Source organism: Moorena bouillonii PNG (assembly GCF_001942495.1).
Taxonomy (GTDB): domain Bacteria; phylum Cyanobacteriota; class Cyanobacteriia; order Cyanobacteriales; family Coleofasciculaceae; genus Moorena; species Moorena bouillonii.
Map to the genome: position 1 here is coordinate 3,474,597 of NZ_MKZS01000001.1, position 41,108 is coordinate 3,515,704.

Below are 41,108 nucleotides of genomic sequence, written 5' to 3' on the forward strand. Positions count from 1 at the left end.
AGTAGGGAATCGGGAATCGGGAATCGGGAATCGGGAATCGGGAATCGGGAATCGGGAATCGGGAATCGGGAATCGGGAATCGGGAATCGGGAATCGGGAATCGGGAATCGGGAAGAAGTTTTAATGGTTTAATATTTTAAATTTAAGGTTTAATGTTGAGCTACGATTTCTAGCAATTATCTTTACCATGAGGGACAAATGGATCCCCCTAAATCCCCCTTAAAAAGGGGGACTTTGAGGTTTATAATTTTACCTTATACATGCAATAAAAGCTATATAGTATTTCTAAATAGATCATGAAGCCCAATCCTTATTGATCATAACATCAAAAACTGCTCGTATTGATTTCCTACTATTCCCTCTTCCCTATTCCCAGATCCGCTGCTCCCTGCTCCCTGCTCCCTATTCCCAATGAAATTGATCATAACATCAAAAACTCCTCGTATTGATTTCCTACTGTTCCCAGATCCGCTGTTCCCAGATCCGCTGTTCCCTGCTCCCGACTCCCCACTCCCGATTCCCGATTCCCGACTTCCCAATGTTATCATTCTGAAATTTTCAGTTCATCAATATTCCAGAATGCGCCTCCTAGAGCGGAATATTCAATTCCTTCTATGGAGTTACGAACTGCGGTCATGGAGAGAGGATTAATCAGATAAATATAAGGCAAGTTTTCTAAATTAATCCGTTGGGCTTCTTGATAAATCTTTTTGCGATTGTTTTCATCTAATTCTTGAGCGCCTTGGATATAAAGGTCACTTATTTTTTGCTCCCAATCGGCTATTTTACGACCTTGAATGGGGGATTGACCAGGGAAGGGTTTTTGATTAAAGCTGTGCAAGCCCCCATCCACAGACCAGATATTAGAACTATTATTGGGTTCAAAGCCACCGCCACTAAAACCAAGGAGATGGCATTCCCAATCTAAACTATTGCCGAGTTTGTCTACCAGGGTATTGAAGGCAATGGGAGTAAAATCGACTTGAATGCCAATTTTACTGAGGTCTTGCTTAATCTGTGCTCCCATGGCTTCTCGCAGCTTATTCCCAGCATTAGTCATTAAGGTGAAACGGACTCGATTACCTTGGCTATCGAGCAGTTCCCCTTCGTCATTGTAGTTAAAGCCCGCTGTTAACAGTAATTTCTTGGCTTTTTCGGGATTATAGTCATACACGGGTAACCCCTCTTCTGGTGACAGATAATAGGGGCTTTGCACGGGTATATTAGAATATTGCGGCGCACCTAACCCCCGATACAAATTATTCAGCATGGTTTGCCGGTCTATGCCATAGGCAACGGCTTGTCTAAATTCGAGAGTATTAAACCAACGGGACTTAATCGGATCTACTAAAGGCTGTCCATCCCGGCTACCGGTGTTGAGATTGAAGGAGATAAAACTGGAACTGAGGGTAGGACCACCGATGTGGATGGTAAAGTTACCCTTTTTTTCCTCTTGCTTGAGCAGGGAATAGTATTCAGGGGATACACCCAGAGAATCTAATCCGCCCGAACGAAACTGAATGAAGGATGAATCCGTTGATTCTACAATTTCCCAGATCGCCCGCTCAATATAAGGTTTCTGGTTTCCCTGTTCATCCTTTTTCCAGTAGTAGGGATTACGGTCGTAAACCACCCGCTGACTGGTGCGGTAGAGTTTAAGTTTGTAAGGACCGTTGACAATAATATCATCTGGATCCGTATCTACCCCCCACATGGTCAAAAACATTGGATTCCCTTCTGAATCTTTGGTTTTCACGGATTCTTTGAGCACATGAGCGGGTAAGACCGGTAAGCCAGTATTGCGGAGAAAGGGCGCAAAGGGTTCAGGGACAGCAAATTCCACCCGACGCTGGTCTATCTTTTTGACCGTTGGTAAGGCTCGACTCTTGCCAACCCGGAGGATATCTCTTGAATCAGTGGGAATTTCTGGGTTGAGGTAGATGTCATTGTAGGTAAAGACGACATCATCAGTGGTTAAAGGCTCACCATCTGACCACTTTAGCCCCTCCCTCAAGGTAAATAGGATTTTAAGTTTATCGTCGGAAATCTGCCAGGATTCCGCTAAACCCGGGATTATTTCCCCGGTAATGCCATCAGTGTCTACTAAACCCTGAAAGGTAAGACCAAAAATATTGGTAGCACTTTGGTTGAGGGCATAGTTAAAGGTATTTATGTCACTGAGAATACTCTGGACTATTTGGGGAACATCAGCTGCCTTGGTTTGAAATTGGCTGATGCTACAGCCAGGCAGTGCGATCGCAAAACTCACAGCCAGGAAAATTCCTAGAAAACGATACCAGAGAACTACAAGAGAATTACCAGAGATCATATAAGAAAGGAAACAGGGAACAGGGAGTAGGGAATAGGGAGTAGGGAATCGGGAATCGGGAATCGGGAATCGGGAACTACTACAATCAACTCTGTACTAGCATACCAAGCCGCGTAGGGTGCGTTAGGGGCGGGCTTGCCCTGAGGTTCCACCTCGTAACCAATGTTGGAATAGTCCGCCCCGTAACGCACCAGCCAAGGGCAAGCACTCATGTTCCACCTCTTCGGGCCTAGTGCGATCGCTTTTTGCTGAGATCTGGCACCAGTACAAAAAAACTTAATATCGGAATCAATAACAATCAATTTAAGTTCTTAAAGAATCAAATTTTATTACTGTTCCCTGTTCCCTATTCCCTGTTCCCTACCTCACGAGGCTCAGAGGCTCGTTCACGAGGCCCAGAGGCTCGTTCACGAGGCCCAGAGGCTCGTTCACGAGGTTCAGAGGCTCGTTCACGAGGTTCAGAGGCTCGTTCACGAGGTTCAGAGGCTCACCGTTAAGGTTCTGAGGCTCACCGTTGAGGTTCTGAGGCTCACCGTTGAGGTTCAGAGGCTCACCGTTGATATCCAAAGACTCACCGTTGATATCCAAAGACTCACCGTTGATATCCAGAGACTCACCGTTGATATCCAGAGACTCACCGTTGAGGTTCAGAGGTTCGTTCACGAAATTCCTAGGGTTATACCCAGTCTGACAGAAAAGAGATATAGTTAATTGTTCTGAGGTCAGTTTTGTCGGAATTTGTTAATTTCGGACTTGGGCAGCAATATTGCTGGTTTATTGATACTGTTTTATTAAGCACAGCGTGCATAATTAATCACCTACTATAATTTTATGTAACCCTTGCAATCAAACTAATTTTAGGTGTTAAAAATGTATAATTAATTGTGTGTAATTGCTGATTTTTAACAAAGCTTAAAGCAACATGGAACTGTTGAGCGATCTGAGGTTGAGAAATATTGCCTTGAGCACAATCAATAATTTTTTGTCTAGGATCAAATTATAAGGCTTTCATAGTTCTTTAGTAGAATTCCCAGAGGGTTCTAATTGTAGCTTGCTAGCTTGGGAAACGCTATATGGGAAGCATAACTATCATGGAAAATCCTTTTGTCTATGGTCAGCCAGTTTCCCCAGAGCGTTTTGTGGGACGACGATCAGAAATTCTGGCTGCCTTTGATCAAATCTATAACCGCAGTAACTTAGCCCTTTGGGGGGGGCCAGCCATGGGCAAGACCTCTTTCCTGGAATTCCTGGCTTCCCCCCAAGTTTGGCAACACTATGGACAAGACCCATCCCAGGCTGTGATCGTGCTCCTGAGTTGCGAGAGTATTCAACCTTTTACAGCTTCTGGGTTTTGGCAAGAAGTGTTTAATCTGCTCCAAGAGGAATTAGACGGTGAGCCAGACCTCCAGGAACAGATCCAGAGATTGCTGAATCAGGGCAAAGCAACCACTAGGGGCATGCGCCAAGTATTGCGGAAGCTTGGACAAAGCCACAAATTATTAGTGTTGCTAGTAGATGACTATGATTGCGCACTGCGGGAAAACCAGAACTATACTCATGCTGACATGGAAACCTTTGTCATGGAGTGTCGCAGTCTTGCCTATCACTCTCGGGAGAGGAAATATCTATCCATGATTGTAGCCTCACTCCGCCCTCTCAATGAACTTGGTCCTGTTCTCAATCCCAATAGTTCTCCCTGGTACAACCATTATCTGTTCCAATCCCTCAAGCCATTCACTGAAACTGACATTGATCAATTAATGGTAATGGCTGGTATCCCAATCACCCCAGAATTACGGGATTTGACCCGAGAGATTGCTGGTGGACATCCGGCTCTACTCCAGGTTGCTGGTTATTTGCTTTATCGAGAGCTAAAAACTAGCAAAGCTCCTGATGCCCAAGCCTTTGTTCAGGACTTTGAAGGTACTACCCGACCAATTTTTGAAACGATTTGGAAACGGTGCAGCGAGGTTGAGCAAGCCCTATTGATTTTGATGGCATTGTTCAAGTTAGACGGTCGTCTCCATCATAACAAGCACTTTGACTTGAAGGGCATTGAGGTAATCTTTAGCCAAAACCAGCGAGAATTAATTAACCTCGCCGAACAAGGGGTAATTACTAACCAAAACACACTAGGAGTGATGATCAGCCATCAAGACTTATTATTTAGCTCATCCATTATGGAGCGGTGGTTGATTCAGGAAATTTTGCAGACTCATAATCCGTTAATAAAAGATAGGCAAAAAGTCTTTCTCAATCTGCTCAGCCATACTCAAGCTCAGAAAGTGATCGAGGCGATTAAGTGGCTATGGCACCATCAAGAGAAAGTCAAGACTGCTCTGGCATGGGTGAGTAAAGTATTAGCTGCATTGTCCTGACTTGAAAGGGCAGCAAACCTTGAGTGGTTTAGATAAGAGTTAAAGGAATCATGAATAGCCTACGAATGCTTAAGAATTACCCTAATCCTCCTAATCCTTATATTATCGGGAGTATAATTGATTACCCAGAGAATTTTTTTGGACGGGAGAGTCTGTTTCGGTTTATCGAAGACAACCTGACTCACAGGAAAAAGGTGATCTTACTCCATGGTCAACGAAGGATTGGCAAGTCATCGGTCTTGGAACAAATTCCCAACAAAGTTGCTAACGATCAGTTTGTTTTTGTTAACTTCGATTTGCACAGCTACATTAACAAACCCTTGAGTCGTCTTCTCCATGACTTGGCTCAAGACATTAGTGACCAGTTGGTTGATGACTTTGATCTAGCTCCCGATTATCTTACTCCCCCCTCAGAACAAGAGTTAGTAACTGATCAAGCTATCTTCTCTAATCAATTTTTGCCTAAGGTTTATCGGGAATTAAACGATAAAAACCTAGTATTATTACTGGATGAATTTGATGTTTTAACTAACCACAATATCCCGTCAGCAGAGCCGAATTTTTTTCCCTATTTAGCTGACCTGATTAAACAGCACAAGCAATTATTTGTAATTGCGGTAGTGGGACGGAATCTGGATGATCTGCCCACTCTACTCAAGGTGTTTGGGAGTTCACCTTACCAGCAAATTGGTTTTCTGAGTGAGATCAGTACTAAACGACTAATTACTAAACCAGCTGAAGGTGTACTGATCTATGAATCCCAAGCCATCAAAGCCATTTACCACCTATCAGCAGGGCATCCCTATTTTACCCAAGTCCTATGCTTTACTCTGTTCTCGAAGGCTAGGGAGAACCAAAACTTTAGGATTTCTGGCCTAGATGTGGAGCTTATAGTCAACCAGGCAATTGAGAGGGCTCAAGGGGGGTTGGCATGGTTGTGGGATGGCTTACCGATCCCAGAGCAAGTGGTATTTTCAGCGGTGGCCGAGGCTCAACAAAGAGCTATCTCCCAACACCAGCCGGTGCCAGAACACCCATTATCTTTCCTAAAGCGCTATGGTGTAATCCAGACTAAGTCCCTGTATCACGCAGCCAAACGACTTCAAGGCTACGGTTTCGTCGATGACACAGAATGTAGACTAAAGGTGCCATTAGTCCGCCGCTGGTTGGTTCAGAATCACCCACTACGGCAAGAGATACTAGCACTGGAGAAACTAGACCAAGACCAAACTGATCCGATCTATCAACGAGCCACTGCACTGTATCAACAGGGGGAAATTCATAAAGCACTAGTGCTCTATGACGAGGTGTTACAACTTAATCCCAATCATTTCAGCGCTCTGTTGATTCTAGCTCAGGGGTATCTCCAGGTTAACAATTTCAGGAAAGCCATAGAACTCTATAGAAGAGTCTATCCAGTTAAGCCAGTACAAAGCAAAGAAGGATTGTTTCGATCGCTACTAAATTATGGAGATCAGTTGATTGAGCAAGAAGCGCTCACAAAAGCCCAGACGTGTTTTCATAAAATGTTGGACATTGACCCTGACGATCAATTAGCACAGCAGAGACTAGACCAGATTGAAGCTCTTAGTAATCCACCTATCACTCCAGTTGATAATAATCCAAATCCTCCTAGGTTAGGCATTGGCAAACTAGCAGCAGCTCTAGCCATAATTACTCTAGTTGGTGTGGGGTTTTATAAGGTATCAACTCCCTGTGCAACTGGTGCCCAGAAAGTCTTCGGGATTAGATGTATCGCTACTCCTATTAGTCGGGGTGAGCACAGCTTATTTCCTAGAATTGACAACAAGGAAACAATTGACCTTGCTACTCAAGCATTCCGAAACGCAAACTATGCCGAAGCGGCTCAGAGTTTTTACCAAGCTTGGCAGAATAATCGCAATGATCCAGAATTGCTGATTTACTACAACAATGCCCGAGCCCGTCAACAAGGGTTTGATCCATTCACTATCGCTGTGGTAGTGCCCATCGACCAGTCCAAAGATAGGTCAAAAGAAATATTGCGGGGGGTAGCCCAGGCTCAACATCAGTTCAATAATTCAGGGGGATTAAATGGTCGATTCCTGGAAATTGCGATCGCAAACGATGGCAATGATCCAGTCAAAGCTAAAAAAATAGCTCAGGCTTTGGTTAAGGACAACTCTATCCTGGGGGTAATTGGAGATAACTCTAGTAATGCCACTAAAGCTGCACTCCCTATATATGACAAAGCTGGTTTAGCGATGATTTCCCCCACCAGCACCAGTACTGATTTAACCAGTCTTGATATCAAGAACAACGTGTTCTTTAGGACAGTTCCTTCTAATCGAGAACTTGCAAAAAAACTGGCTGACTATGTCAAAATTCAAGCTGGCTTAGACAAGGTGGTAATTTTCTATGATGCTGACAGTGTCTATAGTCAAGATCTCAAAGAAAAGTTTCAAACACAGTTTGAACAACTAGGGGGTAAGGTGGTTCGGGAGATTAAATTAAACAATCCCGACCTGAATATAACTGAAGAACTCACAAGGAGTCTCTCTCAAGATCAAGTCAAGGCCGCGATGTTATTCCCGAAGGTGGAATCGGTTAATACAGCTATTAATATTGCTAGAGTCAACGCTAACCTAGATCAGCCAGGGCTGAGGCTGTTCGGTGCTTCTACTTTATATGAAAATAAAACCTTGACACAGGGTAGGGAAGGAGTTGAAGGGTTGACTATAATAGTGCCCTGGTTTAGGGAAGCACTAGATGCCCAAGGCTTTTCTAAAGCAGCTAAGGAACTATGGCGAGGCGATGTTAGCTGGGTTACTGCCACTAGCTTCGATGCTACTCAAGCCTTTATTCAGGCTTTTTTCCAGGACGCCAACCGAGAGATAGTTCTAAACAGACTCCGCAATATTAATCTTGTAGGGAGTGATACTTCCGGGTTACCTTTGCAGTTTACTAGCCAAGGGGAGCGTGAGAGTGAACCTGTCCTGGTGGAAGTGGTTGACAATGAATTGAAATTCATTGCAGAGCAATACGAAGAGGGGGATTAAAAAGTTCCCCTGATCATCAAGCTTGAGTGCATACAACCTAAGTCTCCTTGACCAAGACTGACTAACAATACTGACTAAAATATTATAGGTATACTCTGGGGAATAAATCTAAACATACCAACCATCATCCTAGGGAGTTACCTATCAAAAAAAGTTATACAAAACCTCAAAGATTTGGTAGTACCAATTATTTATTAATTAATAATAACCTCACTACTAGTATATCTCTGCTCTATCGGAGATGAAAAAAAATGAATTCAAAACTTCATAGGAATCCCTATATTATAGGTCGTCCAATTGATGACAATGACCAGGATTTATTTTGCGGAAGGCGAAACTTATTTCAGTTTATTAACCATAACCTCAGGAATCAAACCAAGGTGATGATAGTGTACGGTCAACGGCGGATTGGTAAGTCTTCCCTACTTCGTCATATTCCGACATCGGTAGACTTAGACAACTTTGCCTTTGTGCCTTTTGACCTCGAATCCCACAGTCACAAACCTCTTGGTGAGGTCTTGGAGGAGCTGGCCACAGAAATCCTTGATAGCTTGGAACTAGACTCTCCTGAAATACCCTGGCCTGACAGTACTGCCCTAGACACCAACCCCTCCCTCTTTTCTAACCAGTTTTTACCCCAAATCTATCAAAGCTTGGGTAACCAAAACCTAGCGTTATTGGTGGATGAATTCGAAACCTTCAATAGCCAAAGTAATAGGCCACATAATAACCAAGATAATAACCAAGATAATAACCAAGATAATCAGCTAATATCCCAGCATTTATTTCCTTATTTAAAATCTTTAGTTGCTCGACAGGATAATCTATACCTGATTCTCTGTGTCGCACAGGAATCCAAAGATTTACCCGATTTACTCCGAATATTCAAGGATGCGCCAAGCCAAGAAATTGGCTTACTTGATCAAGAAAGTACCCAGGAGCTGATTACTAAACAAGCCACAGGACTAATTACCTACGAAACTGCTGCTATCCAAGCTATTTACAATTTATCAGCCGGGCATCCTTATTTTACCCAAGTCCTATGCTTTGCTATTTTTAGTAGAGCTAGGGAGCTAGAACAGTGGCACATCACGGCAGAAGATGTGGACAAGAGTGTAGACCAAGCCCTAGAAAATGCTAGTGCTGGATTAGCATGGATTAGAGCCGGATTATCTATTCCAGAACGAGTAGTATTTTCCGCCTTTGCCGAGGGGGATAATACTGTTAAAAATAGTTCAGACCGGCGATTAAATCTGCTCGAAAACTACGGCGTTATTTCAACAACCTCCTTAAGAACAGCACCAGACAAACTAGCGGAACGAGGTTTCTTAGATAAACCTAAATATAAAGTAACCATTGAATTTATCCGGCGCTGGTTGATTAAACGTTACCCACTCCAGCCAGAAATCCTAGCACTAGAAAAACTAGGGCAAAATCAAACTAATCCCATCTATAAACAAGCCACTGCCCAGGATAAACAGGGGGAAATTACCAAAGCCCTAGGGCTATATGAACAGGTTTTGGAACTAAACCCTAATCATTTTAGTGCTGTCTTTGCCCTAGCTGAAGGATATCTAGAGTTGGGAGAGTTTGAGAAAGCAGTTACCTATTACGAAAGATCCTATAAGGTTGACCAAATCCGTAACAAAGATGGGTTGGTGCGATCCCTACTAAATTATGGCAATCAGTTAATCGAGCAACAAGCCTTTACAACAGCAAGAGAGCAGTTCACCCAAGTATTGAAAATTGCTCCAGAAAATCTATCCGCACAAGAAAAACTACGGGAAATTGAAAATTATTTAGGTAAATATAATCGATTACCTAACAATACTGACCCTAATCAAGGGAATTGGTTAAGTAAACTAGCATTAGGAGTAACAATCATTTCCTTGGTTGGTGTGGGATTTTATAAGGTATCAACGCCCTGTCCAACCGGTTTCCAGAAAGTCTTCGGGATGAGATGCGTCGTTACTATTAGTCGGAGTATTAGTCGGGGTGACCACAGCTTATTTCCTAGAATTGACAACATCGAAAAAATTGACCCTGGTACTAAAGCATTCCGAAACGCAAACTATGGCGCAGCGGCTAACTGGTTTAAGCAAGCTTGGCAGGCTAATCGAAATGATCCAGAATTGCTAATTTACTACAACAATGCCCGCGCTCGTCAACAGGTGTTGGAACCATTTACTATTGCTGTGGTAGTGCCCATCGACCAGTCAGAATCCACGGCAAAAGAAATATTGCGGGGAGTAGCCCAGGCTCAAGATCAGTTTAATAATTTAAAGGGATTAAATGGTCGATTCCTCGAAATTGTGATCGCTAATGATGGCAACGATCCAGCCCAAGCCAAAACCATAGCTCAGGCTTTGGTTTTGGACAACTCTATCCTGGGGGTAATTGGACATAACTCTAGTGATGCCACTAACGCCGCACTCCCTGTATATGACCAAGCTGGCTTACCAATGATTTCCTCCACCAGTGCCAGTAGTGATTTAACCAGTCTTGATGTCAAGAACAACGTGTTCTTTAGGACAGTTGCTTCTAATCAAGCACTTGCAAAAAAACTAGCTCAACATGTCAAATCTCAAGCTGGCTTAGACAAGGTCGTAATTTTCTATGATGCTTACAGTATCTATAGCAAGAGTTTAAAAGAAGAGTTTCAAATACACTTTAAACAACTAGGGGGTGAAGTGGTTCGGACTATTGAATTAAACAATCCTAACCTGAATATAAATAAGGAAGTCAACAACAGTCTTTCTCACGATCAAGTCAAGGCCGCTATGTTATTGCCGAGGGTCGAATCGATTAATACAGCTATCGATATTGCTAAAGCCAACGCTCACCTAAACCCTAACCCTAACAACCGAGATCAGCAAGGGCTTAGGTTGTTCGGTGCGTCTACTTTATATGAAGATAAAACCTTGAAACAGCCTAAGCAAGCGCTTGAAGGGTTGACTATAGTAGTTCCCTGGTTTAGGGAATCACCACAGGCAATAAACTTTTCTACAGCAGCTAGCCAACTATGGCGAGGGGATATTACCTGGCAAATTGCCACTAGCTTTGATGCTACTCAAGCCTTTATTCAGGCTTTGTTCCAGGACGCCGACCGAAAGCTAGTTCTCAACAGACTTCGCAATATTAAGCTTTTAGCTAATGATACCTCTGGGTTACCTTTGCACTTTACTGACCAAGGGGAGTGTCAGAGTGAACCTGTCCTGGTAAAAATGGTTGACGGTAAGTTTAAATTATTGAAATAAGTTAATCGGGTAATAATAGCACTACCCATTAAGGTGTTTGACATTGATACGTAAGTATATGCGCTACGCGAACAGCTATCAGCGTGTTGCGTATCAACTTATGGGCTACGCCCAAGCAACTTGAGTAACTATTGGCCAACGGCTGACGGCTGACGGCTGACTTCTGACTTCTGACTTCTGACGCTAAGCGTAGCGCTCATCCATTGCCTACCAAGGGCGAAATATGTCAAAATATTAAGCGTGTGGATTACATCATCTCTAACTACCGCGTTAACACCAACCGCTGTTGCCCTCGGAAACTTTGACGGCGTCCATTTGGGGCATCAGCAAGTTATTGCTCCCATTTTACCGAAGCCAGTTACCGCTCAAGCTCAAGCTCTGGCATCATCCAATCTTGAGCAATTTAGTAACCCGGACACCAGTAGCCCAAATCTAGACCCAAATCTAGAACTAATCTATCCCACAGTAGCCACCTTCAATCCCCACCCCCGAGAATTCTTTTCCGGTCAAGCCTGGAAGCTGCTGACACCACCAACGGAAAAAGCCCAACAGTTAAGTGCGTTGGGTGTGCAACAGTTAGCTCTATTACCCTTCAACCGGGAGCTAGCTTCCCTGAGTCCCCAGGAATTCGTGGAAAAGATTTTAGTCAAGCAACTCCGGGCAAAGCAAGTCAGTGTGGGAGAGGATTTTTGCTTTGGCCATAAGCGAGCTGGCACCGCAACGGATTTGGATGCGATCGCTTCCGCCTACGGTATTACCGTCCACATCGTATCCCTGTACAAACGTCAAGAGCAACGGATCAGTAGTTCCATCATTCGCCAATCCTTAGCCCAAGGGGATATCGACCAAGCCAACCGATTCCTAGGACGCCCATACACCCTAATCGGAATAGTAGAGAAAGGTCAACAACTCGGTAGAACCATAGGATTTCCCACCGCTAACCTCCACTTACCCCCAGACAAATTTTTACCGAAGCTAGGGGTTTACTGCGTCGAAGTCTCCCATACCCCTGAATCCTCTAACCTAGACACCAACTTATCCTCCCATCCTGGTGTCATGAATATTGGTATGCGCCCCACGGTCAAGGGCACCAGTTTAACCGTCGAAGTTCATCTATTCGATTGGTCCGGAGACTTATATGGCCAAACCCTAACCGTAAGCCTCCAGAAATTTATCCGCCCCGAACAAAAATTTTCCTCCCTAGACCAGCTCAAAGCCCAAATTCAGAGAGACTGTGAAGCAGCTAGGGATTTTTTTGGTTAAGGGAATCGGGAATCGGGAATCGGGAATCGGGAATCGGGAATCGGGAGTCGGGAGTCGGGAAAAAATGCTCTGTACCTGATTAGGCTAGAAACCCCTGTTGACGATTACCCATCACCTATTAGCATAACCGAAAAATCCAGGCACTATTTGGCAAGTGATTAACCAGAGCGGTCAGCGGTCAGTGGTCAGTGATCAGCCGTCAGCCGTCAGCCGTCAGCTTTTAGCTCACGCTACTTGAGGTGCCGTCAGCTTAATTTTATTCAAAAGCTGTTGGGTGTAGCTTGGCCACAGGCCTTTGGCTAATTGCTGATTGCTGATTGCTGATTGCTGATTGCTGATTGCTGATTGCTGATTTCTGATTGCTGATTGCTGATTGCTGATTGCTGATTGCTGATTGCTGATTGCTGATTGCTGATTGCTGATTGCTGATTGCTGATTGCTGATTGCTGATTGCTGATTGCTGATTGCTGATTGCTGATTGCTGATTGCTGATTGCTGATTGCTGATTGCTGATTGCTGATTGCTGATTGCTGATTGCTGATTGCTGATTGCTGATTGCTGATTGCTGATTGCTGATTGCTGATTGCTGATTGCTGATTGCTGATTGCTGATTGCNTTTCGTTTATGGGATCGCGTTTTCGTTTATGGGATCGCGTTTTCGTTTATGGGATCGCGTTTTCGTTTATGGGATCGCGTTTTCGTTTATGGGATCGCGTTTTCGTTTATGGGATCGCGTTTTCGTTTATGGGATCGCGTTTTCGTTTATGGGATCGCGTTTTCGTTTATGGGATCGCGCTTTAGTTTATGCGATCGCGTTTTCGTTTATGGGATCGGGTTTTCGTTTATGCGATCGCGCTTTCGTTTATGCGATCGCTTCTGTATTAGTGATGCGATCGCGCTTTTGTTTATGCGATCGCGCTTTTGTTTATGCGATCGCTTCTTTCGTGGTGATGCGATCGCTTCTTTCGTGCTGATGCGATCGCTTCTTTCGTGGTGATGCGATCGCTTCTTTCGTGGTGATGCGATCGCTTCTGTATTAGTGATGCGATCGCTTCTGTATTAGTGATGGGATCGCTTCTTTCGTGGTGATGGGATCGCTTCTTTCGTGGTGATGGGATCGCTTCTGTATTAGTGATGGGATCGCTTCTGTATTAGTGATGGGATCGCTTCTGTATTAGTTATGCGATCGCTAATCCCGCAGCAAAACCCCAAGACCAAATCAGTTTGACTGGTGGTGCGTTACGGTGCGGACTATCCCAACACTGGTTACGAGGTTGAACATGCTGGCAAGCCCGCCCCTAACGCACCCTACTCGACTCGACTCCCGATTCGGGGTAAGAAACTTGCATCAACCTCATAAGTATGATAAACCCCATCTCCCCATCTCCCCATCTCCCCATCTCCCTATCTCCCCATCTCCCCATCTCCCCACACTCTTGTGAATTCCCATTTTCCCAAAAGCCTTGCTAGCTTATAGGAGATAGGGCATGTTCTAAAACTGATAGCGGTTTTCATATTAATGAAGTACACAAACCGATGTTTGCCCTGCTCCCTGCTCCCTGCTCCCTGTTCCCAGATCCGCTGTTCCCAGATCCGCTGTTCTCGACAACTGCCGCGAAGTCTATTAAATTGTGTTTCAACTCCTTTACGTACTGATCTATGCCCTCCAGCCTTATCTAGACCTGATTTGCTTTTGTTTGGCTTGGGGGCTAATGATGATTCTAGCTTGGACCGTTTTGTCAGCAGTCCGAGAAAGTTTTGCTGTTGCCAAACGACTGCATCAAATTCCCTGTTCTAACTGTCAGTTTTTTACTGGTGATTATCGTCTTAAATGTACCGTGCATCCCTCTGTTGCTAATTCTGAGGCAGCAATTAATTGTATGGACTTTTGTGAAAAAAATAATTACATGACAAGAGTTTAAAAGACTCGACGGTAATGCCATGGGCTTCATCCTTGCTAGTGGGGAGGGAGCCTATATAGCAATCCTAAATTATTTGTAAAATCACTGGAATTGTTAAAAACTGGTGCTTTCTCCCTTCCCTTCTGCCATATGCCGTTTGCTTCCTGCCTTAAAGCAGACCATTTCTTTCGCAAATCAGATAGGATTGCTATATATAGCAATCCTAATGAAAGCATGCGTGATGGATAAGACAATTACTTACCTCACAACTGCTGACCTTGATTCCACTAGGGCGATCGTTTTAGCGCAAGCAAGCGGTCTAACTTATGATGCTTTTGATAAGCAAAACCCTGCTGAGTGTCTTGAGGTGTCTCCACCGGATGGTTATGATTTTGTAGACTACTGGACTGGTGTTGATGCGATTTTTAATAAATACAAAACTGTTGAGTGTTATGGTCTAGTGTTTCGATCTCAGCAGTCTCCTTACACTTATATATTTGCTTTTAGAGGTACTTCTTCGACAGAGGATATAATAGATAATTTTGGTGTTAATCATACAAAATTTTTACCTTATCAGGAAGATGTTGTAGTGCCATCTGACCTTAGGGTTGAATCAGGTTTCTACCATATCTATTCCAATAGTGATGGGAACACACCCTCGATGCAGAATCAAGTGTTTGCCCTAGTTGATAAATATCAAGCATCTGAAAAACCGATCGATACTCTGTATATTACTGGCCATAGTTTAGGCTCTACACTGAGCACTTTCTTCACACTTGATATGGCGTTGTCTAGACCAGATATCAAGTCTGCAAGCTACAACTATGCTTCCCCTCGTGTAGGCAACCAAGCATTTGTAGAATTTTATCAACAACAGGCACCGCAACAAAATCCGGAGACACGAACTATTCGTATCCAAAATGTTTATGATAAAGTTCCTTGTGTCCCATTTAAACGTGAAGGATACCAGCATTTGCCCTATGCCTATCTAGTTTCATTTTATCGAGACAACTTAATGGGTAAATTTGATGTTATAGACAATCATCATCGCAAAAATTATAAAACTGTTTTTAATTGTGCGTTGGAAAGTGAAAGTGGCTTTTGTGAGAGAACCTTTGACTACGATCAGGGCAAAACGATGAAGTCGGTGAAACCAGATCCTAGTACAGTCTGTACATATTGGTAGCTTTTGGTCTGGCGTTATATCCTTACCTCACTTTACTATCTCCTTGGCATCAACTTGGCGATCATAGTCTTCCATGTCTCCATCAATTTCATCACGATAGGCTGCTATATCTGCTAGCACCTCATCAAACAGAGGATTATTTGCATACATACCAGCAAATTCCATCCAAGGATGTTGATTATTGGCAGATTCAACTTCCAAAGAAATGATATCTGCTTGAGCTAAACGCTCAGTCAAAAGTTGGCGAATATTAGCGTTAGCTTCTTTTTTTTTCTCAATCCTGCCCATAGCGCATAAGCTGATAGCTGATAGCTGATAGCTGATAGTTTACGTTATTATAGCAAATCAATAATTTATATTTTATCGTTACAATCTCCGCGCTTATTAAACCTTATCTATTTTAGGAGCTACTGCTCCCAGCGCTATCGTTAAAATTACTAGTTATAGCTATTCTCTCTGCCATGAGGTAAAAAATGATCCCCCTAAATCCCCCTTAAAAAGGGGGACTTTGAGGTTGATAAGCGTACCTCATAAATGCAATAAACGCTATCACAAAATACTAGTAAAAAAAAGCAATTTTCTGAAAGAGACGCTACGCGAGTCACGTAAACCTTCTGCGCTTATGCGATTGACCTGCATGTCACCCTACGCGAGTCACGCGAACCTTCCGCGCTTATGCGATCGCTAATTTTTTAAAAGCGATTATCTGAAAGATACGCTACGCGATGAAGCAAAGCTTCCGCGCTTATGCGAACGCTTATTTTTTATTAATCCTAAAACTCCCAAAAAAAACTTTTCAAAACCCTTGACAATTAAAATCATAATCATTAAAAGAATCAATATAAACCGAAATTAAATTTTTTATGATGTCACAACAATTCAGCCAAAACTTCAAGAAACAACCTGCTCAACACACTCTGAAAGGTTCTCGTCAATCAGTACTTTATAGTATGCAAATGCTTTACGCCCTAGGCTATGCAGAGATTGCGGAATGGACCCCTCTGGAACCGACTGATGTTCCAGGAGAAGTTATCACTACAATAACCAAGTATTGGTTGTTGCCATAACACCTTAATTTTCTGGGGGGGTTTCCCCCCTGGCCAGGGTAATCGCATCTTAGTAGAGTTCTAAAAGTACAGTAACCTGACCTAAAATTTGACTGTAGAATTGCTGATTATACCCTCAGAAAAGTTAATGGTACTCGTTTGTGTGTACCAGTCCTGTTAGTCAACACTCCTGGAGCCTAACCGGCTTCGGTTAATAGATTCAGTCCATCACCTCCAATGATTGCTCCTCAACAATCTTGCATCACCCTCAAAAAATGCCTCACTTCGCCGCACTGGCGGCCAGGATTTTGATGATAGAGTCATTATCCATCCCCGCCCTATAACGCTTCATCTTGAGACTCTGGCGGGAGGGTTCGCGATCCACGCAGGTTAACACTCAGGCGGCGCAACAGCCCTAGATTTTCGCTTCTCATAGCCCTGGCGAACCCGACTGGCATCTTCATTAAAAGTGACATCCAGGACACTTTGTAGACCATTTTCAACACCCCAATGGGAGCGAATTACCTGGTTGTGTTGCTGGCCATCGGGTTCGAGGGCACTGAGGTAAAACTGAGTTTGTGTCGTGGTTTTGTTCCATAACTGCCGCCTTCGCTTCACCATCACCACGCTGGTTAAACCTTGCCATTGTGTTTGCCGATGCAACGGGGGTAGTTGACTCACAGGCACCGCCCACACCTGACGGGTTTCTAAGCGGTGATGCCCGGCCTCCACCGTTTGGTGGTAACTCAATTCAATCCCTTGCCAGTTCTGGTCTTCGGCCATAGCAAACCACTGTTCCACCTGCTGACTAAGCTTGCCCTGGTTGCCCTTGAGCGCCAGGACATAGTCCCCACCAGCTTCCTTAATTTGTCGGGCAATGTTGGTTTGGGTGCCCATGGCATCGAGAGTCACCACCGCTCCTTTGAGGTTCAGCAACTTGAGCAGCAGTGGCACTGCTGTGATTTCATTTGATTTACTCTCGACTTTTTGTTGGGCCAACACCAGTCCATATTCGCTGCTCCAGGCACTGACGCTGTGAAGCGCTTTGAGGTCGTTGTTACGGTCATAGGAGCCTTTGGCCGTCTTACCATCAATATGAATCAGTTCAATATTCAAGCTCTCGGTGATGCTGCCCACCCAACTCAGGAAGCTGGCTTCGAGTTGCTGGGGATCGAGAAGGCCAAACACCCGACCAAATGTATCGTGAGATGGTATTCCATGAGGTAAGTCTAAAAATGTTTCCAGCCACTGTAGCTTGGCTTTACCGTAGGTTTCGATGGCCACAAACCCATCGGCACCCGCAATCACAGCCAAAATGGCTATGGTAACAATCCCGACAAGATTATGGTCGATTCTGCTACCCACACGGGGATCCTCGAGATGCTCAAAATGATTGAGTACACTCTTTTTCAGGATCTGAGCCTCATGCTCATTGTGAGTGTTAAGAACGGGTCTGCCAAAACCTTTTGCCATGATGAGTGACGAGAAAATACAACCCTTTACACATCCTAGGTTACCCTTGATGAGAGATGAAGGACTTGTTCATGCAACCGTTTTTTTTGTCAAGTACAATTTATCCCAAATTAGATGCGATTACCCTGTATATCTGCCCGTTCTACACTATCAGGTATTACTAAACTTAAGTTATTAGCTGTATTAGCTGCAAAATTGAGTCCAACGTTTCCTGGTGCTGCTAAAGAAGCTAACTCAACGTTCCCATTATAAGCCCTTAGTCCACCACCATCGATGTTGATATTTCCACCTACAAGCAGTAGGGTACGACCGTTGGGTACTCTTAAACCTCTGACATTTTGACCAGCAGGATTAAGACCAGCTTGTGCTTGGGACTGATTAGTAATTGTTGTTGCCTGATTAATTTGATTAAAGAGCAACGCTGAAGGCTGAATTGTTAGCAATTGGGAAGGGGTTTGTAGACTAGACGCGCTGAAAAAACCGTTTTCACTAAATCTAATTGCATTCGCCGTTGTCGCTACAAAGGAACCACCAACATCTAACTGGGCATTTCGCCCAAATACAATTCCAGCAGGATTCATTAAAAATAAATTGGCACTACCTTGTGCGCGAATCAATCCCTGGATATCTGATGGCGTTCCCCCAGTAACTCGTGAAAAAATATTCACAATTGGGTTTGTATTCAGAAAATCGGCAACGCCTCCATCTGGGACATCAAAACGACTAAAACTGTGGAATAAGTTTGTACCACCAACAGTTGTTCCGCCTGTAATTTGATAGATTAAGTCGTTTTGGTTTACGGTTGTACCCAGGGATGGGTCTGCAATTACTTGAGCAACGGCAGGAGTGATGATGTTGGCGATCGCTCCGACACAACCGAGTATTCCCCCTAGCGCCTGCTGCCAAATGCCATTTCCCCAGTACACACCCTTCATCTCAAGTTTCTCCCACCCATTTCAAAATTTTGCCATTACCTAACCTAAACAAGAAGTAAATAATTTCGTCCTTGCTTCCTGTTCCCTGCTCCCTACTCCCTGCTCCCTAAAACCCAGAACTTTATACCTCATCCAATTCAAAACCGCTCTAAGTATTGAGACTGATAGATTTCAGAAACATTTGCTCATCCCGATCCACTACCAAACCATCCTGCATCTGAATAATTCGTTGGGTTTGGGCAGCTACATCATGTTCGTGAGTAACAATCACGATGGTGATGCCTTGTTGGTTTAATTCCCCAAGCAGATCCATGACTTCCTGGGAGGTTTTGGTATCTAAGGCTCCGGTAGGTTCATCTGCCAACAGCAAAGCGGGGCGATTGACTAAAGCACGGGCAATGGCAACCCGTTGTTGTTGTCCCCCAGAAAGTTGGCTAGGACGGTGGTGAAGGTGGTTGCCCAAACCCACTCGACTCAAGGCTTGCATTGCCCGTTGGCGTCGTTTGGGTTTAGGTACATTGGCGTAGACCATGGGTAGCATAACATTCTCAAGGGCTGTAGAGCGAGGCAAGAGATTGAATTGCTGAAACACAAAGCCAATGCGCTGATTGCGGATATAGGCAAGTTCGTCATCATTTAGGGTTGTGAGGTTTCTGCCTTCAAGGGCATAGCGTCCTGTAGTTGGGCGATCGAGACAACCGATAATGTTCATTAATGTGGACTTTCCAGAACCAGAAGCCCCCATAATGGCAATGTATTCTCCTTCTTTAATTGACAAGTTAATGCCCTTGAGAACTGATACCTGGACTTCCCCCATATCATAAATCTTAGTAATCGCTTCCATCCAAATCATAGTTTTTAATCCTATTTTTTTAGCAAAGGGAACAGGGAACAGGGAACAGGGAACAGGGAGTAGGGAACAGGGAGTAGGGAACAGGGAACGTAAGCATTCAGCTATCAGCTATCAGCTTAAGCGCTACGCGCACGCGTGCGCGTTCAGCTTTTGAATAAGCGATGCAGCAAGGGAACAGGGGGTTTCCCCCATGAGCGACTGCATCAAGAAAACAGGTCAGCTTTCGTATCTGAGTTATGTCACAGCGTTGAAGCCTGTGCCACAAAGCTGAACGCGCACGCGTGAGCTTTTAGCTCACGGCTGACGGCTGAATGCTGAATGCTTACCAGGGAACAAAAATTATCACAATTCCTACACTGATCCTTATTAATCAGTCCGTAAAGCAACGATTGGGTCTAATTTGGCGGCATTATTTGCAGGTATTACTCCAGCTAGTAATCCCACAATACAAGACAGCCCAAAACTAGAAATGACTGACCACAGAGAAACCACAAACGGAAATTGGAAAATAGTGGCTGCGCTGAAAGCCAAGGCTATTCCGAATCCCATGCCAATCACTCCCCCCACACCAGAAACCACGACAGCTTCTGCTAAAAATTGCTTGAGAATTGCTGTTTTGGTAGCTCCTAGTGCTTTACGAATGCCAATTTCTCGCCTTCGTTCCACAACAGAAGCCAACATAATATTGGCAATACCAATTCCGCCAACAACTAAAGAAATTCCAGCAACTGCTCCCACCATTACCGTAAATAAACCCACCACACTATTTAAGGTATTGATCATGTCTGTTTGGTTAATGATTCTAAAATTATCGGCTTGGGGTGGATAAATATTATGGCGCAAGCGCAAGAGATTGGTAACTTGAAATTGAGCTGCACTTAAACTCGATTCATCAGAGGCTTTCAACCACAACCCATTGATGGCAATCCCGGCTAGGGCATTATTACCAATAAGTCGCGCCGACATATTCGTCAACGGAATATATATTTGATTATCTTGGTCTATTCTTCCTACCGCACCCTTAGATTCCATAACACCAATAACGATGTAACGCTCTCCCTGAATGCGGATATTGGCACCAATTGCATTTGCCCCCGGTTCAAACAGTTGTTCCCGTAACTTAGAACCAAGAACAACCACTGATTTACTAGAGAGCAAATCATCCTGATTAAAAAATTGCCCCGACTGGGGATAGATGTTCTTGACCTCCGGGTAACTCAAATCTGTACCGATGACAGTAGTTAATATATTCTTGCCACCATAGACTACGGAGACATTAGGCTTTTGCAAGAATGCAGACACCGCACTAGCCGTAGTCACCTGTTCTTTAATTGCCCGTGCATCCTCCCAATTTAAACGTGTTCCCCTACCAGTACTACCTAGATTGATGCGACTATTTCTGGGAGTATCAGGGAACACCAGCATGACATTTGTACCCAAACCCTGTAATTGCTGCTCGGTTGCCTTTTGCACTCCCTGACCAAGGGAAGTAATAGCAATTACCGAGGCAATCCCAATAATGACACCCAGCATGGTCAGCCCTGTGCGTAATCTGTTACTCCACAAAGCCTCCAGCGCCATGACTAAGACTTCTACAGTGGATGCTGTACTAAAGCGAATCTGAACTGGTGTAGCCATTTTTCCACACCTTGTAATTAACGTGAACGTGAACGTGAACCGGGAAAAGGAGGTGGGGTAATAGATTGCGGTCGGAACCCTTCTGGGAAATTTATAAACACTCTTTCGGTTCCCTGCAAACCTGATTTGACTTCTGTTTTGTGATTAGCAGTAACGCCAGTCACTATGGGAGTGAAGATAGCTTGATTATTTTCTCCTGTTACAAACACACCTGTAGCATTCTCCTGGCGGACAATTGCCACTGTCGGTACCACCAAAGCATTTAAGAGTGTGCCTACTTTGAACTCCAGATGGACATTCATCCCAGAACGCAAAAGTTGTTGTGAATCCGAGACAATGGCCACCTTAACCTCAAAGCTGGTAACATTCTGTTCTACAACTGCCTGGGCAGCAATTTGTGCCACCCGTCCGGTAAAGGTTTTTCCTGAGTAAGCATCAACAGTAATGGTGACGTCTTGTCCCAAGCGGATTTTGGAAATATTACTTTCTGCTACGTATGCCGTTACTACCTGGTTACTAGAAGCTAGGGACAAAATTGAAGAAGAGGTAGCGGATAAGACAGAACTACCTGCGGTAGTCGGGCTGACAAAGGCACCTGGATCGGCATACTTCCTAGCAACAATGCCAGTGAAAGGAGCGCGAATGACCGTATCTGCTATCTGCGCCTTGGCATTTTGCACAGCCCCCTCGGCTTGCATCACTCTAGCCCGGGCTTGGGCAATGTCTTCTGGGCGTGCCCCTGCTTTGGCTAGTTTGAAACTTTCTTGTCTCTGCATCACTCTAGCCCGGGCTTGGGCAATGTCTTCTTCCCGTGCCCCTGCTTTTAGGAGTAGCAAAGCTTGCTGGGCTTCGTTTACCCCTGCTTCGGCTGTATCACGAGCCGTCCGGACTTGATTAAAATCTTCCACAGAAATAGCACCAGCCGTTGCTAATTCCTGCTTGCGCTGGAGGTCATCTTCAGCTTGTTGCAGATTTGCTTGTGCTTTTTCTAATCGTGCCAAGCCCTGAGCAATATCTTCTCGACGATTGCCAGCCAGCAACTTTTCCAAATTTGCTTGTGCCTCAGCCAGTTGTGCTTGAGCTTGGGCAATATCTTCTCGACGATTGCCAGCTAGCAACTTTTGCAGATTTGCTTGTCTCTCAGCTAGTTGTCCTTCTGCCTGAGTTAATTGCCCGGTGAGATTGGAGTCATCCATATAGGCAAGAATTTGCCCTTTTTGTACGCGATCGCCTTCCTTGACTAACAGAGTTTTCAGCAATCCTGTAGTTTTAGGGCTAAGATTAATCGCACGTTCGGGCTCAATGACGCCATTAGCAGAAACTGTGACCGCTAGGTTCAGTTTTTCTACAGATACAGTTTGCGTTTGGGTTTTTGCTTGTTGATTTGGCAGGGCAACCCGCTGGCGATAAGCTGCATAGCCTCCTCCAAATACGAGGCACAAAAGGAGTAGTCTTAGCAGCCATTTAGCTAACCTATTTTTACCAAAATTGAAATCTACCAATGGCTGATTTGCCTGAAAAGCCATGATTCACTCCTTTTCTGGCACTGCTTGACTAGAATAATTCTGAAAGTTATGGGAACCTTTGTAGTCAGATAAATCGGCTAACGTCTGCAATGATTGTTTCCCTAAATACAACTGACCGTTAATCTCCCAAGTGGGAAAACCTTTAATCTTGGCGGCCTTGCAGAGGTCTGGGCGAGAGTTTTTACCTTTAGCATCACACTCAATGTAATTCACTTGGCTCCAGGCACCTTGACCAAACATTTCTTTTTGCTCATTGCAATGATCGCACCAAAATGCACCATACATTTTCGCTTCTAGTTTTTGCAAATGCTCTGCTAGAGCCATGTGTGCTTCACTAGAAGAGCTGGTTATAGTATAGTTGATTTCCGTGGCAGAGCGACTGATATTCCCCAGGGTATAAAGACCCAGTAGCCCAAGGAGCAACAGTATCACCACCATAGTTACCGTGAGCAGTTGTTGTCTCAATTTCTGCCAGCCACCAGCGCTCAAGGCTAGAATAAACAAGCTCGCTGACAATAAAGTAGACATAATACAAAAGCTACACTTTTCGTGGAATTCAAACAGTGTCGTATATAGCAGGTAACTACTGACAATTAGCATTAATGTCCCACCAACTGCTAGTAACACAATTGTCCACTTTTCTAAGGGAGAGCGGAACTGTTTATGTACTTTTGAATTCACAAGCAGGGGAGCGATCGCGAAACCACCATACTAATGCAAGCAATTAAGCCTAATAAGGTGATCGGTGAACTCAAGATGGCAGCATCGGCACTGGTGGGAGGTAGATTGCAACCGCTGGGACGACAAGTAGAATTACTTTGTGTTAATTGAATGATTTTGGGATAGGCAGTTGCTACAGCACCCAAAGAGGCTATTCCTGCGATCAGAGGGCGAGACCAGCGATGCATCCAGTGTAGAAAAGGTTGGTGTTTCATAACAATTCCTGGAAAGTATAGTGTAGAGAGTAGAGAATTAATATCCGCTTAATATTCCGTTTTGCTTAGCTTGGCGTTCCGCCCATTGAAAAACCAGTAACCCCAAGGAAAAATAGACTATGCCATTGAGTAAGGCAAGGGCAAACTCCGAGATATCTAAACTTTGATTGCTTACCATCAGTTGGCGCAGTCCATCTGCACCCATTGTCATTGGTAACAATAGTCTTAACCCTTGGAATCGGCTCAGCCATGTTTCTGTAGGCACAGCCAGCAAAAACAAGAACGTAAACTGGAAAAGTCCTAACACTTGCTCGACACGTTTGAACACTAAGGCCAAAGCACCCATCAAGAAGGAAAGACCGTAGGCTCCTAGTAACAAGGTACACAGAGGTAAGAGTAAACTGGGAGGAAAGCTGAGACGGGTTCCAGTTACGAGAGTGATCAGCAGCAATAGACTGACATTTAAGATAAGACGTAAGGCCAGACTAACGACAGTTCTAGCTAAAAAAACTGTGGCAGCACTGAACGATGAAAGGAAAACCTGTTCTAGGGTTCCAGTTTGGGCTTCTATTTGTAAAGTAATGGCAATATCATTAATAACAGATAAGACTAAAACCCAAAGCACATAACCGACGACAATGGTATCAATTCGATTACCAACACTTAGTTGGGGCCCAGCAACAAACCGAACGCTGATAAACATTCCATAAAAAATGAATGTTGTGACGGCGACGGAGGAAAATGCTTCAACTGGATAGCGGATAAACTCAGTCCAAGTACGCTTGAATTCAGCCCGGAGCAATTGCAGCATGGCTTTTCTATCCCACTAGTTTTAAGAATACTTTTGTTAAATCAGCTTCATCCTTTTTGACTTGCACCAAAGGCAAAGGATTGAGGATTTGCAACACTTGATAAAGACCTTCTGGTGTGCCAGGGTAAAGAATTTCTCCCTTTTGTACCACGCCACCTAATGCCTCCAGTTTGCGGAGTCGTAACTGGTCTAAGCAGCCTTCAATTGCGATCGCATAAGTGGACCCAGAAAACCGCTGGATAATCTGGCGAGTTGGTTCCAGAGCAATGATTTGACCTTGTTGAATAATAGCGACCTGGTCAGCAATTTCTTGAGCCACATTGAGTTGATGGGTGGTCAGTAGAATGGCGCAGCCTGCTTGTGCCATTTCTCGAACCATGGTTTTGACCCGCTGGCTGGCTTCTACGTCTAACCCTAAAGTGGGCTCATCTAGGAGCAGTAATCGGGGTTGATGAACCAAAGCAACAGCGATCGCTAATTTCTGTTGCATCCCCCGGGATAGTCCTTGTACAGGAGTGTGACGTTTGGACAACAGACCAAATCTGTCTAATAAGGCCAAACCCTGACGATGGGCGATTTTTTGGCTCAAGCCTCTTAATACTCCGAAATATTCCAGGTTTTCCTCGGGAGTCAAACGCCAGTAGAGGTTGCGATTACCTTCAAGAACCGCACCCACCAGCCGCCGTGCTTGGGGATGGCGATGGGGATCACGACCAGCTATTTTTACCGAACCCCGATCAGGTCGAATTAAACCGGCAATCATTTTAATGGAGGTCGTCTTACCTGCCCCATTGGAACCAAGAAAAGCCAGCACTTCCCCTGGCTCAATGGTTAAGGATAGCCCACGTACTGCTGCAACGATCTTTCCCCGCTGTCGGTAGTTTTTTTGGAGGTTATAAGCTTCTAGTGTGGTCATGGCTGTAATTTTGCTGACTCTTGGGATAGCGCTACGCGCAAGGCAATAGGCATGCTAGCAATAGCTGGTTATATATAGCTTTTGCGGCTTTTATAAATGTCCTAACCTTAATGTGTAGTGCTTTACGATATATTTTTTATCCTAATGAGGTGCAAATGATAGTTTACATCTTCCCTCACTTCCGCTCCTAGCAGGAATTAGGAGTTGTTTAATATTATTAACTTCACTGCTCCGAAGTCCCTACTCCCTGCTCCCTAAAAATCAAACATTTGTACCTCACCCACCCGAACATGATACTAACAAGTGATTTCGACTTGCCGATGTAGCTGGTGTACTTCCGTTGGTGCTTCTAGAGGTTGATGCTGTGCTGCCATCATTTGGTCGAACCAAGCGATGAGTGCCAATGTCGTGTTAATGTGATAGATTGCTTCCATATTTCCAATGCCAACGGCAGCCTGGCGCATAGCGTGAATCAGTTGCTGGGCCTCAAATATGCCTAATTCTTGGCTGGGGGAATTACGCACCATGAATTCTAAACAGGGTAAATGTTTAGACAAACCAAGCCAATAGATATCGTTAAATGTAGCTTTGTCACGTCTGGTGCGAATTGGTTCTGGCAGTATTCCCCGCATAGCTGTTTGCAGAACTGGCTTGGGCATACCAGGGATTTCTCTGAGGGCTGTGGGCAATTCTAGGCAGAAACTCAGCACGCGAGAATCAAGAAAAGGATGGGAGTTGTGCATACCTTGTGGTGCTGCCAGATACCATCGAGACCAATCACCTACGGAGGTTTGGAGAGACCACAAATCCACAGATAATTCAGCGGAACCACCGTATAGTCTTTGAGCATTTTGTTTGCCAATGGTCTGCATTTTGAAACATTGGGCAAATTCGGGCAATATCCAGGGAGGAATGGCAAATTTTCCGACCTTGGGCCAGCGTCCAAACCCACCCCGCCACCAGGTGCCAATAGTACCCACCATCAGCATCGGCAAAGCAGGCCCAATGCCGAATTGATAAAGGATTGACCAGATACTCTGGTTATTAGCCTGTGCCATGCGTTGGGCTTCGGAAAATGCTGCTAACCATTGACCTTGGCGCAACTGACTCGCCATACTCAGGCGTGTTCCTACCAGCAGTTCATCAGCTCCCATACCGGTTAAAATGGTATCGGCTCCCAGTTTATGGGCAGCTTCCACTAAAAGCTTTTCCATGGCTAGGTGGGATAGACCTGCATAGGGTTCGTCATGGTAAGGGATGTCATCATTGAACCAGCGAAAGACCAGGGCGTCGTCAGCATCGATGAAGTGAGGGACAATCGGTCCACCCTGTTCTAGCACCATCTCGGCGTATGCTCGCTCACCAGCCAAGCTAGGACGTTTGTAAACTGCTGTTAGGGTGTCTAACTGGGGTTTGCCTACCCCAGACAACATCCAATCCCGGGCGAGACAAACGACACTGGAAGAATCCATTCCCCCGGATAGGTGGGCAGCAATTTGCCCTCGCTCCATTCGTTGTTTAACCGCTTGCCGCAACAGATGGGCGTAGTGTTCCCCTGCTGACTCTAGGGTAAGGCTGTTGTTGTGGTGTTGTTTTGCTGCCCAATCCCACCAACGGTAGGTTTCTACCTTTCCGGTAGCAGTAATTGTCAGTATTGTGCCAGGAAGTACACGGTTGATGCCCGTGAATGCTGTTTCCTCAGTTGGTAGCTCGAGAGCGGGAGAGGGCAACATCAGAAATTGGGCGAGAAAGTCAAGGTTGAAGGGTTTATTGGGGAGCAAATCTAGGAGGGGTAGGATACTAGTGCTAAGAGCTAGCTTTGTTCCTGTGTTGAGCCAGAATAACTGCCAGGAACCAAGGGGGTCACGCAGGGCGAACAGCCGTTGTAATTCCCCATCCCACACCACCAGAGAAAACTCTCCCTCTAATTGTTCTAGACCTTGGCGACCGAAATGACTATACACTGCTAGGGCAATTGCTGCGTCTGATGTACAGTTTTGAGTTATGGACTGGGGTAACTTGGCGAGAAGTTCATCCTGATAACATAAGTGCCCCATCAGTACAGCGGCAGTTCTTGATCGATAATTGCGGGCAAAGGTTACTAAAGGCGATCGCATTACATGGTCTCGGTTAGATGGAAATACCCGAAATTCCACATCCCCATCCAAACCAGTATCCAAACCAGTAAAAACATCGAATCCTACTCTCATCACTTTCTCCTTAATAGTTCAGCTATACCGTGCCACTGGGGTAAACATCTGGCAGTGCAATTGGTCATCGGTCACAATCTCTGAGCCACACTCTACCCAAGCATGTCCCTCGAAAGGATACAAACTGATGCCAATTACCAGTTCTGCTGGCAGACCGAAAGTTGTCCTAAGGATTTGCCAACCCACAAGGGCTCGCTCTTTGCACGCCATTGGCAGTAACATGTGTTTTGCTGCCGCTGACCGCACCACAGCATCAACTGCTGCCAGTGCTTTCTCCCAATTTTCCGGGGGGGTATTGGGTGCTATGGAAGGTTGCCAACGTCGCCATAACTTGATAGTTCTCGTCCAACCTAAAGTCCGAATGCTAATCCATGCTAGGGTTAGCAGCAGGGAAGTGGTAAAATGAGATGGCGGTACAGGCTGGTAGGATTGGGGGAGTTGACACACAAGTAGTTGCTGACGTTCCAAATCCTGCAAAAGCTTCTTTACATCCGCAAGCACCTGGCCTTCTGGGACTCCATATTCACCAGCTAGGCAACGTGCTGCCGTTTCTAGACCTTGCTCAAGGACAAGCATTAACATCTTGGTACCGATGGCATCGAGTCCATAAAACCTGCCGCGATTGAGACCCAATACTCGTGCAACCCCATCTTGAAGAACTAAAATTACATCCTTTTGGAGACGATAGAGTCCGTTTGTTTCAGTAATTACGGTAGGGACGAATTCCTGTAGGGCTAAGTTGGTCATATCCCTTATCCTGATGATTTTTGAGTAATTGACTTGACCAAGAGAAGATTAAATTTACTGGTCATATATTTGGCTTTGCTGATTATGGGTATGGTTTTGCCCCCCTAGCCCCCCAATTTTGGGGGGAACAAGACTTTCAAAGTCCCCCAAAATTGGGGGATTTAGGGGGCTTGACCAAAACCAGATGATTGCGCATTCATTCCTTGATTCAGCAACGCCATATATTTTAGGTAAACAGGCAGTTTGAGATAATTTATACAATCTGCCTGTTTTCTTGATTTGCTCACAATTTAGGAACTAAACTTTAATAAGTTGAGCCTCCTATCCGGACTAGATAGGATATAATCGGATATATAGGAACTAATTTGCTCAACTTATTTTGGTGTCATTCCTTAACAGCTACTTTTGTTTAGGAGCGTTGATGCTTTCAATACTCTACATTAGTAGCTGATGGACTCCTTACCGGCAGAAAAAGAAGCACCGCCAGAAAAACCAGTCGAACCGAGGTCCAAACCAATAGCGCTGCACTTTATCAAAGTTGCCTAGATCGTACAGTTCAGGTGCAATATAGCCGGAGGTATTGGTCGATGCTAGAGTTTGTGCTTTCATGGTTACTCTCCTATTCAATCAATTAGTTAGTTGTGATCAGTTACAATTAGTGTATTGACATTTGACAATTGACTAACCGTTCCTGATACTTCATAGATTAAAGCCAATTTCTAGGTAATTCATTCACCTTTTATGAATTCAAATATACAGAAAACTGTATTGCAATTGTGATCAGGAGTGAGGTACACAATTTTGGGATTTTAGGGAACAGGGAGCAGGGAACAGGGAACAGGGAATAGGGAACAGGGAGTGGGTTGTTCGGGCGCGGGGAGAGAGGGAGTGGGAAAAAATCTTGTGTACTTCATAACTATGAGAAACGCTAGAATAACCCCGAATTTTAAAAAAATCGGGGTTCTACGTCTTTCAGAATTCCTCTAGCGCTTTTTAGCCTAATGAGGTACACAGGATTTTTTCCGTGTTACCTTTTGTCTGTTCCCTCTTTTATCTTCCCTGTTCCCTGTTCCCTGTTCCCTGTTCCCTGTTCCCTGTTCCCTAAAACCCAGGATTATGTACCTCACCTAATTGAAAACAGCTAGATTTTATCAACACTCTCGACTCATTACCAACTGTCCATCTTCGAGGGGATACACCCCTGTTGGTTCCATAATTGGGTCGCCTTTTTTCCAAGAAGAGGTATGAGGTGTAACACCTTGTACCGTTCCGGTGGGATAGGGTGAAACATATGGATCCCCTGGACGGTTGGGTAAGCCTCCGGAACCTGTAATCACAAATGTGCCTTCAACCTTATTACTGCGGGCTATGCAACTATTCAAGATCAGGGCGTTAGTATCAATGGGGTTTTGCTGTAATTCCGTCAGGCTATTTTGAATCAAGGTAGTGTCGGGTAAGGTGATCACTCCAGATACCGCACCACTGGCATTAATATCGACGCGGTTGTTACCATCAAGGGTAGCTGGGTCTGTGCCTTTCGGAGCGGGTTGGTAATTTTCACCAAAGAAGGCTGGGGTGTTAAGTTTGATGTCACCACCTTTACCATCACGAGCAAATGCTAGGATATCGCTGTCATCAAAAGCAATAATGGAGTTGGCGGTAAGCTTAATGTCACCACCACCACCGGCACCAGTGAAGACGTTGGTACGGATGTCGCTGTCACCGAAAAGGCGGATGTCTTCAGAGGTAATGGTGATCTTACCTCCCCCTGCTTGTTGGGCTGTGGTAATGACTTTACCATTATTGCCATGGAAGCCTTGATTGGTATTGATGGTAATATTCCCTGCTTTACCTGTGCCTTCACTTTGGGCAGAGATGCGAGCGTTATTGTTAACAGAGAGGGAATTTGCGTGAAGATTAATTGTACCTCCATTTCCGGTACCTCGAGTTCGAGCAAACAAACTACTCCTAACTTGTTCATTGGTGCTGGTGCCACTAATTTCCACAGAATCCCGAGCAATAACAGTTAGGTTTCCCCCCTTGCCCTGGCTGTTTGGATGAGTGCTAACGGATACAACTCCCCCATCTTTGATAACTAACCGCCCGGTGTCAATTGTTAAATTTCCAGCGTCTCCTGCACCAAATGTATCAGTGCCTAAGGCGCTGAAGAATAAACTGTTTGCTGAACTACCACTAACTTCCACAAAATTAGGAGCTGTTATTGTTAAACTACCTCCTTTGCCCTGATTGTTAGTAACTGCTAATATGGCTGCCCCATCACGGACAATTAACTTATCGGTTGTGACTTTAATTTCCCCACCATTACCAGTTCCTAAAGTCCCAGCAGACAAACCACTGATAGATTGTTCATTGGTGGTGGTGCCACTAATTTCCACAGCATCCCGAGCAATAACAGTTAGGTTTCCCCCCTTGCCCTGGCTGTTTAGACGAGTGCCAACGGATACAAATCCCCCATCTTTGATAACTAACCGCCCGGTGTCAATTGTTAAATTTCCAGCATCTCCTGCACCGAAAGTTTCAGTTCTTAAGGTGCTGAACAATAAACTGTTTACTGAACTACCACTAACTTCCACAAAATCCGAAGCTGTGACTGTTAAACTGCCCCCTTTGCCCTGATTGTTAGTAACTGCTAATATGGCTGCCCCATCACGTACAATTAACTTATCGGTTGTGACTTTAATTTCTCCAGCATCACCAGTTCCGTTAGTCGCAGCAAACAAAGCACTGATAAATTGTTCATTGGTGGTGGTGCCACTAATTTCCACAGAATCCCGAGCAATAACAGTTAGGTTTCCCCCCTTGCCCTGGCTATTTGGACGAGTGCCAACGGATACAAAGCCCCCATCTTTGACAACTAATTTATTAGTGTCAATTGTTAAATTTCCAGCATCTCCTGCACCGAAAGTATCAGTTCCTAAGTATGAACTACCACTAACTTCCACAAAATTAAGAGCTGTTATTGTTAAACTACCCCCTTTGCCCTGATTGCTGGTAGTTGCTAATATTTCTGCCCCATCACGGACAATTAATTTATCTGTTATGACTTTAATTTCTCCAGCATCACCAGTTCCGTCAGTTTGAGCAGACAAAAAACTACTAACTTGTTCATTGGTGGTGGTGCCACTAATTTCCACAGAATCCCGAGCAATAACAGTTAGGTTTCCCCCCTTGCCCTGGCTATTTGGACGAGTGCCAACGGATACAAAGCCCCCATCTTTGACAACTAATTTATTAGTGTCAATTGTTAAATTTCCAGCATCTCCTGCACCGAAAGTATCTGTTACTAAGCCACTGACAAATAAACTGTTTGCTGAACTACCACTAATTTCCACAAAATCAGAAGCTGTTATTGTTAAACTGCCCCCTTTACCCTGATTGTTGGTAATCGCTGATATTACTGCCCCATCACGGACAATTAACTTATCGGTTGTGACTTGAATTTCCCCAGCATCACCAGTTCCTTGAGTACGAGCAAACAAACCACTGATAGATTTTTCATTTGTGCTGGTGCCACTAATTTCCACAGAATTAGGGGCTGTTATTGTTAAACTGCCCCCTTTGCCCTGATTGTTGGTAGTTGCTGATATTCTTGCCCCATCACGGACAATTAACTTATCGGTTGTGACTTTAATTTCCCCACCATCACCAGTTCCTCCAGTCGAAGCAAACAAACCACTACTAACTTGTTCATTGGTGCTGGTGCCACTAATTTCCACAGAATCCCGAGCAATAACAGTTAATTTTCCTCCCTTGCCCTGGCTGTTTGAAAGAGTCTCAACGGATACAACTCCCCCATCTTTAACAACTAAGCGCCCGGTGTCAATTGTTAAATTTCCAGCATCTCCTCCACCTAAGTTTATTGTGTATAAAGCGCTGCGAATACCATTGACTGATTCTCCAGTGATTTTGACGGATTCAGAAGCAATAATTGTTAAATCACCTGAATTAGCTTTCCCGACATTTTCGGAATTAGTTGTACTAATTAAAGGAAGTAAAAAAGGATTAAAACCATTTGTAAATATAGCTGAGCCATTTTCAATATTCAATTTTTTTGTCTCAATAAAAATAGAGCCTCCAGTTCCAGCACCGAAGGATGATGTGCTCATACTGTTATTTAAATCTACAGCATTTACAGCCATTAAACTGTTATTTAAATTTACAGAGTTAGTTGATTTAATTATTATTAATAATGCATTTTTTTGCTCTGCAAAAGTACTAATAAGTATAGTGCTATTTTGGAGATTTAATTCTTTAGTTTCAATCGAAATATTGCCGCCAATTTTTATTTGTTTTTCATCTCCTATTCCCATCTCATTAGATATTCCAGCACGTTCGAATATATTCACAAAATCCTTAGCTTTTAAGCTAATATTCCCTGTTCTTCCTGATGCAAGAATAGAACTAGTGAAAATAAAAGAATTTTCTTGAGCTGTAAAGCTACCAGTATCAATTGTAATATCTCCAGTTTTTCCTGTACCAGAAGTAGTAGAAGCAACACGAGAGTTTCCGGCAAGCTCTAATTTCTCAGCACGGATAACAATCTCACCACTATCTTGATTTACAGTCCTTGAATCAATCCTTGAAGCTCCGGTGAGACTAACCCTATTACCTTCTAGGCGAATATTGCCAGCAGGATCGCCATTAACATTAATTGCAGCACCATTATCAAGCACTACATTTGCTCTTGCTACGTTAGCTGGGTAACTCAATTGCAGATTATTTTCATCCACATTTAACCCAACTGTTCCCGTTTCCGCCAAGCCTCCTAATTCAACTCGCCCACTAGGAGCCTGTAAAATCCCACCTTCCAAGCGCACATCGTTACCTAGTAACAGTATACTCTTACCAGTCAAAACACTTAGTCCATTGACACTTAGTCCATTAACAGAACTTCCCAATACCGTACTTGTTGCTCTGGAACGGTTAACGATTTGCCCTTGACTGTTGACAGCATTAAAAAACAATGCAGAGGGGTTAACGGAAAGTAAATTACTTCCTTCAGGTTCCGTTGCACTAAAAAAACCCTGCTCACCAAAGGCAATCCCATCGGCTGTCGTTGCTACAAAGGAACCTCCCACATCCAAACTGGCATTTCTACCAAACACAATCCCATTGGGATTAATTAGAAATAAATTTGGTTGGGAACTGCCAAAAGTCCCTAGGGTTCCCAAAATATCAGAACGGTTATTTCCGGTAACTCGCGTCAAAATATTCTGGATTTCTGGATTTGGACTGGAAAAATACGCCCCTCTGCCCTCGCTGACATTAAATTCCCGAAAGCTGTGGAACAGGTTAATTCCTCGCTCGGCTCCACCCAAAATTACTTCTACAGGTAATCCTTGAAAATTTTCGATAACTTGGGAAGATTCAGCCCCAAGGGAATTGTCAGGTATGATATTACTCTGAGCTAAAGATGGATTAATGGACAATCCCTGAAGCGAAGTTATACCAAAAAGTGCTAACCAGTAAATACCCTTCACTGCTCATTCCTCCCCTGATCTGGAAATTTATACTATAGCAAGGGGAGTATAGTTTAGGACATAGTCTTTGGGTTGAAGATCCTAATCCCAAAGCGCGACGGTCTTCTAGCAATTTTCACTTGCTACCATCACAGCGCAGTAGAGCTAAGGGAGACTAATGCAGTGGGGATCAGCTTTGTCTATACTCCATTCAACGGTCTGTGAGGTGCGGGTAGGAATCAACCAATAAACAAGATATATTATCAATAACGGAAGCAGTAAAGGTAATTGATAATTACTGAAACCCTTATCTATCAAGATATACGAGCTTTTAAATCAAAAAAAATATCTAAAAAGCCTAAACTCCTATAAAATTAGAATTTGGGCAAAATTTAATATCTGCATAGCCTTTCACCATACTTTAGCTACGGTTTCCGCAAAGGGAACCATGGAGTTACTTACAGCAAAAAACAACAGGGCTACTTAACCGTAGTACCGGATTAATTTGTAAACCATTAGTTGGAGGTGCAGCGGAAAGGGGCTGAGTGGGCTAAGAGGGGGTTCACACCTTGAAAGCTCCGTCCTAACTCTCACCCTCAGGGTGTAAGTGGTGTATTCTGCTGCGAAATTTTCGATGAAAAAAATCCGTATTTTTCTGTGGGCGGCACTATTGTCTGGTGCTATGCTCATGATTCCACAGCCAGCTCAGGCGATTGAAAGCATAATCGAGCCGGTCAGTCACTTTGATACTGGCACAGAGGCTTGGAGCGTTGTTGACGTCAATGATCAAGCATTTGACCCCGAACAGTCTAGAATCTGTGGATTCATCACTGGTGGCTACATTCGTAATGATGATCAAGTCGGTGATGGACCCTACGATTACGTTGCTCCCGAGAAGTTTCTTGGTGACAAATCCAGTTTTTTCAATGGAAACCTCAGGTTTGCTGTTGAGGTTAATTTGGAAAATAGCGATGAGATTACCGAGGATATCAATAGTTTAAATAACAGTTTAATAAATGGTTTAACCATAAGTGGTGGTGGTTTGGAACTACAGAACCATGTATCGACGCCCACTATAGACCAATGGACTCCCTACACCATACCCCTTAATGCAGAGGGTGGATGGATAAAAACCGACAGCAATGAAGCAGCGACGAATTTAGAGATAATGCAAGTCCTGACAGATTTGGATTATTTAAAGATTAATGGCGATTGGTTCACAAATACCAACAAAGACCGTTCCAGTCTCGATGAAGTTCGCTGGGAAACCTGTGGATCTCTCTACGTCTATGAAGCCCCAAATAATTCTGCCCCTGTGGTGGCTAATCCCATTGGCGCTCAAAGCATTAACGAGAATGAGCCTTTTACCCTGACAATTGGGGAAGCAACATTTAGCGATCGCGATGGAGATAGTCTGAGCTTTAGTGCAACCATACCGAGCTGGTTAAATTTTGATGGCACTACCTTCAGTGGTACTCCCAGTAGCGATGACATTGGCACAACCACAATTACTGTAACAGCCTCTGACGAGCTATGCAAAACCGTCAGCAATGCCTTTGAAATTCAGGTTAACCATGTTCCCGTGCCTACTGAAATAGCCAATTCAGTAGAGGATTTTTCTGATACTCAAGGAGAGCATAACTGGTTCTATGGCTACTACGATGGTTCCCTGACCAGTGCTGATTTCCATGAAATGCAGGAATACACTAAGGGCTCCTGGAAAGTGAAGCAAGGAAAATACTGGACTGAGCTATCTAACACTATTGCTCATCCCAACGGTCCGAAAACCACCGGTAGACGGAAAAGGGTTGAGCAGTGGGGAGTTCGTCGCTGGGTTAGTGACATTGAAGGGGAAGTTACCTTCAAGGGTCACCTCGCCAAGAAAGACAGTCGTACTGCCAGCGATGGTGTGATTGCCTATATCTTTGTTGATGGTACTAAAATCTGGTCTGACGCAATCCATGGCAATGATGCTGTTGGGGTTTATTTTACTGTATCGAGCACGGTTGAAAAGGGCTCGGTAGTTGACTTTGCCCTGGCACCTGGCAATAGCGACTTTTTTGATAAGAGCACATTCACGATTAGCATCATTGGTTTGTTGTAGAGCCTAAGCGGTCAGCGGTCAGCGGTCAGCGGTCAGCGGTCAGCGGTCAGCGATCAGCCGTCAGCGGTTATGGGAGTCAGGAAATTAAGTACTGACTCCCTTGGCACCAGCTAATTCTATTTTTAGTTAATAGCTTGATTGATCAACAGCGCGATGGCGAAGCGGTTCCAAAGGAACATCGCGTTTTTTTAGTTCACGATCAACCTAAAATAGACTTTACAGATGGATGCACTAATTTATCAGGAACTTGGTTTGGCTCAATGTATTCATTAATCTCCCCCTGATTGTCAAGATAGAAACTTAAGGCATCAAATACTTGCGCCAGAGTCAAATGAGTGAGATGGTTTAGAATTTCTTCTGGCATAATACCCAAGCGCCATAAACCAACAATAGCACGCACAGATGTCCGAGTGCCGATGATGATTGGTTCTCCGTTCAAAATTTCCGGATTACGAGTAACGTAGCGCGAGATCGTTTTAGCAGTCATAAGGCTCTTTGCTTTGGGAAACCAGTGCTATGTCTAATTTACCAATAAGATTTCAGGTAAGCATATGCGCGTAGCGCACGCTAGGCGAACAGCGGTCAGCGGTCAGCGGTCAGCTGACGTTAGCACAAGCTAATTCTATTGTTCGTTCATAGCTTGATTCAGCAACAGCGCCTACGCGAAGCGGTTCCAAAGGAACATCGCGTTTTCTTAGTTCACTGTTTGGTTATCTGGTTTTAGGATTTGGGCTTGGTGGTGATGATGCGTTCGCTACAGCTAACTTCTCACCTCTCCCTATTTGTATTGATAGTTTCATCAAATTTATTTTGATTTAGCAATGAGTATTTAGACTTACTTTTAATTGTATAAATGAGTTGTAAAACTAGAGTGTGATTTTTTCTAAACTAAAAAACTCTGTATTCCTTACTGCTCTTAGCTATGCGGAGTTTTAGGTTTCCTAAACCTTGGGATTATTTGTTCACATCTCAAATATAAATACTAGATTAATCTTAATTTACTTCATGTAGCTTCGGTAGTGCTTCAGACCACTTCATTGACTGCTCATGCCCTACTTTATACTTCCTACTTACTAGGACAAAAATCCCTTAAATCCTTTACTCATAAGCTGTTCGAAATTATCTATTATCAAAGTATTTATGATAAAAACTCATAAATGTAAAGCTTTGATGAATTTAACTTAGACTAACTAAAATTGTTAGAATTGTGTGTAATACTGGTTTGGTAAAGTAAATCAGATATCAATAACGAATTGATTGGTATTATCTCTACCAATCTCAAGCCCTAATTTTCTTGACATCTACCATTACTGAAGAACTGAGCAACTCCATTATTGATTTCTGATAATACCAAAAAATAACTAGTTTAAGGTAGCTATAAATAATCTCAAGTTAAGGTCAATAAAGCAAATGATCAAAAATAGCTTAACCGAAGAACAATTCCAAGGATTAGTAGAACGGCTTTCCAAACGTAAAAATGAGCTGGAAGGCAGAATCACCATTGAAACGGTTAAGGATAGTTTAAGGGAATTAGGACTATCCGATCTACTTCTTGAAAATGATATTGATGAGGTTTGTAAACAAATGAATAGAGAATTGAAAATGCGGCAATGGACAAACTATTTTAAGTTTGCCTTAATCCTAATGATTTTGACAGCACCATTATCTGCCTTTGGAGGGTATAAACTCCGAGAAGTTATTGTGGCTAAATTTCCGGAATTCGTAGGACTAACTAATGATGAGTCTTTACAATCAAGGGAGCTGAAACTACAAGTCAAAGACCTCCAAGATAAAGTCAAGGATTTGGAAACAGACAAGGATAAACTAAACGAAAGAATCGAAGACCTCAAGACTGAAAATAAAACGCTTAAAAATCTTGGTAAGCCTGACACAATATCGCAAGCTACGAGAACTTCAGTAATTACTGAATCTAAACCGACTCCAGTTTCATCCCAATCAGTTGAGCTGTCAGGTATTATCTATGAATTGAAAAGTTGCCAAAAATCCTACAATGTAAATTCAAGTACTCAATCCATAATTTGCGCTATCTTAATCACAAGTACCAAAGAAAATGTTAAATTGCATTTGTATTCCAACCACCGTGAGGGAAGAAGTAGACTACTTGACCAAGGGAAAGAATATGTAGCCACAAAAGTTGAATTGGGGACATATAGTAATAACCGTTATGGTTATGTCAACAATAGCTTAATTAAGGATATACCAATAGAAGCTATTATTACTTTTAAGGGAGTTTCACTAGATGTCAAACAGATAGATGTCCTCCAATTTATAAATCATTTGAAAAGCTCTTATTACACTGGTTTTATCAATACTGAGTTACGGAATGTGTCGGTTACTCCAGAAAAATAGAAACTATTTAATTTACAACTAGGTTATGAAAAATAAGCCAGATTTTAATAACCTCAAAAACTATGCGGGCTCTGCCAACACTGGCTACCGATAACATGAGGGCAAGCCCGCCCCTAACGCACCCTACGAACTAATTAACGAGCAGATATTTAGATAAGGAGTAGTTCAATCATGAGAAAAACTGAAATAGCTTACCTTTTATGGCTTACCTGTTTATTAGGTTTTTTCGGCGTCCACCGTTTTTACACTGGTAAGTACGTTAGTGGAACCATCTGGTTATTTACATTTGGTTTTTTTGGATTTGGGCAACTTGTAGATTTAGCTATGATACCAGGAATGGTTGAAGAGAAAAATCTTAAGTATAGGACGCTCTATGGCGGCGCACAACCAAACAACCAGGTCACTCCGCAGGTTGTTGTCAACGTCGCAGATGTAATTGCTCCAAGTGCCGATAACCAAAAGGTCAAGAATGACACCCAACTTATCCTTCAAGTCGCAAAGGATAATGGTGGTAACATATCTGTAGCTGATTGCGTACTTGCTACAGGAAAGCCAGTTGAAGAGATCAAAGAGATGCTTAATACTATGTGTAAGCAAGAGCTAATAATGGTAGATAATCACCCCGATACTGGAGCAATTATCTACAAAGTTATATAATAAAATTAACTATAAAATTGTAAGTATTCAGCCGTCAGCTATCAGCTATCAGTTATCAGTTATCAGGCGCTTTAACTGCATGGGGTCGGATTAGTAAAACGAGCAGGGATTTCCAACCAGTCGTATCAGCATCCACCAGCTTGTTTACTATCTCCCGTTGATTAGGTGATGGCTAACTGCTTATAGCTGAATGCTTACATATAGCGTTTCTAGGACTCATAAGCTACAAAGGGATCCCCCTAAATCCCCCTTAAAAAGGGGGACTTTGAGGTTGAGCAGTGTACCTCATACATGGAATAAACGCTATAACATTAATTTTATTGTGGGCAGTGCATCAGACCAATTGAAAAGCTGACTATCCTAAAGGTAAGCACTGCCCACCCTACATCTACTAAAATTAATGCTGTACAAGTAACATTATGATATTTAACTAACAAAATGTTCTGAATGCGGCCTCTTCCCACTATTCCCTGTTCCCAGATCCGCTGTTCCCTCTTACAGACTCTTTATTTAGCAGAACAAATACGTTAGATCCAGTTAAATAATCATCTAAAACTGCTGGCAGTTCTTTAGCTGAATAGCGGTAAGTCAGACTAAGTAAACTATTTGCAGTCAAAATCAGCTGTGGTTTATCCAGCCTCTGGGAAAGTTGAGACCGCCTTAATTCTCCATTGAAAACTTCCAGACTAGCAGGAGCGATCGCTGCTTCTAGTGCTTCCTCTAACCTGGGCTGCCATTGATCAGGCTTAATATAATAGGAGGTCTTATTATCTTTGAGATTAAGCTTTTTAATTTCCAGAATTGAACTGGCAATTGAAGCTGCCCAAGAATTGGTTAAACGCTCCTCTACTTGGTTTTTAATTAAGTGGATAAATAGCCTAACTAGGAACGAATCAATATTACGCAAAATTGCCTGTTTACTCATCCCTTCTAATTCATCGACAATTGCTAAAGCATCTGCGTATCGTCCTTCTACAATGCTAGTTTTGAGGTCTATAAGTTCTTGTGTCATAGGTAAGGTAATTGTTAGGGAGTAGGGAGTAGGGAGTAGGGAGTAGGGAGTAGGGAGTAGGGAGTAGGGAGTAGGGAGTAGGGAGTAGGGAGTAGGGAGTAGGGAGTAGGGAGTAGTTAATTCAGAAGAGGTAATTTTGATAACATTAGTGTGATCAAGATTTAAAGTAGAGGCATAAAACTAATTTGGTCTTGATATTCATCTAACTAGCCTCTATTGTTTTAGTCTGGTTTTGATAGGTAGCCTCTTTTTCAGCTTTAAACTGTCGGATTTTTTCAAGAAAAGGAGGAGGAGTTTTACGCTGTTGATCGCGCATTTTATGACTCCACGCCAACCAGTCAGCAATATAAGCGATGCAGCGCGGTCTTGGGGGTTTCCCCCATGAGCGACTGCATCAAGACAGCGCTCACGGAAACTTTGTTGTGTAAATAGTATAAAATTGTGGCATAAACCTGTTCTAGTGTTACCGTCCTATATCGTTCTGCAATGGCTTCTGGTGTCTGGGCACGATGGATATAGTGATAGAGAATATGTTCTATCCCAATTCGTGTTCCTTTAATGCGAATATCATCGGGTGCTAAAAAATCAAAGTAATCTTCTAATTGCATTAGTAAATTGAGGGAGTAGGGAGTAGGGAGTAGGGAGTAGGGAGTAGGCAACCAGGAAAAAATATTGTGTACGTGATTAGGCTATAATCAGCTATTATATATAATACGTGGTGATAATGCGTAGGCTACTTGCAAAAATTATACCCTAATTCAACAACACCTGGTATTTGACTATGGTAATTATTGTTTTTGAACCAAATACCGAGGAGATTTTACCAAAAAAATTGGGTTTAAAGCCCCGTCCTTCTAGGACGGCTTTTTTTTTAAACTTTTTATTGACAGTTTGTACTAGGTGTGCTACTATATAATTGTAAACAATAGACTTTTCAACTAGATAGATACTATCTAACCATAAGTAGGCAACGTAAAAAATATGTCTGAGATACATATTGCGTAATTTAGTCTAGCGATGCAGCGCGGTCTTGGGGGTTTCCC

General features: G+C 43.6%; 30 protein-coding genes and 2 pseudogenes. 11 read left to right on the forward strand and 21 right to left on the reverse strand.

Features of this window, described 5'->3' with window-relative positions:
* Nucleotides 1–544: 544 nt before the first annotated feature.
* The 3 genes from BJP37_RS14165 to BJP37_RS39205 are packed head-to-tail and all read right to left on the reverse strand — an operon-like array spanning nt 545 to nt 2,992.
* Nucleotides 545–2,329, reverse strand: a complete 1,785-nt coding sequence (locus BJP37_RS14165) for an ABC transporter substrate-binding protein (protein ID WP_075899648.1) — start codon at nt 2,327–2,329, stop codon at nt 545–547.
* The gene (locus BJP37_RS14170) at nt 2,326–2,631 is read right to left on the reverse strand and encodes a hypothetical protein (RefSeq protein WP_143727614.1); all 306 of its coding nucleotides are present in this window, start codon (nt 2,629–2,631) and stop codon (nt 2,326–2,328) included. The genes BJP37_RS14165 and BJP37_RS14170 overlap by 4 nt, the downstream gene beginning before the upstream one ends.
* Nucleotides 2,632–2,689: 58 nt before the next feature.
* On the reverse strand, nt 2,690–2,992 hold the full coding sequence (locus BJP37_RS39205; protein ID WP_158069582.1) for a hypothetical protein: 303 nt from the start codon (nt 2,990–2,992) through the stop codon (nt 2,690–2,692).
* 428 nt (nt 2,993–3,420) lie between these two features.
* Between BJP37_RS39205 and BJP37_RS14180 the strand changes: the two genes are divergently transcribed.
* The 5 genes from BJP37_RS14180 (at nt 3,421) to BJP37_RS36550 (ending at nt 13,262) form a co-directional block, all read left to right on the forward strand.
* Complete coding sequence (locus BJP37_RS14180; RefSeq protein WP_075899654.1) at nt 3,421–4,707, forward strand: AAA-like domain-containing protein; 1,287 nt, start codon at nt 3,421–3,423, stop codon at nt 4,705–4,707.
* A gap of 50 nt (nt 4,708–4,757) precedes the next feature.
* Nucleotides 4,758–7,745 (forward strand): ABC transporter substrate-binding protein, encoded by a 2,988-nt coding sequence (locus tag BJP37_RS14185; protein ID WP_229415312.1) that lies wholly within the window; start codon nt 4,758–4,760, stop codon nt 7,743–7,745.
* 251 nt (nt 7,746–7,996) lie between these two features.
* Entirely contained in the window at nt 7,997–11,002 is a 3,006-nt protein-coding gene (locus tag BJP37_RS14190; RefSeq protein ID WP_075899659.1) for an ABC transporter substrate-binding protein, read from the forward strand.
* A gap of 240 nt (nt 11,003–11,242) precedes the next feature.
* On the forward strand, nt 11,243–12,265 hold the full coding sequence (locus tag BJP37_RS14195) for a bifunctional riboflavin kinase/FAD synthetase (RefSeq protein ID WP_075899661.1): 1,023 nt from the start codon (nt 11,243–11,245) through the stop codon (nt 12,263–12,265).
* A gap of 664 nt (nt 12,266–12,929) precedes the next feature.
* Nucleotides 12,930–13,262 (forward strand): hypothetical protein, encoded by a 333-nt coding sequence (locus BJP37_RS36550; RefSeq protein WP_143727615.1) that lies wholly within the window; start codon nt 12,930–12,932, stop codon nt 13,260–13,262.
* A 301-nt stretch (nt 13,263–13,563) separates the two neighbouring features.
* Here BJP37_RS36550 and BJP37_RS43560 read toward each other — a convergent pair whose 3' ends face one another.
* The gene (locus BJP37_RS43560; RefSeq protein ID WP_269087003.1) at nt 13,564–13,689 is read right to left on the reverse strand and encodes a hypothetical protein; all 126 of its coding nucleotides are present in this window, start codon (nt 13,687–13,689) and stop codon (nt 13,564–13,566) included.
* A 207-nt stretch (nt 13,690–13,896) separates the two neighbouring features.
* On the opposite strand from BJP37_RS43560, the gene BJP37_RS14200 reads away from it, so the two are divergent.
* Nucleotides 13,897–14,187, forward strand: coding sequence for a hypothetical protein (locus BJP37_RS14200; protein ID WP_075899663.1), 291 nt, complete (start codon nt 13,897–13,899; stop codon nt 14,185–14,187).
* Between the two features lie 220 nt (nt 14,188–14,407).
* Nucleotides 14,408–15,352: a lipase family protein gene (locus tag BJP37_RS14205; RefSeq protein ID WP_075899665.1), complete on the forward strand. Its 945-nt coding sequence runs from the start codon at nt 14,408–14,410 to the stop codon at nt 15,350–15,352.
* A 27-nt stretch (nt 15,353–15,379) separates the two neighbouring features.
* On the opposite strand, the gene BJP37_RS14210 is transcribed toward BJP37_RS14205, so the two are convergent.
* A complete protein-coding gene (locus tag BJP37_RS14210; RefSeq protein ID WP_075899667.1) occupies nt 15,380–15,640 on the reverse strand; it encodes a hypothetical protein in 261 nt (86 codons plus the stop codon).
* 578 nt (nt 15,641–16,218) lie between these two features.
* Between BJP37_RS14210 and BJP37_RS14215 the strand changes: the two genes are divergently transcribed.
* Nucleotides 16,219–16,419 carry a hypothetical protein gene (locus BJP37_RS14215; protein WP_075899669.1) on the forward strand — a complete coding sequence of 67 codons (201 nt, stop codon included), beginning with the start codon at nt 16,219–16,221 and terminating at the stop codon, nt 16,417–16,419.
* 259 nt (nt 16,420–16,678) lie between these two features.
* On the opposite strand, the pseudogene BJP37_RS14220 reads toward BJP37_RS14215, so the two are convergent.
* From BJP37_RS14220 to BJP37_RS14275, 13 genes and pseudogenes are all read right to left on the reverse strand, one after another.
* A pseudogene (locus BJP37_RS14220) lies at nt 16,679–17,871 on the reverse strand (ISAs1 family transposase).
* A gap of 110 nt (nt 17,872–17,981) precedes the next feature.
* Nucleotides 17,982–18,806, reverse strand: coding sequence for a filamentous hemagglutinin N-terminal domain-containing protein (locus BJP37_RS14225; protein WP_075899671.1), 825 nt, complete (start codon nt 18,804–18,806; stop codon nt 17,982–17,984).
* A 148-nt stretch (nt 18,807–18,954) separates the two neighbouring features.
* On the reverse strand, nt 18,955–19,659 hold the full coding sequence (locus tag BJP37_RS14230) for an ABC transporter ATP-binding protein (protein WP_075899673.1): 705 nt from the start codon (nt 19,657–19,659) through the stop codon (nt 18,955–18,957).
* A 366-nt stretch (nt 19,660–20,025) separates the two neighbouring features.
* Complete coding sequence (locus tag BJP37_RS14235) at nt 20,026–21,297, reverse strand: ABC transporter permease (protein ID WP_075899675.1); 1,272 nt, start codon at nt 21,295–21,297, stop codon at nt 20,026–20,028.
* Nucleotides 21,298–21,314: 17 nt separating this feature from the next.
* On the reverse strand, nt 21,315–22,823 hold the full coding sequence (locus tag BJP37_RS14240) for an HlyD family secretion protein (RefSeq protein WP_075899677.1): 1,509 nt from the start codon (nt 22,821–22,823) through the stop codon (nt 21,315–21,317).
* A gap of 3 nt (nt 22,824–22,826) precedes the next feature.
* The gene (locus BJP37_RS14245) at nt 22,827–23,504 is read right to left on the reverse strand and encodes a vitamin K epoxide reductase family protein (RefSeq protein ID WP_158069583.1); all 678 of its coding nucleotides are present in this window, start codon (nt 23,502–23,504) and stop codon (nt 22,827–22,829) included.
* Complete coding sequence (locus BJP37_RS34440) at nt 23,501–23,758, reverse strand: hypothetical protein (RefSeq protein WP_081431189.1); 258 nt, start codon at nt 23,756–23,758, stop codon at nt 23,501–23,503. The genes BJP37_RS14245 and BJP37_RS34440 overlap by 4 nt, the downstream gene beginning before the upstream one ends.
* Before the next feature lie 37 nt (nt 23,759–23,795).
* Nucleotides 23,796–24,569: an ABC transporter gene (locus BJP37_RS14250; protein WP_075899679.1), complete on the reverse strand. Its 774-nt coding sequence runs from the start codon at nt 24,567–24,569 to the stop codon at nt 23,796–23,798.
* Nucleotides 24,570–24,576: 7 nt separating this feature from the next.
* Nucleotides 24,577–25,485 (reverse strand): ABC transporter ATP-binding protein, encoded by a 909-nt coding sequence (locus BJP37_RS14255; RefSeq protein ID WP_075899681.1) that lies wholly within the window; start codon nt 25,483–25,485, stop codon nt 24,577–24,579.
* A gap of 296 nt (nt 25,486–25,781) precedes the next feature.
* Nucleotides 25,782–27,695, reverse strand: a complete 1,914-nt coding sequence (locus tag BJP37_RS14260; protein WP_075899683.1) for an asparagine synthase-related protein — start codon at nt 27,693–27,695, stop codon at nt 25,782–25,784.
* A gap of 18 nt (nt 27,696–27,713) precedes the next feature.
* Nucleotides 27,714–28,442, reverse strand: coding sequence for a lasso peptide biosynthesis B2 protein (locus BJP37_RS14265; RefSeq protein WP_075899685.1), 729 nt, complete (start codon nt 28,440–28,442; stop codon nt 27,714–27,716).
* Between the two features lie 459 nt (nt 28,443–28,901).
* Nucleotides 28,902–29,051 (reverse strand): hypothetical protein, encoded by a 150-nt coding sequence (locus BJP37_RS39210; RefSeq protein WP_158069584.1) that lies wholly within the window; start codon nt 29,049–29,051, stop codon nt 28,902–28,904.
* A 542-nt stretch (nt 29,052–29,593) separates the two neighbouring features.
* On the reverse strand, nt 29,594–33,943 hold the full coding sequence (locus tag BJP37_RS14275; RefSeq protein ID WP_075899689.1) for a two-partner secretion domain-containing protein: 4,350 nt from the start codon (nt 33,941–33,943) through the stop codon (nt 29,594–29,596).
* Between the two features lie 613 nt (nt 33,944–34,556).
* Here BJP37_RS14275 and BJP37_RS41080 point away from each other — a divergent pair.
* The gene (locus BJP37_RS41080; protein ID WP_075899691.1) at nt 34,557–36,026 is read left to right on the forward strand and encodes a putative Ig domain-containing protein; all 1,470 of its coding nucleotides are present in this window, start codon (nt 34,557–34,559) and stop codon (nt 36,024–36,026) included.
* 199 nt (nt 36,027–36,225) lie between these two features.
* Here BJP37_RS41080 and BJP37_RS14285 read toward each other — a convergent pair whose 3' ends face one another.
* Nucleotides 36,226–36,513 (reverse strand): DUF433 domain-containing protein, encoded by a 288-nt coding sequence (locus BJP37_RS14285; protein ID WP_075899693.1) that lies wholly within the window; start codon nt 36,511–36,513, stop codon nt 36,226–36,228.
* A gap of 923 nt (nt 36,514–37,436) precedes the next feature.
* On the opposite strand from BJP37_RS14285, the gene BJP37_RS14290 reads away from it, so the two are divergent.
* Together BJP37_RS14290 and BJP37_RS14295 are read left to right on the forward strand one after the other, a co-directional pair.
* Entirely contained in the window at nt 37,437–38,396 is a 960-nt protein-coding gene (locus BJP37_RS14290) for a hypothetical protein (RefSeq protein ID WP_075899695.1), read from the forward strand.
* 171 nt (nt 38,397–38,567) lie between these two features.
* A complete protein-coding gene (locus BJP37_RS14295) occupies nt 38,568–39,053 on the forward strand; it encodes an NINE protein (RefSeq protein ID WP_075899697.1) in 486 nt (161 codons plus the stop codon).
* A 463-nt stretch (nt 39,054–39,516) separates the two neighbouring features.
* On the opposite strand, the gene BJP37_RS14300 is transcribed toward BJP37_RS14295, so the two are convergent.
* The gene (locus tag BJP37_RS14300; RefSeq protein WP_229415314.1) at nt 39,517–40,065 is read right to left on the reverse strand and encodes a DUF29 family protein; all 549 of its coding nucleotides are present in this window, start codon (nt 40,063–40,065) and stop codon (nt 39,517–39,519) included.
* A gap of 202 nt (nt 40,066–40,267) precedes the next feature.
* A pseudogene (locus BJP37_RS14305) lies at nt 40,268–40,673 on the reverse strand (DUF433 domain-containing protein).
* Nucleotides 40,674–41,108 lie beyond the last annotated feature (435 nt).

Excerpts from the sequence above, each read along its gene's own strand:
- BJP37_RS14210 (WP_075899667.1), bottom strand. The coding sequence starts at position 15,640 with ATGGGCAGGATTGAGAAAAAAAAAGAAGCTAACGCTAATATTCGCCAA.
- BJP37_RS41080 (WP_075899691.1), top strand. The coding sequence starts at position 34,557 with ATGAAAAAAATCCGTATTTTTCTGTGGGCGGCACTATTGTCTGGTGCT.
- BJP37_RS14190 (WP_075899659.1), top strand. The coding sequence starts at position 7,997 with ATGAATTCAAAACTTCATAGGAATCCCTATATTATAGGTCGTCCAATT.
- BJP37_RS36550 (WP_143727615.1), top strand. The coding sequence starts at position 12,930 with ATGGGATCGCGTTTTCGTTTATGGGATCGCGTTTTCGTTTATGGGATC.
- BJP37_RS14260 (WP_075899683.1), bottom strand. The coding sequence starts at position 27,695 with ATGAGAGTAGGATTCGATGTTTTTACTGGTTTGGATACTGGTTTGGAT.
- BJP37_RS14230 (WP_075899673.1), bottom strand. The coding sequence starts at position 19,659 with ATGATTTGGATGGAAGCGATTACTAAGATTTATGATATGGGGGAAGTC.
- BJP37_RS14250 (WP_075899679.1), bottom strand. The coding sequence starts at position 24,569 with ATGCTGCAATTGCTCCGGGCTGAATTCAAGCGTACTTGGACTGAGTTT.
- BJP37_RS14205 (WP_075899665.1), top strand. The coding sequence starts at position 14,408 with ATGGATAAGACAATTACTTACCTCACAACTGCTGACCTTGATTCCACT.
- BJP37_RS14185 (WP_229415312.1), top strand. The coding sequence starts at position 4,758 with ATGAATAGCCTACGAATGCTTAAGAATTACCCTAATCCTCCTAATCCT.
- BJP37_RS14295 (WP_075899697.1), top strand. The coding sequence starts at position 38,568 with ATGAGAAAAACTGAAATAGCTTACCTTTTATGGCTTACCTGTTTATTA.
- BJP37_RS14255 (WP_075899681.1), bottom strand. The coding sequence starts at position 25,485 with ATGACCACACTAGAAGCTTATAACCTCCAAAAAAACTACCGACAGCGG.
- BJP37_RS14265 (WP_075899685.1), bottom strand. The coding sequence starts at position 28,442 with ATGACCAACTTAGCCCTACAGGAATTCGTCCCTACCGTAATTACTGAA.
- BJP37_RS14165 (WP_075899648.1), bottom strand. The coding sequence starts at position 2,329 with ATGATCTCTGGTAATTCTCTTGTAGTTCTCTGGTATCGTTTTCTAGGA.
- BJP37_RS14290 (WP_075899695.1), top strand. The coding sequence starts at position 37,437 with ATGATCAAAAATAGCTTAACCGAAGAACAATTCCAAGGATTAGTAGAA.
- BJP37_RS14215 (WP_075899669.1), top strand. The coding sequence starts at position 16,219 with ATGTCACAACAATTCAGCCAAAACTTCAAGAAACAACCTGCTCAACAC.
- BJP37_RS34440 (WP_081431189.1), bottom strand. The coding sequence starts at position 23,758 with ATGAAACACCAACCTTTTCTACACTGGATGCATCGCTGGTCTCGCCCT.
- BJP37_RS14300 (WP_229415314.1), bottom strand. The coding sequence starts at position 40,065 with ATGACACAAGAACTTATAGACCTCAAAACTAGCATTGTAGAAGGACGA.
- BJP37_RS14180 (WP_075899654.1), top strand. The coding sequence starts at position 3,421 with ATGGAAAATCCTTTTGTCTATGGTCAGCCAGTTTCCCCAGAGCGTTTT.
- BJP37_RS39210 (WP_158069584.1), bottom strand. The coding sequence starts at position 29,051 with ATGAAAGCACAAACTCTAGCATCGACCAATACCTCCGGCTATATTGCA.
- BJP37_RS14235 (WP_075899675.1), bottom strand. The coding sequence starts at position 21,297 with ATGGCTACACCAGTTCAGATTCGCTTTAGTACAGCATCCACTGTAGAA.
- BJP37_RS14285 (WP_075899693.1), bottom strand. The coding sequence starts at position 36,513 with ATGACTGCTAAAACGATCTCGCGCTACGTTACTCGTAATCCGGAAATT.
- BJP37_RS43560 (WP_269087003.1), bottom strand. The coding sequence starts at position 13,689 with ATGGGGAGATGGGGAGATAGGGAGATGGGGAGATGGGGAGATGGGGAG.
- BJP37_RS14225 (WP_075899671.1), bottom strand. The coding sequence starts at position 18,806 with ATGAAGGGTGTGTACTGGGGAAATGGCATTTGGCAGCAGGCGCTAGGG.
- BJP37_RS14240 (WP_075899677.1), bottom strand. The coding sequence starts at position 22,823 with ATGGCTTTTCAGGCAAATCAGCCATTGGTAGATTTCAATTTTGGTAAA.